Origin of the sequence: Mesorhizobium sp. B2-4-7 (assembly GCF_006442685.1) — a bacterium.
Taxonomy (GTDB): Bacteria; Pseudomonadota; Alphaproteobacteria; order Rhizobiales; family Rhizobiaceae; genus Mesorhizobium.
The window spans coordinates 1-54911 of the sequence record NZ_VFVH01000003.1 but is presented as its reverse complement, the minus strand read 5'-3'; the positions used below and the strand labels follow the sequence as shown (position 1 = coordinate 54911).

Here is a 54911-nt window from a genome sequence, read left to right as displayed (position 1 = left end):
CTTACGCCGTTTCTAGGCACGTCAAGCCGGCTGGCAAAGCCGAATCTTTCACTTGGCGCCAATGAGCGGCTGGATGTCCCCAAAGTATAGCGCGTTGTGCGCCCGTCATTGCCGGTGACGCGGATCTCGAGCGGCGGCAGCGTCGCCGGATTTGCACCGTCATTGGCGGCCTCGCCGTCGACGAACAGCACGGGGTTCGCCCCAGACGCGTCCACGCGGGACGTCACCCCTGAAATGCTCAACGCCGAGCCCGGTCCGCCCGCGGCGGGCGGCGCCTGGCGCACCAGTGCATGCCCGCCGGAGATCCAGAAGGCGGCAAAGGCGGCGCCGACACCGGCGATCCAGAAGATCGGACCGCCGCGCGGCGCCGGCGGCCGCACTGGCGGCGGCTCGGGCTTGCGCAGCATGTCCATGCCTTCGAGGGATGGCATGGACATCACGCGCCGCGGTGAAATGGCCTCGGCATGGGGCGCGGCCCGCGGCACCACCACATAGTCGGCATCGACGATATCCGCCGCGCCAGCGCGCAGGATACGCTCCGGCGCGGCATTTGCCGACGGATCGGTCATGATTTCGCCGGAAACCGGGCGCGCGGTTCGATCCTCAGCCATCATGGCCCCAGCATTGCAGCACGTTCGCTTTTCGTTTCTTTTGCGTAAAGGCAAATGGTTAACGCTTCCCCACTGGAGCCCTTGTGACGAGCCGAAACAACCCGCTAATTAACCGCCGGTTAACCATGCCGGCCGATGGTCTTTTCCCAGAACAGGCCGGCTTGCCGCCGACGGATTCCGATTTCAGGTCAAATCGACCTGAAATCTGAATCCGCCTCCGAATTAGAGTGATAGAGCATGATGTCGCCCGAAAACCGCCTCACACTTTTCGGCATCACGCTCTAGGAATTTCAGGTCGCCGAAAGTGATTCGCTTCGAAAATGTCGGCCTCCGCTATGGCATGGGTCCGGAAATCCTCCGCGACATTTCCCTGCACATACCGGAGCGCTCGTTCCAGTTCCTGAGCGGGCCTTCGGGCGCCGGCAAGACGACGTTGCTGCGGCTTCTCTTCATGTCGCTGAAGCCGACGCGTGGGCTGATCACCATCTTCGGCAAGGACCGCTCGCGCATTTCGCGCGCCGAACTGCCGCATCTCAGGCGCCGCATCGGCGTGGTGTTCCAGGATTTCCGCCTGCTCGACCACATGACCACCTATGAGAATGTCGCGTTGCCCTTGCGCGTGCGCGGGCGCGAGGAGGCGAGCTACCGCACCGACGTCACCGAGCTGTTGAAATGGGTCGGGCTCGGCGAACGCATGCATGTGCTGCCGCCGGTCCTGTCGGGCGGCGAGAAGCAGCGGGCCGCGATCGCCCGCGCCCTGATCGAGCAGCCGGAGATCCTGCTGGCCGACGAGCCGACCGGCAATGTCGATCCGCCGCTGGCGCGACGCCTGCTCAGGCTCTTCATCGAACTCAACCGCCTGGGCACCGCCGTGGTGATCGCGACCCACGATCTCGGCCTGATGGAGCAGGTCGATGCGCGCCGCATGATCCTGGCCGGCGGGAGGCTTGATGTCTATGACTGAGCTTTCCGCCGAACACCTCGACGCACAGGCCGACGAAGCGGCCGCGCCAAGGCCGCGCGTCCAGCGCAAGATGGCGCCCATCGTGCCGGCGCAGAACATCGCCGGCCGCGCCCTGGTGCTGGTCATCGCCATCATGACCTTCCTGTCCTGCCTGACCTTCGGCGCGGTTACCCTGGTGCGCGACACCGCCTCGGTCTGGGAAAACCAGATCTCGCGCGAGGCGACGATCCAGATCAAGCCGGTCGACGGCCTCGACATGGAGGCAGCCCTTGCCCAGGCCTCGCAGATCGCCGGCGAATTCCCCGGCGTGAAGGCGACCAGGATCATCGACCGCGACGCCACCGCCAGATTGCTGGAGCCGTGGCTGGGTTCGGGCCTCAACATCGACGAACTGCCGGTGCCGCGGCTGATCATCGTCACCATCGACGAGAGCAACCCGCCCGATTTCGCCGCCATGCGCGCCGCGATCACGCCGAAGCTGCCGAGCGCATCGCTTGACGATCACCGCACCTGGGTGGACCGGCTGGTGGCCATGGCCCGCACCACGGTGACCATCGGTATCGCGGTGCTGGCGCTGATGCTCTCGGCGACGGTGCTGACCGTGGTGTTCGCCACGCGCGGCGCCATGGCCGGCAACGGCCACATCATCGAGGTGCTGCATTTCGTCGGCGCCGAAGCGCGTTTCATCGCCCGCGAGTTCCGTCGCCATTTCCTGATCACCGGCATGAAGGGCGCGGCCGCCGGCGGAGCCGCCGCGGTCGCCGTCTTCATCGTCTTTTCCTGGTGGTCCTCGCGCAACATGGCGACCCCGCAGGCCGACCAGGCGACTGCGCTATTCGGCAACTTCGCCATCGGCTCGGCCGGCTATCTCGGTGTCGTGCTGATGGTGCTGGTCATCGGCGCGCTGACGGCTGCAACCTCGCACGCCACCGTCGTCGCCTATCTCAGCGACATCGACGTGCGCCAGCCTGAAGCATGACGACGTCGAATAACCAGGATCGATCACGCATGAAGAACCGCCGTAACGCAAATTGCGATTTTTACCTACCAAAGGCCGCATTTCGGGATTAACCATGCCATGATGGAGGTGCGGGACTCGACCAGTACCGTTGGACCGATGCCGGCGTTGGCGGCGCGTCCGCATGGACGCGGCCGGGTTTCGGCCGTGCTGCGCGTTTCTTCTTTCGCCTTGCTTGCCCTGGTCGCCCTGTTTGCCGGCGGCTTCGGCTGGTTCGCCAACACCGTCAGCCATCTGACCACCCCTGCCAACCCGGCCAAGGCCGACGCGATCATCGTGTTGACCGGCGGCCAATCGCGCCTCGATGCGGCGATGGAACTGCTGGCGTCCGGCAAGGGCGCGCGGCTTTTGATCAGCGGTGTGCATCCCTCCGCCAGCCGGCGTCAGCTTCAGGCCGCGACCGGCGGTGACATCAGGCTGTTTTCCTGCTGCGTCGACATCGACCGCGCCGCGCTCGACACGATCGGCAATGCCGAGGAAAGCGCCAAATGGGTCGAGAGCCATGCCTACGGCACGGTGATCCTCGTCACCAACAATTACCACATGCCGCGCAGCCTGCTGGAAATGGGCCGGCTGCTGCACAAGGCCAAGCTCGAACCCTATCCGGTGGTCAACAGCAATCTCGACAATGGCGGCTGGCTGACCAAGCCGCGGGCGCTGCGCGTGCTGTTCACCGAATACAATAAATATCTGCTCGCATTGGCGCGCGGCATCGTTCCGGTGAAGCCGACGCCGGACGGCATCGCGTTGGCCGAGATCGCCGCCGGCAGCTGAACCTGCTCGTCATTTGGTGACGACGGATCCCGGCGCCTGCCGCAGGCGAGCGACTTCCTGTTCGAGCCGTTCGATCCGCCTGTCCCGTTCGGCCAGCGCCGCCGCCACATCGGCGGCCTCGAAACGCTGCGGAATGTGCTGCGGACAATTGGCATCCCAGGTCGCTACGGTGAACAGGATGACCTGTTCGGGCCGTGCCGCATAATCCCGCGGCATCAGCCTCGCCATCAACTCGGCGTCGCCTTCCACCACGCGCGCGCTGCCCCAGATCTTGACGCGCCGGCGATGGGCATAGTCGATGAGGAACAGGAAGGCCTGCGGATTGTCGGCGAGATTGCCCTGGGTGATGAACTGTCTGTTGCCGGCGAAATCGGCGAAGCCGATCGTCTTTTCATCGAGCACCTTGAGGAAGCCGGCCGGTCCGCCGCGATGCTGGATATAGGGCTGGCCAACACCGTTGGCCGTCGACAGGAAGACGCTGGTCTGCATCTCGATGAAGGCCGCAAGGTCCGATGTAATCACCGACTGCCAGCCACCGCGCTCCTCGACCCGGGAATAGGCCTGGCGAGAGCCCTTGCGGGCCTGGATCGCCTTGACGGTCGGCGTGAAAGCGACGTCGCTGGTAAAAGCATGCGCGTCCATCGGTAGCCTTTCTTACCCGGAGAGGTTAAAGCCCGAGTTCAGACAGCGACGGATGGTCGTCCGGCCGTCGGCCGAGCGGCCAGTGATATTTACGGTCGGCAGCGCCGATCGGCAGGTCGTTGATGCTGGCGATGCGCAGCCGCATCAGCCCATATTCGTCGAATTCCCAGTTCTCGTTGCCATAGCTGCGGAACCACGAGCCGCTGTCGTCATGCCACTCATAGGCGAAACGCACCGCGATACGGTTGCCATGGAAAGCCCAGACCTCCTTGATCAGCCGGTAGTCGAGTTCCCGGCTCCATTTGCGCGTCAGGAAAGCCTGGATGGCATCGCGGCCTTGCAGGAACTCGGCGCGATTGCGCCAGCGGCTGTCTACCGTATAGGCAAGCGCGACACGGGCTGGATCGCGCGAGTTCCAGGCATCCTCGGCCATGCGCGCCTTCTGCGCGGCGGTTTCCGCGGTGAATGGCGGCAGCGGCGGACGCTCTTGCGACATGACAATTCCTTTCTTGACCCGGGTCGTCTGCGTCACGGCCAATATGGAGGCTTCCATCAGACAGATGTAGATGCCATATTTGTAATCTATCCTTCCAATTTCCGGAAGAATCGATGGACCGGCTCGAAGCCATGTCGCTTTTTGTCGCCGCGGCGGAGGCCGGCAGCCTGTCTGCCGCCGCGCGCCGTTTTCGCATTCCGCTGGCGACGGTCAGCCGCAAGGTTTCCGACCTGGAACGGCATCTCAAGACCCGCCTTCTGAACCGCTCGACGCGCCGGCTGACGCTGACCGATGCGGGCCAGGCCTATCTTGCCGCCTGCCGTCGCATCCTGGGCGAGGTCGGCGAGGCCGAGCGCATGGCGGCCGGCGAATACAGCGCCCCGACGGGCGAACTGGCCATCACCGCGCCGGTCGTCTTCGGCCGCCTGCATGTGCTGCCGGTCGTGACCGGCTTCCTCGCCGCCTATCCCGACGTAGACATCCGCCTGACCCTGGCCGACCGCATAACCCGGTTGGTCGAGGACCATTTCGACCTCGCCATCCGCATCGGCCGGCTTCCCGACTCCAGTTTTGTCGCCATGCGGATCGGTACGATCCGCCGTGTCGTTTGCGCGAGCCCCGGCTATCTGGCCGAACGCGGCGCCCCGACGGCGCTTGCGGACCTCGAGTCCCACAGCTGCATTACCTTCGAAGGGCCGGGCGCGCTCTCGACATGGAGCTTCACCGTCGGGAAGGCCGAGATGCCGATTCGGGTCCGCTCGCGGCTTCAGGTCAACACCGCCGAAGCTGCGATCGATGCCGCGCTCGCCGGCGTCGGGCTGACGAGGGTGCTGTCCTACCAGGTCGACGCGGCGGTGCGGTCAGGCGCGCTGTGCGTGCTGCTGCGGGAGTTCGAACCGGAACCCTGGCCGGTAAGCCTGGTGCACGCAGGCCACGGCTTGCTGCCGGTCAAGCTGCGCGCATTTCTTGACTTCGCCGCCCCGCGCCTGAAAGAAAGACTGGCGCGGCTGATGTAGCGCGGCTGGGCCGTGGGCGAAGCCGAAACGTCTTTCGGCGCCGTTCGTGGGCATCTTCGACCATTTCCTTTTTGCGCCCGCTTGGTGTAACCAACGCACACCTCCTTACCGGGCCTCCCCCAATGCTCCAAGTCCGATCGCTGGCGTTCAATTTCGTCTTCTACGTCAATCTGATCGTCCAGATGATCCTCTGGACTCCCTATTATTTCCTGTCGCCGCGCCATCGCGCCTGGTTCGTGCCGAAATTCTGGTCGCGCACCTCGATGTGGCTCTACGACAAGATCGCCGGGACCAAGAGCGACATCACCGGGCTGGAAAATCTGCCCGAAGGTTCCTTCATCCTGGCGCCCAAGCACCAGTCCTTCTGGGACGCGATCGCCTTCTTCCCCTATCTCCAGGATCCACTCTACATTCTGAAGCGCGAGCTGACCTGGATTCCGTTCTTCGGCTGGTACATCCTGAAAATGCGCATGATCCCGGTCGACCGCGGCAGCCGCTCCAAGGCGCTGAAGGCGGTGGTTGCGGCGACCAAGGAAGAAATCGCGCGCAACCCGCGGCAGCTCATCATCTATCCCGAAGGCACCCGCCGCGCGCCCGGCGACGAACCCGCCTACAAATACGGCATCGTCGAAATCTATGCGCAGCTCGGCATTCCCGTGGTGCCGGTCGCCCATGTTGCCGGCCTCTATTGGCCGCGCCGCAAGTTCCTGCGCTATCCCGGCACCATCAAGGCGCGCTTCCTGCCGCCGATCCCGCCGGGCCTGGACAAGGAGGAATTCATGCGGCGGCTGATCGGCGAAACCGAAACCGCCTGCGACCAGTTCCTCATCGACGCGTCCCGTGCACCCAATCCGCCCGCCTTGCCGCCGACGGCGGTCAAGCGGCTGCGGGAACTCGGCGCCAAAGCCTGAAGTGCGGCCTTCGGCGCGCCGATGGCGGCTCGCGCAACGTTCAAGCGAACACAGCCAGTGCGGTCGTCAGCACCAGCGTCGCGGCAAAGACCAGATTGATGATGCGCGAAGCCACCGGCCTGCGAAGAAAGCGCGCGAAAGCAGCGCCCGCAAGCAGCCACACGGCATGGATGGCGACGATCATGAATGCGAGAGCGGTCAGCTTCGGCCCGGTGCCGATGGCGCCGGCGCCCGAATCCGCGGACGCGCCGGCGAACACCGCGGCGATGGCCACATAAGCCTTCGGGTTGGCCACCGCCAGCAGGAACCCGCCGGTGAATGTCGGTCGCGCGGCCTCGCCGGCATCCGCCGCCAGGGGCGGCGCGCTGGCAATCTTGAACGCGAGATGGAGGATATAGGCAGCCGACGCCGCGACAAGCAGCGGCGCGAGCCGCGGCATCGCGGCAAGCATGGCGCTCACCCCGCTTGCCACGACCAGAAGCACGGTGATCGTGCCCAGGATGACCCCCAAGGCGTAGCTCAGGGAACGGCGCAGGCCGAACGCCGCGCCGACGGCGGTGACGCTTATCGTCGCCGGTCCTGGGCTGCCCATGACGGCCGTGGCGGCAAGCATCAGCGCAACGAGCTGACGCCACATATCCGGCTGCGAAAAAAGCGGGCCTGCCATCCGCGCCTCCTGTCTTGCCAAGCGTCAATGACGGTATGGCAAGGTCGGGGCGACCGTCTTGGACGATCGTGCGCGCTGCTGACGGCTCAGCCGCTCGCCTTGTCGAGCTCGGCCATGTCGTCGGCGCTCAGCTCCAGCGACACCGCCTTGATCAGGCTGTCCATCTGTTCAGGCTTGGTGGCGCTGGCGATAGGCGCGGTGACGCCCGGCCGGGCAATGACCCAGGCAAGCGCCACTTCCGCCTGTTTGGCCGAATGCCTGGCGGACACCGCGTCGAGTGCCGCGAGGATGCGCATACCGCGCGCATTGAGGTAATCTTTCACGCCGCCGCCGCGCGGGCTTTGACCGAGATCGGCCTCGCTGCGGTATTTGCCGCTCAAGAAACCCTTGGCCAGGCTGAAATAGGTGATCACGCCGATGTCCTCCGCCATGCAGAGATCGCGCAGCGGGCCATCGAACGACGAGCGGTCGTAGAGATTGTATTCCGGCTGCAGCACTTCATAGCGCGGCAGGCTGCGCAGGCTTGCCACGTCGAGCGCGGCGCGCAACTGGCCGGCGTCGAGATTCGAGCAGCCGGCATAACGGATCTTGCCCTTGGCGAGGAGCTTTTCATAGGCGCCGAGGGTTTCCTCATAGGGCGTGGTTGGATCCGGCCAGTGCGACAGATAAAGATCGATGAACTCGGTCTGAAGCCGCTTCAGCGATGCATCGACGGCCTTTTCGATGTAAGCGGCGGACAGGTCCTTGTGGCCCTGCCCCATGTCTGAGCCCACTTTGGTGATCACCACGACCTTATCGCGGTTGCCGCGGTCCTTCATCCATTTGCCGATGATGGTTTCCGATTCACCGCCCTCGTGGCCGGGCACCCAGCGCGAATAGGCGTCCGCTGTGTCGACCGCGTTCAGGCCGGCGCCGACGAAGCGGTCGAGCAGGTCGAACGACGTCTTCTCGTCGGCGGTCCAGCCGAAGACATTGCCGCCCAGAACCAGCGGCGCGATGGAAAGGTCGGTGCGACCGAGACGGCGTTTCTGCAAGGCTGATCTCCGTGTTGGTGGGATTGGGCGGCTATCGCCCGTTGAGAGTCGGAGCCTAACCTAGGTCTCGCCGCATCGAGGTCAAAGGCCTCACCGGGCTTTTCCGCAGAGCCAGCGCTTCACAAAGGCGCGATCCGCCTCGCCACGTCTTCCAGCCAGTGATCGCGAATGCCGAGCGCCCGGAGATGGTCCAGCGTGCTCGACACATAATCCTCATTATTGCCGGACTGGCCGACAGCGCCGCGCACCACATCAGCGGCGTGGGCCGCATCGAGCGCACCGGCATACTGCTCATGATTGCGGTCGACGATATAGGCCACGGCCTCGACCGTGCCGCCGCCGTCAAGGCGGACATTGAGCATGCGCTCGAGATAGACATTGGTGACCAGCTCGCGCTCACGCAGATAGGCGATGACCTCGTCCCGCAACTCGCCCGGCACCCGGAAAGCCAGCCCGACGCAGGAACCCCCGCGGTCAAGGCCGAGCACCAGCCCCGGACGTTCCCGCGTGCCGCGATGCACGAAGGAATAGACGCACAGCGCGCGACGATAGCCATGCAGGCGCGCCCGCCTTGTCTCGACATGCGCGAACCCCGGCCGCCATATCAACGAACCATAGCCAAACACCCAAAAATCGCCCATATCGCCGTGCCTGATTGCGTAAGAATGGCAGCACCACACCGGAATCGGTGTTTTTTCCGTCCATCTCTGTCTACCTTTTGTCGTTGCCAGAATCGACAGCCCGCCCACAGCCCCCATGCGTGAACGAGAACCGCAGCATGACGTCCACTGACGAACGCCAGCCGAAGCATCGCCGCCGCCTGTTCTGGCTTGCAGCGTTTGTCATCGCGCTGTTCGCCATCTACAGCGGCGGCTGGTTCTATCTCGCCGACAGGGTCCGGAGCGAAGCCGACAAGGCGATCGCCACGCTCAACAAGAGTGGCATCGAGGCCGGCTGCGCCAATCTCCAGGTCAGCGGTTATCCCCTGAGCTTCGCCGTCTCCTGCGACAATGTTGCTTATGAGGACGACGCCAAGAACCTTGCCGCCTCTGCCGGCTCCTTCAACGCCGTCGCCCAGATCATCCAGCCGCTGTCGCCGGTCGCGGACCTGCGCGGTCCGCTCAGGACCTCGGTTCCGGGCATGGTGCCGCTGTGGATCGACTGGGATGATCTTAAGGCCAACGTCAAGCTCTCATGGCCGCTGCCGCGACGCATTTCGCTCACGGCCGAGGGCCTGTCCGGCCAGACCGATCCGGCCGACGACACCGATCCGGTGCAACTGTTCAGCGCCGGCAAGGCGGCGGGCCAGCTGCAGCCGAACGGCAGGGATATCGACTATATCGGCAGCTTCGGCGATCTGGAGATCGATCCCGATGCGATCGGGGGCCGCGTCCTGCCGCCGCTCGACGCCAGTGGCGAGGCGACGCTGAAGAACGGCCTGGCCCTGATCGGCACGCAACTGAAAAGCCTGCGCGGCCAGGCCGTCGAGATCCGCAGGCTCGATTTGTCGTCGGGCACGGCGCACGTCACCGTTTCCGGGCCGCTGTCGGTCGACGCCGAGGGCCTGGTCGATGCCGATCTGATGATCAGACTGAAGGACCCGAAAGCCGTGGCCGCCATTCTCGGGGCCGCCATACCCGAACAGAAGAACCAGATCGAACAAGGCTTTGCCGCCCTGGCGCTGCTCGGCAACGAACCGTCGATGCCGCTCAAGGTGGTCAAGGGCAAGGCCTCGCTCGGCTTTATCCCGCTGGGCAAGATCAAGCCGGTCGACTAAGCATCCCCAATGGACAGACCGGCAAAACTCCTGAGCGTCGGCGCGCTGACGCTCGACACCATTCTTCGCGTCGAAGCGCTTCCCATCCATCAGGGCAAGTTCATGGCCGCCGATGGCGTCCAGATCGCTTCCGGCATGGCCACGAGTGCCGCCTGCGCCGCACGCCGGCTGGGCGCCGAAGTGTGGCTTTGGGCGAGCGCCGGCGATGATCAGGTCGGCGACCAGCTGATATCGGGCATCGAGGCGGAGGGCGTCGATTGCAGCCTCGTCCGTCGCGTCCCCGGAGCGTCCTCGGCGCTGGCCGCGATCCTTGTCGACGGCCATGGCGAGCGCATCATCGTGCCTTTCTACGATCAGCGCGCTCAGGCCGATCCCGACGGCTTGCCGGTCGCCGATCTCACGGCTTTCGATGCCGTGCTGGTCGATGTGCGCTGGCCGGGTGCGGCGGCGCTGGCGCTCAGCGCTGCGCGCGCTGCCCGCCGCCCTGGGATCCTCGATGCCGACACCGCGCCATTGGCAGTGCTGGAGCGGCTGTTGCCGCTCGCCTCGCACATCGTCGCCTCCGAACCGGCGGCGCGCATCGTCTGCGGCCAGGCGCTGGACCCGCAGGCCGCATGCGCCGACCTTGCGTCGCGCACCGACGCTTTCGTCGCGGTAACTGCCGGCGGGGCTGGAACCTGGTGGCATGACAGGCAGGCCGGTTGCGTACGCCACGTCGCTGCGCCAAGGGTCAAGGTGGTGGATACGCTGGCAGCCGGCGACGTCTTTCATGGCGCATTCGCAGCCGGATTGGCGCAAGCCATGCCGATCGAGCAGGCGCTACGCTTTGCCAGCGCGGCCGCGGCGCTCAAATGCCAGCGCTTCGGCGGCAGGCTGGGCGCGCCCGATCGTGCCGAGACACTGGCGATGATGGCGGCGACCTGGCCTGAAGGAGCCTAGTTTTTCGCCGGATGCTCGACCGCCTGGCGACCGAAATCCGGCACGTCGATGTCCTGGCCGGCCTCGATGATCGAGCGTCGCACGGCGCGGGTGCGGGTGAACAGGTCGAACAGCTTGTCGCCGTCGCCCCAGCGGATCGCCCGCTGCAGAAAAGCCAGATCCTCCGAGAACCGCGCCAGCATTTCCAGGATCGCGTCCTTGTTGTGCAGGCACACGTCCCGCCACATGGTCGGATCGGAGGCGGCGAGGCGCGTGAAGTCGCGGAAACCGGAAGCGGAATATTTGATGACTTCCGTCTTGGTCACCGATTCTAGGTCATCGGCGGTGCCGACGATGTTGTAGGCGATGATGTGCGGCAAATGCGAGACGATGGCCAGCGTCATGTCGTGATGCTGCGGATCCATCGTGTCGATGTTGGCGCCACAACGGCGCCAGAATTCGGAAAGCCTTTCCAGCGCGTCCGGATCCGTGTCCGGCAGCGGGGTGAAAATGCACCAGCGGTTGTCGAACAGATCGGCGAAACCGGCATCGGGCCCAGATTTCTCCGTGCCGGCCAGCGGATGGCCGGGAATGAAATGCACCCCACCGGGTATATGCGGCTGCATCTGTGCGATCACGGAAGCCTTGGTCGAGCCGACATCGGTGACGATGGCGCCCCTCTTCAGCGCCGGCGCGATCTCTTGCGCCACCGCGCCGGACGAGCCGACCGGCACCGAGACGATAACCAGGTCGGCATCGCGGACCGCTTCCTTGGCATCTATGGCGTAGGAGGAGCCCAGCCCAAGCTCTTGCGCCCGCGCCAGCGTCGCGGCGCTGCGCGTCGAGATGGCGACATGGCCGGCCAGGCCCTCGCGGCGGATGACGCGGGCCAGCGACGAGCCGATCAGGCCGATGCCGACCAGCGCGATCTTTTCGAACATCGGTGATGCCATGGCGTTCTAGCTTTTCAGGAATGTCGTGAGTGCCGCGACAACGCCGCGATTGGCCTCTTCGGTGCCGACCGTCATACGCAGTGCGTTGGGAAAGCCATAGCCCGAAACACGCCGCAGTATGTAGCCGCGCTGGGTGAGATAATCGTCCGCCGCCGCGGCCGAATGCTTGCCGTCGTCGGGAAAATGAATGAGGAGGAAATTGCCGACGCTCGGCGTCACCCGCAACCCGAGCCCGGTCATCTGTTCGCTCAGCCAGGCCAGCCAGGTCTCGTTATGCGCGACGCTGCGCTCGATATGGGCGCGGTCGCGGACGGCGGCGATGCCGGCCTCGATCGCCGTCGCATTGACGTTGAAGGGACCGCGTATGCGGTTGATCGCGTCGACGATGTGCATCGGCCCATACATCCATCCGATCCGCGCCCCGCCAAGTCCGATCTTGGAGAAGGTGCGGGTCATGACCACGTTCTGAGAGCTGCCCGCGAGCTCGATGCCGGCCTCATAGTCGTTGCGCCTGACATATTCGGCATAGGCGGCATCGAGCACCAGAAGCACGTTCTTCGGCAGGCCGGCATGCAGGCGGCGCACCTCCTGGAACGGCACGTAAGTGCCGGTTGGATTGTTGGGATTGGCGAGGAACACGATCTTCGTACGTGGCGTGACGGCCGCCAGGATCGCATCGATGTCGGCGCGCTCCTCGGTCTCCTTGACTGCGACAGGCGTCGCCCCCGCCGACTGGATGTAGATCTTGTAGACCATGAAGGCGTGTTCGGTGAATATGGCCTCGTCGCCGGGCGCGAGATAAGTCTGCGCCATGAGGCCGAGGATCTCGTCGGAGCCGTTGGAACAGATGATGTTCTGTGCGTTCAGACCATGCACCTCGGCGATTGCTTCGCGCAGGCGCCGGGCGGTGCCGTCGGGATAGACGTCGAGCTTGGCGGCGACCTCGCGCGCGGCCTCGATTGCCTTCGGCGAGGGGCCGAGCGGGTTCTCGTTCGACGACAGCTTGTGGACCTTGTCCACCCCGGCGGGGGCCGAGCTCTTGCCCGGCACATAGGCCTGGATGTCCATGATGCCCGCGCGCGGGGTTGGACGTGCCTTGTCCGAGGTCTGGCTCATATCGCAAAATCCGTCGAGAACGCTTCCGTCCTGGAAGCCGCTGCGGAAATACAAGCCATGGCCGGCAATGTCGAGAGGTGGCAGTGGTGCCAGCAGGCGGCATTGACGGCGAGGCAGGTGAGTTCTAGAAGGGCAGCGACAGTTCCGTGGTGATTTGGCCGGTCGGCTTGCAGCCACGTTAAACAATTCGCTAAAGGGCCGTTTGCGCGACGTAACCGGCTTTGCGAAGGCATTGCCGGTTTTTTATTGTCCGCGGCCGGCCGGACGAACGCATCGCGGCGCGGACATCGATAGCGATTTCCGCAAAGGCGAGGGTGCAGCAAGAGAGACGAGATGGCCGCTCAGCGCGCTGGCAGAACCAACAACGAGGCAGACCAACCGTCGAGTCCGGTCGTGCGCTTCGGCGCCGACAAGCCGCTCAAGCTCGACGCCGGCACGCTGCTGTCGCCGTTCCAGATCGCCTACCAGACCTACGGCACGCTGAATGACGCCCGTTCCAACGCCATTCTCGTATGCCACGCTTTGACCGGCGACCAGCATGTGGCCAGCACCAATCCAGTGACCGGCAAGCCGGGTTGGTGGGAAGTGCTGATCGGCCCCGGCAAGATCATCGACACCAACCGTTTCTTCGTCATCTGCTCAAACGTCATCGGCGGCTGCCTCGGTTCCACCGGCCCGGCATCCACCAATCCCGCCACCGGCAAGCCTTATGGGCTCGACCTTCCGGTCATCACCATCCGCGACATGGTGCGTGCCCAGCAGATGCTGATCGATCATTTCGGCATCGAAAAACTGTTTTGCGTGCTCGGCGGGTCGATGGGCGGCATGCAGGTGCTGCAATGGGCGTCGAGCTATCCGGAGCGTGTTTTCTCGGCGCTGCCGATCGCCACCGGCGCGCGGCATTCCTCGCAGAACATCGCTTTCCACGAGGTCGGCCGGCAGGCCGTGATGGCCGACCCCGAATGGCATGGCGGCAAGTATTTCGACCACGGCAAACGCCCGGAAAAGGGGCTCGCCGTGGCGCGCATGGCCGCCCACATCACCTACCTGTCGGAAGCAGCCTTGCACCGGAAGTTCGGCCGCAACCTGCAGGACCGCGAAGCGCTGACCTTCGGCTTCGACGCCGATTTCCAGATCGAGAGCTATCTGCGTCACCAGGGCATGACTTTCGTCGACCGCTTCGACGCCAATTCCTATCTCTATATGACGCGGTCCATGGACTATTTCGACCTCGCCGCCGACCACGGCGGCAGGCTGGCCGATGCTTTTGCCGGCACCAAGACCCGCTTCTGCCTGGTGTCGTTCACCTCGGATTGGCTGTTCCCGACCGAGGAGAGCCGCTCGATCGTCCATGCGCTGAATGCCGCCGGCGCGTCGGTGTCCTTCGTCGAGATCGAGACCGATCGCGGGCACGACGCCTTCCTGCTCGACGAGCCGGAACTGTTCGCCGCCATCAATGGCTTCATCGGCTCGGCCGCGCGAGCGAGAGGGCTCGGCGCATGACCCCGCAAAATTGCAGACCTGTCCATCAAGGGTCACGCACCACGACAAGGGGCAAGCCATGAGCGTCAACCGCGCCCAGCGCGTCGATCTCGAGGTGATCGCCGGTCTGATCCCGCCGCAATCGCGGGTGCTGGACGTCGGCTCCGGCGACGGCTCGCTGCTCGAGCTTTTGCAGGAAACCAAGCAGATCGACGGCCGCGGACTGGAGCTGTCGCAGCGCGGCGTCAACGAATGCGTGGCGCGCGGCCTCTCGGTCGTGCAAGGCGACGCCGACAAGGATCTCGAATTCTATCCCGACAAGGGTTTTGATTTCGTCGTCCTGTCGCAGACCTTGCAGGCGACCCGCAACCCGAAGCTCGTTCTCGACGAACTGCTCAGGATCGGCGAACACGCCATCGTGTCCTTCCCCAATTTCGGCCACTGGCGGGTGCGCCTGTCGCTGTTCGTCAAGGGCCGCATGCCGGTGACCAAGGACCTGCCCTATTCCTGGTACGACACGCCGAACATCCACTTCTGCACCATCCGCGACTTCGTCAATCTGTGCGAGGAGCTTGGCGCGACCGTGGAAAGGGCGACCGCGCTCGACGCCAACGGCCAGAAGATCGGCCTGTCGATGCCATGGTGGTTCTGGAACTTCTTCGGCCAGCAGGCGGTGTTCTTGTTGAAGCGATAAGGGCCATCCCGGAGGTGGCTATGACACCCCCTTTTCGGGCGAAGTCGAGCTGCAGGCTGATCTCTGCGACGAAGGTCATCAGCAGGTTGGAACGCATAGCCCGGCGAAGGCTCAGCGATCGAGCTCCGGGAAATACGGATCCGACAAGAACCGTCTGTCGCGTTCGCCTTGCAGGCAGTCGATCGGAGCCTCGGCTTCGGCGGGAATGATCCTGGTCTCGTTCTGAACGCCGCTCACTTCGAGAATCAGCTTGCGCCGGATTGCCGTCGAAAATTCGGCGGCTGTATAAATCGGCAGCACGAAGGAGCCCGGCCCGCCGGTGACGCACTGGGCGTAATACCGGTCGAGGTGGCTGAAGGTGGGCGATGGATTGATCAGGATCGGCAGGCCGTTGATGACGATGCCTCTGGCGTTTGCCGCATCCCGCGTGGCGGTGACGGGCGGCCCGATATTGTTCGGTCCGTCACCGGAAATATCGATGACGCTGCGTTCGCTTTCGTAAGCGGTGCGGTCGAAGAGCCCCGCGCCGAAGGCGAGCGCGCCGGAGATCGACGTGCCGCGGAAGCTGCGGAACGGACGAGCCGCTATCTTGTCGGCAAAGGCGTTGGCGCTCTCGGCGCCGTCGATGACCTGCCAGCCGATGAGCGCGTCATCGCGCACAGTGCCGGCCCATTCGAAATAGGTGAGCGCGATGCGACCGGCGTTCCCGGCGCGGACCGCCTTGATGAAGTCGGGATGACGCAGCGCCTCCACATAGCCGGCGCGCTGCAGGGCGAACTCCTTCTCGTCCATCGACAATGAGATATCGACCGCCAGCACCAGTTGGACATCAACGGCCAGACTATCCGGCGCAGGCGCAGTCACGGCGGCCTCGGTGCAGGCCAGGCAGGCAAGCAGGCTGAGAGCATCAAGCATGGCCGGCTCAAGCTATGTTTCCGGTGCGATCTTCCCTCGCGATCACGGCGAAATAAAGCTGCCGCGTGGCGTGGCGCGGGCTGGTCCGAATAGATGCCGGAAGTGCTATTTCTTGCGGCGAGGAGCGGCCGGCGGCGGCTCGATTGCGCCTGCCCTTATGCGCGCGGGCTTCAGAGCCGGCACGCCGGACGCCTTCACGATGGTCAGTGCGCGCGGGAAGAATTGATTGTTGTGCTGGCCGCGGCCTATATTGAGGATCGTCGCCCCGCCCAGCCGCTTCTCCAGCATCGACAACACCCGCCGCAGTGTCGGTCCGTCGAAGGCATCGAGAGCCTCATCGATGATCACCCATTTTGGTTGGCGCAGCACGAGGCGGGCAAAGGCCAGCAGGCGCAGTTCGTCGTCGGCCAGTTCATGCTCCCAGCGCGCGCTGCGGCCGAGCGACGACGACAGGTGTTCCAGGCCGATCTCGGCCAGCACGGCTGAGATATCGGCATCGCTTGCCGGCGCAACCCCGTCCACGTGGTCGAGCACTTCGCGCAACGTGGCGGTCGCGAAGTAGGGCGTGCGCGGCACGAAGATAGGCGTCTCCCCCGCCGGCATGCCGATGCGCCCGCTCCCCCACGGCCACAGGCCGGCAATGGCGCGAAAGAACAGCGTCTTGCCCGCGCCAGGCTCGCCGGTGAGCATGACGCGTTCGCCGGCGTGGATCTCGACATGCTGGTCGGCGAGCCTCGTGCAGCCCTCCGGCGAGGCCACTTCGAGTTTCTCGAAGGTCAGCTTGCCGTTTGCATTCTCGCCGAATTCGATGCGCCTTTCCTGGTCGTGCAGCACATCGGTCTCATCCAGCGCAATGCGGAAATCGGCGACGCGCATCAGCGTCGCGCGCCAATCGGCGATGCTGCCGATATTGTTGATGAACCAACGCAATGAAGAATGGACCTGATTGAAGGCGCCGACCGCCATCATCAGTCCGCCGAAGCTGATATCGCCCGCGAAATAGACCGGCGAAGCGACCAGGATGGGAGCCACCACGGTGATCCAGCCATAGGTGTCCGTCACCCAGGCGAGATTGATCTGGGCGTTATAGATGCGTCGCATGGCGCCGAGCACGGTGCCCAGGTCGGTTTCCAGCCGCCGCCTGGCATCGGGCTCGCTTCGGGCGAGCGCGATGGCATCGATGTTCTCGTTGACGCGCACCATCGAGGAACGCAGCTCCGCCTCGCGTGTGTAGCGGTCGCTGTTGAGGTGGATCAGTGGCCGTCCGACCAGCCAGCTCAGCCAGGAAGCCGTTCCGGCATAGAGGATGGCCGCCCACACCATGTAGCCCGGTATGGCGAGCGATGTCCCGCCGACATGGAAGACGAAGCCCGAGGACAGCTCCCATAACACGCCGACGAAGGAGGCGAGCAGGATTAGGGATTGCAGCAGGCCAACGCCAAGATCCGTCGACAGGTCGGAAAGATGGCTCGCGTCCTGCTGCATGCGCTGGTCGGGATTGACCCCGATGGCGCCTGCATGCGCCAGGCGAAAAGCGCGCGCCGGCCGCATCCATCCATCGATCAGATCGAGCGTCAGCGCCTCGCGCAGCTTCAGCCGGATCGTCTGATTGAGCCAGGTCTGGCCGACATTGAGCACAAGAAGCCCACCGGCAATCGCGGCAAAAATGGCGAGCTGGTGCAGGAAGGCCTGCATGTCGCGGCGTGCAAGCGCATCGTAGAAAGGCTGGTTCCAGCGGTTGAGCAGAACCTGGCCGATCGAGGTCGCGACAATGACGGCAACCATTCCGATGGAGGCCCAGCGTAGCCCTTTGCGGACCGGCGACCCGGCAAGCGCCAGCTTGATGGTTGCCACCTGATCACGCAGGCTCGAAGCTTCGACCGCAGCGATAGGCCGGGCAGAGGCATCATTGTCCGGATAATCGGCCATGAGCTGAAGTCCTTGCGTTCAAAAGCGGTGCTGAAAACCGGATGAAGTGTAGTGACGCCACCGGTCACTCAGCCAGGCTGCGAGCCCGTCAGCGACAGATAGGTCGCGAAATGCCGTCCGGCGCAAGTTTCTGGCACGATCACGAAGGTGTCATTCGCGGACCCGGCGATGTCGTGGCCCCGGTCTCTATTCGCCGGCCGAGCCGCGTTGCTGCATGCGGCGAAAGCACCGGCACGAAAACCCGTCGGGAAGCGCGCTGGGCGGCCGGCACGCCCTGATAGAGCCGCTTCTGCGCCTCGACCACGATGACGCCGGAAAAGATCGGCCACAGCCGCCGGCCGGCGCGCTCCACCATATTGTGGAAGCGCATCATGAAACGCCGCCGCGATGGCGGAAAGAACAGGGCGTCGGACCAGGCGGCGGGCGTGAAATTCGCCTCGCGCAGCAACTCGGTGAGCTGACCGCGCGAGAACGGCCTGCCATTGCCAAACGGCGTGTGCTCGAACCGCGCCCAGACGCCGCGCCGGTTGGGCACGACGATGACCACCCGGCCGGCCGGCGACAGCACGCGCCAGATCTCGTTCAGCGTTTCGCGCGGGTTTTCGACATGCTCGAGCGAATGCACGAGCAGCATGCGGTCGATGCAGGAATCGACCAGCGGCAGTTCCTCGTCGAAAACCAGAGCCGTCGCCGTCGGTCCCGCCGCCGGCCAGACCACGGCGCCCTGCGTCGCCGGCATGAAGGCGAACACCCGCTCGGCGTCACTGCCGAACCGTTCCAGCCAAGGCAAGGTGTAGCCGAGCCCGACAAGCCGCTCATTGGGCACGGTGGCCCATATCGATGACAAGGCCATGGTGATCGAATGCTCGGCGAAGCGACCGAGCGCTGTCGAATAGAAGGAGCGGAGATCGACGATGTCGGAATGCATGTCAGGGATGTAGCCGCGATATCGGCGGGTTTCAACAAAAGGCCGCGACGTCCCGAGATCCCGGATGTCGAATGACATCCTGACATTAGTCATCTCCGGGATGACATCCGCGCGTCGGCGTCCTATGTCTGCGGCGAAAGATGGAGAGATGCGATGGCGGTCGAAATCGAACAGTTCATGTGCCGCAGCGACAATTTCGGCGTGCTGGTGTATGATCCCAAAAGCGGTCAGACCGCGCTTATCGATGCGCCGGAAGAAGCGGCGATCCTGGCTGCGGTCAAGCGCACCGGCTGGACGCCGACGATGATCCTGACCACGCATCACCATGTCGACCATGTCGAGGCCAATCTGGCGCTGAAGCAGCGCTTCAAGCTGCGCATCGTCGGTCCCGAAGCGGAAAAGGCCAGGATCCCCGGCATTGACGACACGGTCGAGGACGGTTCGGTCCTGCATCTCGGCGAGGAACGTATCGAAGTGATCGCCACCCCCGGCCACACCGCTGGCCACGTCTCCTATCACCTGCCGGCATCGAAAGTGGCGTTCACCGCCGACACGCTGTTCGCGCTCGGTTGCGGGCGGCTGTTCGAATGCAAGCCGCCGGTGATGTTTGAATCCCTGAAGAAGCTCGCGGCACTGCCTGCCGCGACCGTGATCTATTGCGGGCACGAATACACGCTCGCCAACGCCCGTTTCGCGCTGAGCGTCGACCCGACCAATTCGGCATTGAAGGAACGCGCGGCAAAAATTGAAGCGCTGCGCGCCGATAACAAGCCGACGCTGCCGACCACGATCGGCGAGGAATTGTCGACCAACCCTTTCCTGCGCTGGCATGATCCGGCAATCCGCAGGCATTTCGGCATGGAGAAGGCGTTGGACGTCGAGGTTTTTGCCGAGATCCGCAAGCGCAAGGATAATTTCTAGGCCAAGCGACACTGGTCGAAACCATGACGAGTTCCGCAGAAATCATCGCCATCCTTGGCATGAAGCCGCATCCGGAAGGCGGCTGGTACACGGAAACCTTTCGCGACGGGGGCGGCGGAGCTCGAGGCCACTCGACGGCGATCTATTTTCTGCTGGAGCAGGGCCAGGTTTCCGCCTGGCATCGCGTCAGGGATGCAGCCGAGGCCTGGCACTTCTACGCCGGCGCGCCGCTGGCGCTGTCGATATGGGAAGAAGGCGGCCCAAAGGCTAACGGGGTGATCGAGCAGGTGCTCGGCATCGAGCTTGCGGCCGGCGAGCGGCCGCAAATCGTCGTGCCGGCGGGCTGGTGGCAATCGGCGCGCAGCCTGGGCGAGTGGACCCTGGTCGGCTGCACCGTGGCGCCGGGCTTCGATTTTGCGGCGTTTGAACTGGCGGAGCCTGGTTGGCGGCCTAAACAGCTCTGACGCAGCAGGAAACCCTTAGCGCAGCAGGAAACCAAGCGTGATCACGAGCTGCGCGGCGTAGTAGAGGCCCCAGACCGCCAAACGCATCCAGGCGCGATGTGGCGAAATGGCGGCCGCCAGGAAGCGTTCCGTGGCCAGCAGCGCGTCGGACGCCATGAACAGCACGGCACCGCCGATAACAGCGGCACTGCTCGTCGTCAGCGCCGAAATGCCCATGGCGAGGATGGCCGCGACATAGCCCGCGATCGGCGCTCGCAGGGCCGGGCCGACGCGGCGCCACAGCGCCGCCAGCATGAGAATAACAAATACCGCCATCGCAAGTGCGATTGCCGCGCGCCAGGGTTGGGCCCCCAGCACTCCCAGCCCCTCGCCCCTGCGCAGGAACAGCACGACATAGACGATATGCGCGCCGAGAAAGCTGCCCAGCCCGCCGAGAAACATCTTTTCGCCATCCCGCGACAGGAAGGCGTCGCCGATGGCGCTCAGTGCAAGGGCGGCGACCAGCAGCAGCGGCCCGCCCTGCATCGCCGCCAGCACGGCAAGCATGGCCACGGCGAGCGTTTTTGCCGCCGAACGGGCGAGCGTCGGCGCCATGCCTGATGTGAAGGCGTAGACAACCGCCGCCACCAGGGAAAAGATCAGCGTCGCATTGGCGTTGCCGTCGATGCCGCCCGGAAACGGCATCGTCATGCCCGGGCCCCGCCTTCGGATGCCCCGGCTCCGCCTTCGGCAGCCGCAGGCTTGCGCAGGAACAGCGATTTTGCCGCCAGGGCAGCGCCGCCGGTGATGAGCACGCAAGCGGCGAGGATGCGCAGCGACGGTTCGGCGACGCCGGCCGCGATCAACACCAGCGTCGACAGGAGCGGCGCGGCATAGCTTGCCGCGCCCAGCACCTGGATGTTGCCGCGCTTGACCCCGACATCCCAGGCATAGAAGGCTGCCCCCACTGGCATCAGGCCGAGCCCGAGCACGGCAAGCCATTGCCCGGCACTCGCGGGCAGCACCGTCTCTTCCAGCGCCAGATGGCAGGCAAGCGACAACAGCGCGGTCGCCGCGCAGAACCAAGTGACGATGCTGGTCGGCACTGACGGGAAACGCCGCGACAGGAGCGAATAGGACGACCACAGCACGGCGCAGACGGCAGCCATGGCGTAGCCGAAGGCATAGCGCGCGTCGAAGGCGAGGCCGCCGCCCTTGGTGACGATGAGGACGGTGCCGGCAAGGCCAAGCAGCGCGCCGACGATATGGTTCCAGGCCAGCCGCTCGCCCGGCATCAGCGCCGAGCCGAGCACGATCAGCAGCGGCCACAGATAGGCGATCAGACTGGCCTCCACCGCCGGCGCGTTGCGCAGCGCGGTGAAGTAGAAAAAGTGGTAGCCGAAAAGGCCGGCAATGCCGATCACCCAGACCTGGCGAGGTATCCTCTGGCTTTTATCCGCGGCCGGCATGAAAAGGCGCGCGAAAAGCCCGACCCCGGTGCCGATCGAGAAGGTGATCGCCGACAAGAGGAACGGCGGCACCTTGCCGGATGCGTCCGTAAGCAACGCCAGCAGTGCCCACATGGCCACGGCCGAAAAGCCGATCAGTGTCGCGCGCCCCATTCTGTCTCCAGCGGCGCGCGTGGCGCCTTATTGTATTGCTTCGAAACGCCTGGCGCTGATGGTCAAGGTGCCGATCTGCGTCCCGACCGTCGCGCGGATCGGCGCATATACCCCGGTTTGGCCGAGCGGCGCAAATGTCACCATTATGCGGCTTTTGTTCTTGAGGTAGTTGAGCGCCTTGCGGCCCTTGCGGTAGCCGGCCACCGGCTCGAAACCCATCCGGCATGTGACGGTGTCGCCCTTGTAGCCGGGCACCGAGATCGACCCTTTTGAAGCGTAGCTCAGCGTCAGGTTGGCGCGCATCTCGCCGTCATACAGCCTCACGGTGCGGCCGCAGACCTTGTCGAGGCTGCCGGCATGGATGACGGTTGCCGCCATCGGATCGAGCACCGATGCCAGGTCGCCGGCGCCAAGCGGCACCCAACTGTCGGGATCGCGCTTTTCCGGCGCGGGAACGACCGTCGTCGAGATGACGTTGCCATTGGCAAAACGAATGTCGATGGCGGAGGCTTTCTTGCCGGAAGTGTAGTCCGCGCGGAACGCCTGCGGCACCATCTTCTGGCCCGAAATCGTACCCTTGGACGAGATCGTGCCGCGCGTGTCATCGAACAGCTTGGCGAGACCGGCCGCGGAAACGCTGCCGTCGATCGAGTAGACGCCGTTCTCATAATGGCTTGAAAAGCTTGATTTCGCGATAGAAAGGCCCAGAAACGACACTGTGTATTCGCCCCTGAAGGACTGCGGCGAGGCGGCCGTCGCAGGCGACGGCGAGGCGACGGCCAGCGCGGCGGCAAGGGCATGGGGCAAGCGAAGCATGGCGCGATCGGATCCTTGATTTCAACCGGAGGCGGACAACTCCGGTCTGGCATGTCCCTATGGAACCGCTTATACGACGAATTCCGGCCTTAGTATGAAATGCCGCTGGGCCAGGCTGGAGCTTGACGCATGGGCGAAATGCAACTATGGAACGCCAACTTTTTCCATAAGGCCGCTTGACCAGAACCGCGCGCCACCCGGCGTGGGCACGAAGGTTTGGCAGGTCCCCGAGAGAACTGAAGGTTAGAACCATGTCCCGCACCTGCGAACTCACTGCCAAGGCAGTCCAGACCGGCAACAATGTGAGCCACGCCAACAACAAGACCAAGCGTCGCTTCCTGCCGAACCTCGTCAATGTGACGCTGATTTCGGAAGCGCTGAACCAGAATGTGCGCCTGCGCATTTCCGCCAACGCGCTGCGTTCGGTCGAGCATCGCGGTGGTCTCGACGCCTTCCTGGCCAAGGCTGACGTCAAGGAGCTGTCGCAGCGCGCGCGCCTCTTGAAGAAGCAGATCGCCAAGAAGCTCGCCGAGCAGGCTGCCGCGTAAACTGTCTTTCAGGCGGGGGACGACCGCCCTGGCCAACCTCTTGTTGGCCTTGAGCATCGGATCGCCGTCCGCAAGGCGGTTTCGGAAATCCGATGCTCGAACAAAGCGAGCGCGATCCGGTTTCGGCATGACGCTCCGCTGGTTCCATTACCCAGGATAAAAAAATGACTTCCTTCTCGCGATACCTGCCCTTCGTGGCCGCCATGGCGCTTGTCGTTGTGGCATCGAATATCCTCGTGCAGTTCCCGATGCAGGGTCGGATCGGCGGCTTGTCGCTGGCCGACCTGCTCACCTGGGGCGCGTTCACCTACCCGTTCTCCTTTCTGGTCACCGACCTTGCCAACCGCCGCTACGGGCCTGCCGTGGCGCGCCGGATCGTCTTTGTCGGCTTCATGACGGCGGTGGTCTGCTCGATCCTCGTGCCGCCCTTCCTGTTCCGCCATGGTTTCATCGAATTCGAGACCGCCGCCGACCGGCTGGTGCGCATCGCGGCGGCGTCCGGCGCGGCCTTCCTCACCGCGCAATTGCTCGACGTGACCGTGTTCAACCGTCTGCGCCGACAGAGCTGGTGGCGGGCGCCGATCGTCGGCACGTTAGTCGGCTCGGTGTTCGACACCGTCGTGTTCTTCAGCGTCGCTTTCTCCGCGGCTTTCGCCTTCGCTGGCCCAAGCGACAGTTTTGCGCTGGAAACGGCGCCGCTGATGGGCGTGCTGCCGGTCGAGGCCATGCGTTGGGTCTCCTGGGCGCTTGGCGACCTCAGCGTGAAGCTGATCATCGCCGTCGTGGCACTGATCCCCTATCGGCTGCTCGCCGCCCGCTGGAGCCAGCCGGCTGTTGCTGCGGTCTAGGCCGTGATTCCCTGGATCCAGCTGGACTCCGCGAAAACCCCGGATGGCGCGCAGGAGCTTCGGCTCAAGCGGCGCGGTTCCGAATTCTCGATCATGCTGGGCACCAACGAGTTGATGAACAGCCGCCTCAGCGGCTCGGAAGAAGCGTTGGCCAGGCTCTCCTGTCAGAGGATCGCCGGCCGCAGACAGCCGAGAATGCTGATCGGCGGCCTTGGCATGGGTTTTACGCTGCGCGCCGCTCTCGCCGAGTTGGGCGAGAATGCCGAAATCACTGTCGCGGAGTTGGTGCCGGCGGTCGTCGCGTGGGCACGAGGGCCGATGGCGGAGGTGTTTGGTGGCTGTCTCGACGATCCGCGCGTCATCGTGCGGGAGGCCGATGTCGGGCAGTTGATAAGATCCCGGCCCGCGGTCTGGGACGCCATCCTGCTCGATGTCGACAACGGCCCGGACGGCATCGTTCACAAATCCAACGACGCGCTGTACAGCCTGCTGGGCCTGGCGGCAGCGCGCACCGCACTGAAGCCCGGCGGCGTGCTTGCGGTGTGGTCGCAAGGGCCGGACAGCGGCTTCACCCGGCGGCTGAAGCAGGCAGGTTTCGCGGTCGAGGAGGTGAGCACGCGCGCCAACGGCAAGCGCGGCGCGCGCCATGTCATCTGGATCGCCACCAACGGCTCGCGACCCTGAGCGGACGCCGTCATTTGATGAATAGTCGACCAAATCGAAGCCGGCGTTGAATACCCTCAACTTCAGCTTCGCAGCTGGAGCGCCAAATCAGTCCTGGTGCAAAATGAATTCCAGGTAGAGATTGCGCTGCAGGATCGAGTGATTGTCGTCGGAGATCAGCGACACCATCAGCGCGCCGTCTTCGCGCGTCCAGACGTCGAGCCCTTCCATATTGTCGATCTGGTAGCCCATATCGGCTTCCAGCAGCACCGGACCGTCGGCGACCGCGCCCTTCTCGACGGTCTCGCCATCAATGCGCCGCAGCCGCATCTTGAGGCCTCCTGCCATCGTGAAACTGCGCTCCAGCAGCAGAAGGTCGCCATCCGGCAGGAAAGCCCCATCGGTGATATCGAAATCGCCGTTGCGCTTGACGGTGAAGACGCCCTTGTGCGGACCTTCGATGATGGCGGCATAGATGTTGCCGGCCTTGTCCAAGCTCTTTTCCGACACCACGACCAGGCCACCTTGGTGGCGGCCATTGGCATTGGCGTGGGTGACGGTCTCGAAGCCTCGGTTCCGGCGCAGCTCCCATGCCGGAACCAGGAAATCCATCTGCCTGATCGGCGCCTTCATATCGTCGGAGCCAATTTTAAACTGGGCGACGCGATGGTTGCGCTCGAAACCCACGGTGGCAATGCCGTCCTTGACGGAAAGCCCCTCGGCATCGACTTCCGATTTCTCGTCGATCGGCCGGCCCGATGCATCGACCATCTGTTCCATGCGGAAGTCCCCGATGCCTGACGGGCGCTTGTCCGCATCATGGGTCACGGTGCCGAAGAACCAGAATCCGGTATCGGCGACGCCGACGAAGTCGCGACCGCCTTTCAGGAAACGGAAGGCCGACAGCGCGCCGAAATCGCGCGACGGCGACGTCATCTCCAGCCCGCCGACGAATTCGAGCGGACCGAATTGCTTGTCGGCACGGCCTATACGGAATTCGGTGATCGGGCGGGCTAAGACCTCGACCGGTTCAACCGAGGTCGCGCCGGCTGAACTGGATGGCACCGGGGCTGCACCGGCAAACAGGGCGATGGCGGCGAAAAGTGCTTGTCGAAATCCGCCGTGCGAAAAGATCATCCGGCGCGCCGCATGCCGCCGCGCCGCGTATCGCGTGCGCTTTCCTCGGCGAACAGCGAAGCCAATTGCTCGGTCATGGCGCCGGCCAGTTCCTCGGCATCGACAATGGTGACGGCGCGCCGGTAATAGCGGGTAACGTCATGGCCGATGCCGATGGCAAGCAGCTCGACCGGCGAGCGCGTCTCGATCAGCTCGATGACGGCGCGCAGATGGCGCTCGAGATAATTGCCCGGATTGACCGACAGCGTCGAATCGTCGACCGGCGCGCCGTCGGAGATCATCATCAGGATCTTGCGCTGCTCTGGCCGGGCGATCAGCCGGTTATGCGCCCACAGCAGCGCCTCGCCATCGATGTTTTCCTTGAGCAGGCCTTCGCGCATCATCAGGCCGAGATTGCGCCGTGCCCGCCGCCAGGGATGGTCGGCCGACTTGTAGATGATGTGGCGCAGGTCGTTCAGCCGGCCCGGATTCGGCGGCTTGCCGTCCTTCAGCCACTTCTCGCGGGCCTGCCCGCCTTTCCAGGCGCGCGTGGTGAAGCCCAGAATCTCGACCGAAACGCCGCAGCGTTCCAGCGTGCGCGCCAGAATGTCGGCGCAGGTGGCGGCCACGGTGATCGGCCGGCCGCGCATGGAACCCGAATTGTCGAGCACCAGCGTCACCACCGTGTCGCGGAATTTGGTGTCGCGCTCCTGCTTGAAAGACAGCGGCTGCATCGGATCGATGACGACGCGCACCAACCGTGCCGGATCGAGATAGCCCTCCTCCAGGTCGAAATCCCACGACCGGTTCTGCTGCGCCATCAGGCGGCGCTGCAAACGGTTGGCCAGCCGGCCGACGACGCCGGACAGGTTGGCGAGTTGCTTGTCGAGAAAGGCGCGCAGCCGGTCGAGCTCTTCTTCCTCGCAAAGCTCCTCCGCCCCCACCGTCTCGTCGAAAGCTGACGTGAAGACCTTGTAATCGATCTCCTTCGGAAGGTTGGTGAAAGGGTTGTCGTTGCGGCGCGCCTCACCGGGCGTCTCGGCATCGGCATCGTCGTCGTCGGACAAATCGTCGGCAGTGGCGTCGGAGGCTTCGGTCTCGGCCGACTGCTCGTCGTCAGAGGAAGCCTCGGCATCCTCGGACTGCGACTGTTCGGAGCCGGAATCGTCCTCGCCGCCTTCCTCGCTCTGTTCCTCGCCTTGCGGCTGGTTATCGTCATTGTCCTCCGAGTCTTCGGTCTCCTGCTCGTCGCCGAGTTCCTCGGCCATTTCCATGGAGGCGAGCATTTCACGCACGACGCGGGCGAAGGCCTGCTGGTCGTCGAGCTTGGACGACAGCCCGTCGAGGTCGGCGCTGGCCTTTTCCTCGACCCAGGGGCGCCAGAGCTCGACCAGCCGCTCGCCGCTCTTGGGAATCGGCCGGCCGGTCAGCTTCTCGCGCACCATCAGCGCCAGCGCCTCCTCGATCGGGGCGTCGGCCTTATCCTTGACGTCGACGAGATTGGCCTTGGCGTATTTGTCCTCCAGCATCGAGCCTATATTGTCGGCGACCCCTTGCATGGCGCGGCTGCCGATCGCCTCGACGCGCGCCTGTTCGACCGCGTCGTAGATGGCGCGGGCCGCCTTGCCTTCCGGCGCCAGTCTGCTGTGGATGCGCACGTCATGGCAGGCGCGCTTGAGCGCCATGGAATCGCCGAGGCCGCGGGTGATGGCTATGTCGGCCTTGGACGCTTTCTTGGGCAATTCCGGCAGCCGGGCGCGGCTGCCGGCGAGCGCCGGGCGGTCCTTGGCGAAGCCGACTTCCAGCTCCTTGTCGCCGGCGATGGCGCGCATGCAGACGGTGACGGCGCGCTTGAAGCTGTCGGCTTCAGAGCCCGCCTTCGACTTGTTGCGCGTATTGTCGCCCGGACCCGCCATCGAGGCTCTGCTTAGCCCAGCACCACATTGGCGGCGCTCTCCGGCAGATCCTCGCCGAAGGCGCGCTGGTAGAACTCGGCCACCACCGAGCGCTCCAGTTCGTCGCATTTGTTGAGGAAGGTCAGCCGGAACGCCATGCCGATATTGCCGAAGATCTCGGCATTCTCCGCCCAGGTGATGACGGTACGCGGGCTCATCACGGTCGACAGATCGCCATTGATGAAGGCCGAGCGCGTCATGTCTGCGACGCGCACCATCTTGTTGACGATGTCCTTGCCCTTGCCGTCGCGATAGTGCTTGGCCTTGGCCAGCACGATATTCACCTCATTGTCGTGCGGCAGGTAGTTCAGCGTGGTGACGATCGACCAGCGGTCCATCTGCGCCTGGTTGATCTGCTGGGTGCCGTGATAGAGGCCGGTGGTGTCGCCCAACCCGACCGTGTTGGCGGTCGAGAACAGCCGGAACGCCGGATGCGGACGGATGACGCGGCTCTGGTCGAGCAGCGTCAGCCGACCAGACGATTCCAGCACGCGCTGGATGACGAACATCACGTCCGGACGGCCGGCGTCATATTCGTCGAAGCACAGCGCCACATTGTGCTGGTAGGCCCAGGGCAGAATGCCGTCGCGGAATTCGGTGATCTGCAAGCCGTCCTTGACCACGATCGCGTCCTTGCCGACGAGGTCGATGCGGCTGACATGGCTGTCGAGATTGACGCGCACGCAAGGCCAGTTGAGGCGGGCCGCGACCTGCTCGATATGGGTCGATTTGCCGGTGCCGTGATAGCCCGAGACCATGACGCGCCGGTTGTAGGCGAAGCCGGCGAGGATCGCCATCGTCGTCGCCTTGTCGAAAAGATAGTCGGGATCGATGTCGGGCACATGTTCGCTGGTGACCGAATAGGCCGGCACCACCATCTTGGAGTCGAAGCCGAATTTGTCCTTCACCGACACCGTGGTGTCGGGCAGGTTGGCGATGTCGCGATCGACCTTGTTCATCTCTATCCACGTCTCCACGGGCGAAACGACTGATTTCGCCGGCAATCGATTTTCTCCGGGGGCGGTCTTAGAGCCTTTTCCACCCTTATGAAAGTTGGAAAACGACACGAACCGTTGGGTCGCTCAGCACAAACCCGCCTGCTTGAGCACGCGATAGGCCTGGAGCACATCGCGGAACCGGTCTTCCGAACCTCTGTCGCCGCCATTCGCATCCGGATGGTGACGCTTCACCAGTTCCTTATAGCGCGCCTTGATCTCCTTGCCAGTCGCCTTTGTATCAAGGCCAAGCGTTTCCAGCGCCTTGGCCTCAAGCGGCTTGGCCTTGCGCTCGCGCACCTCCCGGGGATCCTTCGGCCCCTTGAACAGGTCGAACGGGTCGCGCATCCGGTTGTAGTAGCCGGCGCGGCCGGAGCGCATCTGCGCCATATCGGGAGACGAGCGCGTCGAGGCGCCGTTGACGCCCATCTTCCAGGTCGGCCGATGGCCGGTCATCGCCTCCTTCTGGAAACGGGCGACCTCGGTGTCCGGAACGCCGGAAAAATAGTTGAAACCCTTGTTGTACTCGCGCACATGGTCGAAGCAGAAGCGGAAATACTCGCCCTCCTTCATGCGCCCGACCGGAGCGCGATGGGTGCCCGCCTCCTTGCAGCCATCCCACTGGCAGATCGGCGCGTGCGACTTCAGCTCCGCGTCCTTCTCCTGGCGGATGCGGATCTTCTCGAAATATTTGGGATACGGCTTCATCTAACCCATTTATGGGGCGTTCGCAGATGCGAAACAAGAATTGACATTTTCGCGATGATCGCCCTAACCGCTGAATCGCGGCATAAAGCAGGCGGAGGACCGATTTTGTTGAAGCGCGGCATGCAACGAAGTCGGTTCGGCTTCCGCGATCCCGCTGGCGATATGTGGTGAAGGGAGACGGCAATGTCCATACAGGCAACCATGGAAGACAAGTTGAGCAAGGCATTTTCGCCGGAGCGGCTGGTCGTCATCAACGAAAGCCATCTGCACGCCGGCCATCATCATGTGGAATCCGGCCACCAGGCTACGTTCGACGGCACCGGCGAGACGCATTTCCGCGTCCGCATTGTTTCGCAGGATTTTGCCGGCATGAGCCGCATCGAGCGCCACCGCGCGGTCAACGCGCTTTTGGCCGACGAATTGAAGGCTGGCCTGCACGCGCTGGCGATCGAACCGGCGGCTCCCGGCGAAAAGACGCGCTGGTAGGCCGGTCCTCCTCGCTCCTCGCGGTGACGTTCAGAGCTCCGTTTCGATGCCGCAATCACCCAACCGCCGATTTCAGGAATGCCAGTGCCGCCCCGGTCAAGGCGTCGCCATCCTCGCCGAAATCGCGGTTGATCGACATGTGCGTATAGGCGCTGCCGTCGAACAGCGTCACCTTGGTGCCGGTGGCGCGCAAGCGCTCGGCGAACGCCTTGGAGTCCCCGTCCCGGCCCGAAGCGCCTGAGTAGGCGATGAAGGTCGGCGGGTGCTTGCGGCCATCTACATAACTGGCCGGCGACAACGCCGCCCATTGCGCGGGATCGGGGAAGGCCCGCGCATAGGCCCCCATGCCGCCATTCCTGGAAAGCGCGGCGAGGTCATAGGCCCTGGTGTCGTCGAGAAGCAGCGCGGCGACACCCGGTAGACCGCCACGCATGCCGGTCAGCGCAACGAGGTGGCAACCGGCCGAATGGCCCATGGCCACGATCCGCCTGGCATCGCCGCCATGCCGGGCAATGTTGGCGCGGACATAGGCATAGGCCTTTTCGACATCGTCGGCCTGGGTGGCGACCTCCGCTTCGGGCAGCATGCGATAGTCGATGGAGACCAGACAAAACCCGTTGGCGAGCAGGAAGGCCGGCTTCGCGTTGACCTGCGAGCGCTTGCCGGAGCGCCAGGCGCCGCCATGGACGAAGAAGACGACCGGCAATCCGCGTGCGCCATCCGGCGCATAGATATCGAGCTTGGCCGGCCCGTAATCGAAGGTTGTCGGCACGGGTTGGCGCTGGCCCCATGCGACCGATGTGCCCAATGGCAACATCGCCGCCGCGGAGACCAAAATAAGGCTTCGTCGACCGATCATCGCAATCTCCCGATCGTTGGGCCCGATATGTAAACGAGGAATGCCCGCACGCACCACGAGCATCCCGTTAGACTTGGGAGTGCTCAACGATCTGATTCAACACCGTACCAGCCGCATCAATGCACTCGCTTTGCCGTTCGGTTCACGAAATCGATATTTGCCCTTGACGGTCTCCTCTGGCCATCACCACCTGAGATATGAGACGAGCATTGTAACTGTGTGCTGTCCAAGTTCGATGCAGATACACGCTCTCTCTCCAATGTGGAGGGAACCACAATGCATCCCGGTAGTTGAATGAGATGAGCCGGGCGGCAGCCAGAATGGCTCTGAGGGCAACCATCATGGGTGAGAACCAGTCCGACGTCTTCGATCTGTTTTCGGAGATTTATGCAAACGCGGGCCAGGAGGAAATAAGCCTCCAGCAGTATCTCCTTGCCTGCCGGGAAGACAAGTCAATGTATGCCTCGGCGCCGGAACGGATGGTCGAGGCAATCGGCGAGCCGAACCTGGTCGACACCAGCAAGGACGAGCGGCTCGGCCGCATTTTCTCCAACCGCACGGTCAAGGTGTATCCCACCTTCTCCGATTTCTACGGAATGGAGGATACGATCGAGCGCATCGCCGGCTATTTCCGCTATGCGTCCCAAGGGCTCGAGGAGCGCAAGCAGATCCTCTATCTCCTCGGGCCTGTCGGCGGTGGCAAGTCCTCCCTGGCCGAACGGCTGAAGAAACTGATGGAGGAACGCCCGATCTACACGCTGAAGGCCGGCAATCAGATCAGTCCGATTTTCGAATCGCCGCTCGGCCTGTTCCATCCCGATCGCATGGGCGATCTGCTGGAGGACAAATACGGCATAGCCCGGCGTCGCCTCAACGGCATTATCTCGCCCTGGGCGGCCAAGCGGCTTGATGAATTGTCTGGCGACATTTCCAAATTCAGCGTGGTGAAATTGATGCCCTCGCGGCTGCGCCAGATCGCTATAGCCAAGACGGAGCCTGGCGACGAGAACAATCAGGATGTCTCGGCTCTGGTTGGCAAGGTCGACATCAGACAATTGGAGGATTTCAGCCAGTCCGATCCGGACGCTTATTCCTACAGCGGCGGGCTGAACCGGACCACGCAAGGCCTGCTCGAATTCGTCGAGATGTTCAAGGCGCCCATCAAGGTCCTGCATCCGCTGCTGACGGCGACCCAGGAAGGCAGCTATAACGGCACCGAGAATTTCGGCGCCTTCCCCTATCAGGGCATCATCGTTGCCCATTCCAACGAATCGGAGTGGCAACAGTTCAAGAACAACAAGAATAATGAGGCCTTTCTCGACCGCATCCTCGTGGTCAAGGTGCCGTATTGCCTGCGGATCACCGAAGAAAGGCATATCTACGAGAAACTGTTGCGCGAGAGCGAGCTGGCCGGCAGCCCCTGCGCACCTGAAGTGCTGGATATTCTCAGCCGGTTCACGGTCTCGACCCGTCTTGCCGAGCACGACAATTCGCCGCTCTACACCAAGATGCGCGCCTATGACGGCGAAAACCTCAAGGAGGTCGACCCCCGGGCCAAGTCGGTTCAGGAATATCGCGACGCCGCCGGCGTCGACGAGGGCATGACCGGCGTAAGCACGCGCTTCGCCTTCAAGATCCTGTCGCAGACATTCAACTACGACACCAACGAGGTCGCGGCGGATCCCGTGCACCTGATGTACATCCTGGAAGAGGCGATCAAGCGCGAGCAGTTCCCAAAGGAGACGGAAGCGAGCTATCTCGAGTTCATCAAGTCGGAACTGGCAACGCGCTATGCCGAGTTCATCGGCCACGAGATCCAGAAGGCCTATCTGGAATCGTACAGCGAGTATGGCCAGAACCTATTCGACCGCTACATCGCCTATGCCGATGCCTGGATCGAAGATCAGGACTACAAGGATCCCGATACGGGCCAGATCCTCAATCGCGAGATATTGGACAAGGAATTGTCGCAGGTCGAAAAACCGGCCGGCATCGCCAACCCCAAGGATTTCCGCAACGAAGTGGTCAAGTTCACGCTGCGTGCCCGGGCACGCAACCACGGCCGCAACCCATCATGGACAAGCTACGAAAAGCTGCGCGAGGTTATCGAGAAGCGCATGTTCGGCCAAGTCGAAGATCTTCTGCCGGTGATCAGTTTCGGCTCCAAGCAGGACAGCGTCACGGAAAAGCGGCACAATGAATTCGTGCAGCGCATGGTGCAACGCGGCTACACCGAGCGGCAGGTACGGCGGCTGGTCGACTGGTACATGCGCGTGAACAAGGCGGGCTGAGAAAAGCCCGGATGGTTCCATGCCGATCTTCATCGACCGCCGCCTCAATCCGAAGGACAAGAACCTGGGCAATCGCCAGCGCTTTCTCAGGCGCGCGCGGGAAGAACTCAAGCGGAGCATCCGTGACCAGATAAGGACGGGCCGGATCGCCGATGTGGACAGCGGGCATGCCGTGCCGATGCCTCACAGAGGCACCAGCGAACCGACCTTCAGCGATGCCAGGGACAGCGGCCGGCGCCAGCACATCCTGCCAGGAAACAGGACGTTCATTCCCGGTGACCTGGTGCCCAAACCCGGGCAGGGCGGCGCAGGCTCCTCGTCGCCGGGAAACACGGCATCCGAGGACGACTTTCGCTTCGTGCTTTCGCGCGAGGAAGTTCTCGACCTCTTTTTCGAGGATCTCGAACTGCCGGATCTGGTCAAGCTCAATCTCAAGCAGATACTCGCATTCAAGCCAAGGCGGGCAGGTTTTGCGGCAACAGGATCACCGACCAACATCAATGTCGGGCGCACGATGCGAAACAGCCACGCCCGCCGTATCGCGCTTGGGCGCCCAAAGCAGCCGGAGCTGGATGAGATCCTCCGGCAGCTCGCCAAACTGGAATCGAAGCCGCCAAATGCCGCGACCCGCGAACGCATCTTGACTTTGCGGGAGGAACTCGAGCGGCTGGAGCGCCGCCGAAAGCGCATTGCCTTTGTCGATCCCGTCGACATCCGCTTCAATCGCTTCGACCCGCAGCCGGTGCCGAATGCCAGCGCCGTCATGTTCTGCCTGATGGACGTCTCCGGGTCGATGGGCGAGCGCGAGAAGGATTTGGCCAAGCGCTTCTTCGTTCTGCTGCACCTGTTCCTGACCCGACGCTATGAGCGCACGGAGATCGTCTTCATCCGCCACACGCACGAGGCCCAGGAGGTGGACGAAGAGACATTCTTCTACTGCACGCAAAGCGGAGGCACGGTCGTTTCCACCGCGCTGGAGGAAATGCAACGCATCATAGAACAACGCTATCCGGCCACGGAGTGGAACATCTATGCGGCCCAGGCTTCGGACGGTGACAATTTCGCCACCGACTCGCAGCGCTGCATAGAACTGCTCCACGGCAAGCTCATGCGCCTGTGCCAGTATTTCGCCTATGTGGAGATCATCGACGAACGCGAAAGTCATATTTTCGGCTCGACCGAAAATGGCACCTCGCTCTGGCGCGCCTATAGCGCCGTCGAGCAAAAATGGCCGAACTTCCAGATGAGGCGCATCGCCGCTCCGGCCGATATCTACCCGGTATTTCGCCAGCTTTTCGCCAGGCAGCCGGCTATGGCCAAGAGCGCGTAAGGGGTGCCGGATGGCTGGCCAGGCCAACAAATCGGGGTTGCTTTTCTCCGGATCCGACTGGGATTTCAAAAAGCTGTCGCGGGTCTATGAGGAGATCGAGGCGATTGCGGTCGACCAGCTTCATCTCGACACCTATCCGGTGCAGATGGAGGTCATCTCTTCCGAGCAGATGCTCGACGCCTACTCGTCGGTCGGCATGCCGCTGATGTACCGGCATTGGTCGTTCGGCAAGCATTTCCTCTACAACGAGCTTCTCTATCGCAAAGGCGGTCGCGGGCTGGCCTATGAATTGGTCATCAATTCCAATCCCTGCATCGTCTACCTGATGGAGGAAAACACCATGGCGCTGCAGGCCTTGGTGACTGCCCATGCAGCACTTGGACACAATCACTTCTTCAAGAACAATTACCTTTTCCGCCAATGGACGGATGCCGGAGGAATCCTGAGCTATCTGGACTTTGCCAAGGGCTACATCGCCCGGTGCGAGGAGCGGCACGGCCTGGCCGCCGTGGAAGCCATTCTCGATTCCGCTCACGCGCTGATGGAGCAAGGCGTGTTCCGGTATCACCGGCCGCCGAAACTGTCGTCGGAGCAGCAGCGCGAGGGACTTCGCGAGCGCCTCGAATACGAGGAGCGTTCCTACAATGACTTATGGCGCACCCTGCCGCCCACGCAGGACGCCGACAACTCCGAAGCGGGCGATGAAGGCGTGTCGGAACGGAAGAAATCGCTTAATCTGCCCGAGGAAAACCTGCTCTATTTCCTTGAGAAGAACAGCCTCGTGCTCGAACCCTGGCAGCGCGAGATCCTCAGGATCGTCCGCGTCATTGCGCAGTATTTTTACCCGCAGCGGCAAACCCAGGTGATGAACGAAGGCTGCGCCACTTTCGTGCACTACACGCTCATGAACATGCTGTTCGACCGTGGCCGGATCACCGAAGGCGCGATGCTCGAAATCCTGCGCAACCACTCGAACGTGATCTTCCAGCCATCCTTCGACGACCAGCGGTTTTCCGGCATCAACCCCTACGCGCTCGGGCTTGACATGATGCAGGACATTCAGCGCATCTCGACCGAGCCGACAGCCGAAGATCGCGACTGGTTCCCGGACATAGCCGGCCGTGGCGACTGGCTTGAGACGCTGCTCGACGCGTGGGCCAACCACCGCGACGAATCCTTCATTCGCCAGTATCTCAGCCCGACCTTGATACGAAAATGGCGGCTCTTCGTCCTGGCCGATGGAGCCGACCAGCCGCACTACGAAGTCGCATCGATCCACAACGAGCGGGGCTACAACAACATACGCGCCGCGCTGGCCCACAGCTATGATGTGGGCGCGAGCCGGCCCGACATCCAGGTTGTGGACGTGGACCTGCTCGGCGACCGGCATTTGCGGCTACAGCACAAGGTGAAGAATGGGGTCGTGCTGGAGAATGACAGCCGCGACGCGACCCTTCGCCACATCCGGCATCTCTGGGGCTATGAAGTCAGCTTGGCGGCCGTCGACGCCGACACCGACGCAATGGTCGGCGAACGCTCGACCAAGGACTGTTGAGCATCAGGGATGACGCGGTTGTGCGTGTCTGCGACACGATGGACCGTTCAGCTGTCGCCTGCCGGCCTGATCCTGAGCCTGGCGACGCGGTTCTTGTCGCGTTTCATGACGATGAAACGCTTGCCGTGGAAGGTGAAGGCCTGCTTCTCCTCGGGGATCGACTGCGTCTCATGGATGACCAGGCCGGCGATGGTGGTTGCCTCCTCGTCCGGCAGGTCCCAATCGAGCGCCCGGTTCAGGTCGCGGATCGGCACGGTTCCGTCGACGACGACGGAACCGTCCGCCTCCTGCTTGACGCCCTGTATGTCGACATCGTGCTCGTCGGCGATCTCGCCGACAATCTCCTCGATGATGTCCTCCAGCGTCACCAGCCCTTCGACCTCGCCATACTCGTCGACGACGACGGCGAAATGCGCCTTGCGGCGCAGGAAGGCGTTGAGCTGTTCCTGCAATGTCGTGGTATCGGGCACGAACCAGGGCTTTGACGCGATCTTCATCACATCGATCCTGGAGAAGTCGTTGCCGACATCGTTGAGGGCGCGCAGCAGATCCTTGGCGTGCAGCACGCCGACAATGTTGTCGAGCGACCCCTTCCACAAAGGCATGCGGGTGTGCGGGCTCTGGAGGATCTCGCGCACCACGGCTTCCGGCGCATTGTCGGCATTGACCGAGCGCATATTGGTGCGGTGGACCATGACGTCGGAAACTTCGAGCTCTTCGAGGTCGAACAACCCGCCGACGCGGTCGCGCTCCTCGCGCACCACCTGGCCGTCACGGCGGAAATCGTCGACGGCGCCGCGCAGCTCGTCCCCGCTCGAACGCTGCGGCTCGATGCGCGACAGTTCATAGCCCAAAGCGGCAAGCAGGCGCGTGCGCATGGCGACGGCCAACACGATGAGGACGGCAAGGACAGCGACAACGATCCAGCCGGCCCCGTTCATTTCGGACGGCTTCCTTGCCTGTCCGGACGGCTCTCTTGCCTGTCCGGACGGCTTCCTTGCCGGCCCGGACGGCTTTCCGTCGCGCTCGGGTGGTTCTCCCTGAGGAACGAGAGCACTTCCGAGGCCGGCACGTCCTTGGCGATGAAGGCCTCTCCGATGCCGCGCGTCAGGATGAAGGTCAGCGCGCCGCGCGACACTTTCTTGTCCTGGGTGATGAAGCCAAGCAGCGCATCGGCGTCGGGCAGTTCGCCCGGAATGTCGGCCATCCGCCACGGCAGTCCCACCGTGTTGAGATGCGCCTCGACGCGCGCCGCATCGTCTGGACTGGCCAGGTTGAGCCGCGACGAGAAGCGATGCGCCAGCGCCATGCCGATGGCGACGCCTTCGCCATGCACGAGGCGGGCGCCGTCATATCGGGTGGCGGCCTCCAGCGCATGGCCGAACGTGTGGCCGAGATTGAGGAGCGCGCGGTCGCCGGTCTCGAACTCGTCGCGGGCAACGACATCCGCCTTGGCGCGGCAGGCCTCGGCGATGGCCTCCACCCTCTCCGGTCCGCCGGCGAACACGCTGGCCCAGTTTTTCTCCAGCCAGGCGAAGAATTCGGGCCGGTCGATCAGCCCGTATTTGGCGAGTTCGGCGTAGCCGGCGCGAAATTCGCGGATCGGCAGCGTATCGAGCACTCCGGTATCGGCCAGCACCAGCTTCGGCTGGTGGAAGACGCCGACCAGGTTCTTGCCGCGCGCGCTGTTGATGCCGGTCTTGCCGCCGACCGAGGAATCGACCTGCGCCAGGAGCGAGGTCGGGATCTGCACGAAGTTCATGCCGCGGCGCACGATGCCGGCGGCAAAGCCGGCCAGGTCGCCGATGACGCCGCCGCCGAGGGCGATGACGACATCGCCGCGTTCCAGCTTCGCGGCCAGGACGCCGTCCACCACCGCTTCGAGATGCGCGAAACTCTTGGTTTTCTCGCCGGGCGGCAGCGTGATCACGGCGGGCTCGATGCCGCTCTCGAGCAAGCCGGCCTTCAGCGTATCGAGATGCGCCGCCGCGACGTTTTCGTCGGTCACGACCGCGGCGCGTCGGCCCGGCAGGCGGCGCGACATCTCGGCGCCGGCGTGCGACAAAAGCCCCGGCCCGATCAGGATGTCGTAAGCCCGCTCGCCAAGTCCAACCTCGACGGCAACGGCAGCAGCGGCGCTCATGGTTCGACCTCGCCCGCGGGAGTGGTCTGGGCTATATCGAAATGCCGGCACAGCGCCTCCACCACCTCGGCCGCGATGACTTCCTTGCGGTCGTCGCGGGTCGGCACGGTGACGTCCGATGTCGCATAGACCGGATAGCGTTCACTCATCAGCCGCTCGAGCACGCCACGCGGATCGGGGCTCTTCAGCAGCGGCCGGTTCTGTTTCTTGGAGACCCGGTCCATCAAAAGGTCGAGTTCGGCCTTCAGCCATACCGACACGCCATGTGCCGCTATCGCCTCGCGCGTCTGTGCGTTCATGAAGGCGCCGCCGCCGGTCGACAGCACCTGCGGGCCGTTTTCCAGCACGCGCAGGATGACGCGCTGCTCCAGCGCCCGGAACTCGGTTTCGCCATAGCGTTCGAACAGTTCCGGAACGGTCATGCGCGAGACGCTTTCGATCTCCTGGTCGCTGTCGATGAAAGGCAGCGCCAGCACGCTGGCGACCTTGCGGCCAATCGCGGTCTTGCCGGCGCCCATCAGGCCGACAAAGACGATGGAGCGGCCGCCGAGCCTGCCCAGCAGCGCGGCATGGCTCCCGCCCGGAGGATTTGCTGGTAGCGCGTTCATCAGCCTCGAAGCCCTCTTTGCCGGCGTATCGACATGAAAAGCCCGGTTGCGTCAAGCGCACTGAGGCAGGCTGGCCTCCCGCGGGCGAGCAACCGGCTGCATTGGAAGTTGCCGGCGCGCTTCAGCTTCTCGCTTGAATTGGCCGGATTGGCGTCCCATAAGGGCACAGGGTTTGGAAACGCAGAACAAGAAGACGGGCGAAGATTGATGCCGACACTGTTTCGCCTCGTCGTGATAACAGCGATTCTGGCGGGCATCGCCTATGGTACGATGTTCGCGTTGGTGATGTTCGTCGAGCCGAAAAAGGCGGAAATGAGCGTGCGCATCCCTGCGGAAAAGCTGAACCCAAAGAAAAACTGAGCCCGAAGAAAAACTTCAGGAAATGAACAGCGCCGCCCGCATCGAAGCCTTTCTGGAGATGATGAGCGCCGAGCGGGGTGCCGCCGAAAACACGCTTTCCTCCTATCGCCGCGACCTCGATGACGCTTCGCAGGAAATCCCTGGCGGTCTTGCCGGCGCCGGCGCCGCGGACATCCGCGCCTATCTCGACGACATCGCCGCACGCGGCTTCGCACCGACATCGCAGGCACGCAAATTGTCGGCGATCCGCCAGTTCTTCAAATTCCTCTACGCCGAGGGCCTGCGCGGCGACGACCCGACCGGCACGCTGGACAGCCCGAAAAAAGGCCGCCCGCTGCCGAAGACCATGAGCGAGGCCGACACCGGCCGGCTGATCGACCGCGCCGCGCAGGAGGCCGGCGATGCCGGGCTTGGCGAGAGCGACAGGCTGGCGGCGCTGCGTCTGCACGCGCTGGTCGAAGTGCTTTATGCGACAGGCCTGCGCGTTTCGGAACTGGTCGGCTTGCCGGTGACGGTGGCGCAACGCGACGATCGCTTCTTCATGGTGCGCGGCAAGGGCGACAAGGAGCGCATGGTGCCGCTGTCGGCCAAGGCGCGCGCGGCGATGCGAGCCTGGCTCGCCGCCCGGGCCAAGGTGCCCGCTTTCGCTGACAGCCCGTTCCTGTTTCCTGCCGCGTCGGACAGCGGCTACCTCTCGCGCCAGGTCTTCGCTCGCGACCTCAAGGGGCTGGCGGCCCGGGCCGGCATCGCCTCGGCCAAGGTCTCGCCACATGTGCTTCGCCATGCTTTCGCCAGCCATCTCTTGCAGAACGGGGCCGATCTCAGGGCCGTGCAGCAACTGCTCGGCCATGCCGACATATCGACGACACAGATCTATACCCATGTGCTGGAGGAGCGATTGGTGCGGCTGGTCAACGATCATCACCCGCTTGCCGACTAGACCTCATATCGCTATGTGAGGGCGACGTTCCATCGCCCGGAGCCCCGGATTTCAGGGTCCCGCCAGTCTTTGCTTCCGACGTATCGGTCCGCCCAAGCATGTACAACTACCTCGATTTCGAAAAGCCGGTGCAGGATCTGGAACTCAAGATCCTGGAACTGAAGAAGCTTGCCGAGAACGGCGAGGCGGTCGATGTCGCCGACGAGATCAGCAGGCTCGAGAAGCGGTCGCGCGATGCCCTGCGCGATCTCTACAAGGCATTGACCCCATGGCAGAAGGTGCAGGTGGCGCGCCACTCCGACAGGCCCCACTGCGTCGACTACATCAAGGGCCTGTTCAGCGATTTCACGCCGCTCGCCGGCGACCGCAATTTCGGCGAGGACCAGGCGATCGTCGGCGGCTTTGCCCGGTTCCGCGGCGAACCGGTAGCGATCCTCGGCCAGGAGAAGGGCTCCGACACGGCGAGCCGGCTGAAGCACAATTTCGGCTCGGTGCGCCCCGAAGGCTATCGCAAGGCCGTGCGGCTGATGGAGCTTGCCGACCGCTTCAAGATCCCGCTGCTGACATTGGTCGACACGGCCGGCGCCTATCCCGGCGTCGGCGCCGAGGAGCGCGGCCAGGCCGAAGCCATTGCCCGTTCGACCTCGGCCTGCCTTGCGCTCAAGGTGCCATCGATTTCGGTTGTCATCGGTGAAGGCGGTTCGGGCGGCGCCATTGCCATCGCCACCGCCAACCGCGTCTACATGCTGGAACATGCCATCTATTCGGTGATCTCGCCCGAGGGCGCGGCCTCCATCCTGTGGCGCGACACGACGCGCTCCAAGGACGCGGCGACCAACATGAAGATCACCGCCCAGGACCTTCTGGAACTGAAGATCATCGACGCCATCATTCCCGAACCGATCGGCGGCGCCCAGCGCGCACCCGAAACGGTGATTGCCGCGACGGGCGATCTCATCGCCAGGACGATGAAGGATTTTGCCGGCGCCAACATGGATTTTCGCGAGCAGCGCCGCGAGAAGTATCTGGCAATGGGCCGCAGCCTCTGACCACGATTTGGCGGCTCAACCGGGCCGCCGCAAGCCGCCTCCACGGCAACGCTCCACGGCAATGTGGCGGCGATGAGCAATTTCGCCACAAAAATGCCGCCGGATTCGGTTCAATGGAATTGCCGTGAGGGGTGGCCGAGGCTTGCGGTAAGGAATTTTCAAGGTTAACGGGCTTACGGTCCGTCTGTGTTCAGCATGCGGGCTCGGCCGTTTCGAAGCCATTGGCCCGAAAGAGAAGACGTAGCCTTATCCATGTTTGCCAAGCTTGCCCGCACCGGAATTCTCATCACCGCGATAGCCGTCGCCGGCTGCAATGATTCGTCGATGAAGGATTTTGCCCCGGAGGCCAACAAGCCCCTGCCCGACAAGATCCTGGCCGACATGAGGGCCAAGGGCATGGTGCGCACCTCCTCGGTGATGGCGCGCATCTTCAAGGAAGAGGGCAAGCTCGAAATCTGGAAGGCCAAGACCAACGGCCGCTACGACATGGTCGCCAGCTACGATATCTGCAAATGGTCGGGCAAGCTCGGGCCGAAATACACCGAGGGCGACCGCCAGGCGCCGGAAGGTTTTTATACCGTGCGTCCGGCGCAGATGAACCCGCGCTCGAACTACCATCTGTCCTTCAACATCGGCTATCCCAACGCCTATGACCGCGCCAACGGCCGCACCGGCTCCAACCTGATGGTGCACGGCGCCTGCTCGTCTTCGGGCTGCTATTCGATGACCGATGCCCAGATCGAGCAGATCTATGCGTTCGGCCGCGATGCCTTCCAGGGCGGCCAGACCGAGTTCCAGATCCAGGCCTTCCCGTTCCGCATGACCGCCGCCAACATGGCGCGCTACCGCAACGACCCGAATTACGAATTCTGGAAGATGCTGAAGGTCGGCTACGACAATTTCGAGATCACCAAGGTACCGCCGAAAGTCGACGTTTGCGAGAAGCGCTACGTCTTCAACCAGGTGGCTCCCGAAGGCACCACATTCAATCCGACCGGCCCCTGCCCTGCGTCCACGCAGCCGGATTCGCTGAAAAGCGCCTACAGTGCTTATCAGAGCACGTATGAGGCTGCGTTCAACGGCGCCCTCAAGGCAAGCACGCCGGCGCCCAAGCCCACCATCGCCGGCATCAAGGAAGCCAGCATCGTCTCCGACTGGTCCAAGCGCCGTGCGCGCGGCGAGCGCGTGCCGATCGACCCGCCATCGCTCAACTCGGACGGCTCGGTCACCGAGACGGCGCGCATGGGCCGCATCGATTCGCCCGCCGGCCGCAAGATGGCCGCGCTCGATGCCGAAAAGGCCGCGAAGCAAAAAGCCGAGGAGCAGCGGCTGGCCGCGATAGAAGCTGCCAAGCAGGCCAAGGCGCAAGCGCTGGCCGAAAAGGAAGCCGCCAAGGCGCAGGCGCTGGCCGAAAAGGAAGCGGCCAAGACCGCCAAGGAAGCCCCTGTCGCCACCGCGACGATCGAAGCGCCGGCCGAGCCCGCACCGCCGGCCGAAACGCAGGCCGCAAGTGCCGACGAGAGCCGCGTGACGAGGCTGAAGAACAAGCTGCTCGGCATGTTCGGCGGCTGACATTTTTCGCCGTGACCGACGTCACCGTCTACGATCTGAAGGGGCTGAACTGCCCTTTGCCGGTGCTGAAGGCGAAGAAGCGGCTGGCCGGGATGCGGCCCCGCAGCCGGCTCTGGCTGGAAACGACCGATCCGCTCGCCGTTATCGACATTCCGGCGTTCTGCGCCGACTCTGGTCATCATCTCGTAGAGACATCCGCCATATCAGGCGGTCACCGCTTCCTGGTCGAGCGCGGCGAATAGCTGTCGTAAAGGTCAGCGTCCCGCGATCGCCAGGGGATTGTTCTCCAGCGCCGCGCGGTCGGGCGTGTCGATCGAGGGCCGGTTGGTGAAGGCGGCAAACAGTCGCCTTACATAGTCTTCGGGCATGTCGAGCGTGATCAGCACCAGCCGGGTGCCGCGCTGGCCGTCCGGCCAGGACGGCAATCGAGCCGGCGGATGCAGGATTTTCTGCACGCCATGCACCACCAGCGGCCGCGACGGATCTTCCTCGAGTTCGATGACGCCCTTCATGCGCAGCAGGCGCTCGCCATGCGTGGAGCGCAAAAGATCGAGGAACATCTCGATGGCCGAGAACGGCACCGGGCCGTCATGCACCAGGGAGTGGGTGCGAATGCGCTGATCATGCCGGTGCCCGTGGTCGTGGCCGTGCCCGTGGTCATGCCCGTCATGATCATGATGATCATGGTTATGCATCGCTTCTTCGCCGAGCCAGCGCCGCACATCGGCTGATTTGGTCGCCGGGTTATAGAGGCCGCAGTCGAACAGCGCTGCGACGCTCGTTTTCGCATCGTCGACAGCCAGCAGTTCGGCGCCCGGATTGATCTGCCGCAGCCGCGTCCGCAGCGCTTCCGGTCCATCCGGACCAGCGACCAGGTCGGTTTTGGAGAGCACGATGCGGTCGGCGACGGCGACCTGCTTGACCGCCTCGACATGGGCGTCGAGCGTGGCATCGCCGTTGACCGCGTCGACCAAGGTGATGACGCCGTCGAGCCGGAAAGCCTGGACCAGTGCCGGATGCGCCATGATCGATTGCAGCACCGGTGCCGGATCGGCAAGGCCGGTGGTCTCGACGATGACGCGGGCAAGGCGGGCGATGCGGCCGGTCTGCAGCCGGTCGACCAGATCGGCCAGCGTGTCGACCAGTTCGCCGCGTACCGTGCAGCAAAGGCAGCCGTCCGAAAGCTGGATGATGCCGTCGGACGCCTGTTCCACCAGCAGGTGATCGATCGCCACTTCGCCATATTCGTTGATGATGACGGCCGTGTCGGCCAGCGCCGGGTCCTTCAGGAGCCGGTTGAGCAGCGTCGTCTTGCCGGCGCCGAGAAAACCGGTCAGCACGGAAACAGGGATGGGAAAACCACTCATTGCCTAGTTCGCAACCTTGACGGGTTGGTCGCCCTGCGCAGCCGAGCCCGCCACCGTCGGGCCGGCGCCGGGCGCCGGTCTGTCCGGCCGCCAGGTCGGAATGGGCACGTCGGCGTATTCCTGGCTGCCCTGGGCGAGCATGGCCAGCGGGGTCGGGCCGGTCGCGCCGCCAAGCCCGACGGCAACCAGCGTCGGCACATGGTCGAGCTTTTCCTGGTAGGGCGATTTCGGCACGTTCTTGGCGACGGCGGGCGGCCCCTCGGACTGCTCCGCCGGCGCCTTCTTCTTGCAGACCTCGTCCCGCACGTCGTTGGGCGAGATGGTGTCGCCGTAGGGCGCCAGCGTGGCGATCGTGGCTGAGCCGGCGGCAGGCGTATCGAAACCCTGGTCGAGCAGTTTGGCCGCGGCCTCGGCACGGGTGATCGCCGACTTCTCGCCGAGCACCACCGCCACCAGCGTGCGGCCGTTGCGGGTCGCCGAACCGATCATGTTGAAGCCGGAGGGGCAGACGAAGCCCGTCTTCATGCCGTCGGCCCCGGGATAGCGGCCGATCAACAGGTTGTAGTTGGGGATCGCCCTCTTGCCCACAGCAAGCCCCTCGATCGAGAACCACGGCGCATATTGCGGAAACTCGCGGCGGATCGCCGTCACCAGCACGGCCAGGTCGCGCGCTGTGGTGTACTGGTCCGGCGAATAAAGCCCGTTCGGATTGACGAAATGCGTTCCGTTCATGCCGAGCCGGACCGCTTCGGCGTTCATGCGCTCGGCAAAGGCTGCCTGCGATCCCCCGACATTCTCGCCGACGGCCATGGCGATGTCGTTTGCCGACTTGACCAGCATCATCTTCAGCGCATTGTCGAGCCGCATCACCGAGCCTGGCTTGAAGCCCATCTTGCTCGGCGGCTCGGCGGCGGAATGTTTCGTTACCTTGATCGGCGAATCGAGCCGGACCTCGCCGGCCGCGATCGCCCGGAAGGTCACATAGGCCGTCATCAGCTTGCTCAGCGATGCCGGGTACCAGCGCTTGAACGCGTCCTGATGCTGGAGGATCTTGCCGCTGTTCAGGTCGAACAGCACGACCGGATTGGCCAGCGCCGGCCCGGCCAGCGCCGAGAACGCCACGGCGCCCGCGCAGAATAGTTTGAGGAAATGCCTGTGCCGCATGATCGAATCCGAAATCGCCTCTTGCCGTAGTCGCCCCTGGCTCCGTAAGATTTACGCGATCGCCAGCAAAATGAGTCCGCCCTCAAAAACGGACCGCATTGTTGCGGTGCTATTTACTCTATGTGACGTCAACATGGCAAAGTGCCTGACGATCACAATTGCAAGGCAGCGGACCTGCCCCAACAGCGAGATGGAACTATCATGCCAATCCTGAACCGTGCCGCCGAAATGCAGGACGAGGTTGCCGGCTGGCGACGACATCTGCACCAGACCCCGGAACTGAATTTCGACGTCTTCAAGACAGCCGCCTTCGTCACCGAGAAGCTGAAGGCCTTCGGCTGCGACGATGTGGTGACGGGGCTGGGCAAGACCGGCGTCGTGGGCATCATTCGCGGCCGCCAGGGCGAAGGCGCCACCATCGGCCTGCGCGCCGACATGGACGCGCTGCCGCTTAACGAGATCACCGGCAAGCCCTATGCCTCGACCGTTCCCGGCAAGATGCATGCCTGCGGTCATGACGGCCATACGGCGATGCTTTTGGGTGCGGCGAAATATCTCGCCGAGACCCGCAACTTCGCCGGTTCGGTGGCGGTCATCTTCCAGCCGGCCGAAGAAGGCGGCGGCGGCGGCAACGAGATGGTCAAGGACGGCATGATGGAGCGTTTCGACATCGCGAAAGTGTTCGGCATGCACAACATGCCGGGCCTGCCGGTCGGCCAGTTCGCCATCCGGCCGGGCGCGATCATGGCGGCGACCGCGGAATTCACCATCACCGTGAAAGGCCGCGGCGGCCATGCGGCGATGCCGCACGGCACGATCGACCCGATCGTCATCACCAGCCAGTTGGTCGGCGCCCTGCAGACGATCGCCTCGCGCAGCACCGACCCGGTTGAAGCCGTGGTGGTGTCGGTGACCAAATTCCATGCCGGCGACGCCTACAACATCATCCCGGAATCGGCGGAGATCGCAGGCACGGTGCGCACCTTGCGCAAGGAAATCGCCAAGAAGTCGGAAGAGCGCATTCGTGCCATCTGCGACGGATTGGCCACGGCCTTCGGCGCGAAGATCGAGGTCGATTACCAGGCGAACTACCCCGTAACCTTCAACCATGCGGAAGAGACGGTTTTTGCCAGCGACGTCGCGGCAAACGTCGCCGGCGACGCTCATGTCCACCGCGGCATCCAGCCGGTGATGGGCGGCGAGGACTTCTCCTACATGCTTGAAGCCAGGCCCGGCGCCTTCATTTTCATTGGCAATGGCGACACCGCCGGCCTTCACAACCCGGCCTATGACTTCAACGACGAAGCCATCCCGCACGGCATGAGCTACTGGGTGAAGCTGGCCGAAACCGCGCTCGCCGCCTGAGGCCTGGCGGCGGCAGGGGCCGGCCGATTGTGTTCGGCCCGCCCCTTGGCGAAACGATCGGAAGCGGCTATGTGTCGGGCCGCGTGGTCCCGTAGCTCAGTAGGATAGAGCGGCAGATTCCTAATCTGTAGGTCACAGGTTCGATTCCTGTCGGGATCACCACTAAAAACTAAGCAAGATGAGATACTTAGGTGATCGGCTCCGAAAGGCTCGATCGCCATTCTACGCGAATAGTCGTGAATCTCGTCACTTTCCATGACCAAGAATCCGTAGAATGAACCCATTCTACGGATTTGCGCAGAACTGCTTGACATGGTTTGACAGCTTCAGTTGCATGTCTCGACCGGTCATCGACGATGTCCCGCTGACGAGGCACTTCGCACGAGACGCAACGAAGTCGACACCACGGCGTCCTTCCCCCGCTCCAGCGTCGTCACCATTAGCCCAGCCAGTGCGAAGACCCTTTGCAAGTCGCTAGTGGTCAAACTCTGACGCTTGGTTCCGGAGCCGTAGGCCCGCTCATCGTGGGAGCAGACCCGCAAGTTTCGGGCCGTTACGCCGGGAAAGCTGCCGTTTATCTCTTCAACGAATTGCGCCGGGTAGGGACAGGCGGCGGAGAGCCAACACTGGCTGATCCTTGACAGCAGCTAAGATCGAGGTCTCGCGCTATTCAATGTTGCTCATGCCCCGTTCCTGAAGATGATGTCGCTGACCATTTCCGCCCCGAGGAAATCAATCAGCATGTTCGAATTTGCGAGATCCTCGTTCGTTAGCGCTCCGATCGCCTGACCAACCACGACCTCCCAAGGCTTCTTGCACTCGAGCACCGCACAGACGAGCTGGCGGACCTTCTTGATTTTCTTATGCCGCAGCCGATCATTGGACTCGGCAAGCTCGTTAATGAGCGTTCTATCTGCGTGTCCCTGATTTTCAGCCTCCCATTTCGTTGCCGCAGCGACAAAACCCTCCCAGGTCGTGCCCATCACGGCAAGGCAGGGGTCAGTCAAAAGGGCGTTTTCAATTGCATAGCATTGCAGGCGGTAGCGCTTGATAGGTGGGCGATGTTGGAGCGGCTGATCAACCACGCCGTCGCCGTCGCGAAGGGAAAAGGCGACCGGGTTGTCGTAGAGCGTATCGAGCAGATTGACGCAGAAGGTCTCTAGTTCGCCCTGCTGGTCTACGCTGCCGGCCAGCACGGGAAAGACCTTGATCCGGCCCTGCGACGTTCGCGCAGCCTGCTGCCAAACGCGTTCGTCGTCCTCGCCTTCGAGGATCAACGCCGCGTCTTCGCTTAGCGAAAGTGAAAGGGGGTGGCCGAAGAACGGGGCAACCTTGCGAAGCTCAGCGCTGGTCGGTTTGAGTTCAACCGTATCGACCGCGAAGCTCTTGGTGCCGATCGAAACATATTGCGAATCCGCGAGAGAACAGACCAGCGGGCTGCTATGCGTGGAGAGGCATACAGCAATGCTTTCCGCGTAGCTCTTGAACTCGTCCAGCATGGCGATGATCAGTTTACCCAGCCGTGCCTGAAGATCGGGGTGAAGGTGCACGTCCGGCTCATCAAGGAGCAGTATATTCGTCTTGGCAGGGTCTATCGTATCAAAGAAATAGAGAATCTCGGAAGCCAGAGCTACGGCTTCCGATTCGCCGCTGCTGATTTGATCTGGGATTACTAGCTGACCATCGGCCAGCGAACGAAACTCGAAATCGGCGTTACCCATCTCAAGCGAGATATTGGTGAGCAGCTGATTTACCTTACTCAGCCGATCTGTCTGGAAGTTGCGCGTGGGGTCCATTCGGATTTCTGGAGTGCTGGCTAGGCGACGTAGATAAAGCGTCTCGGCTTCGCGGAACAGCATCGCCGATGCGGCTTTGAAGTTGTTGGCCTGATTAACTGCCCGTACTTGCCGCAGCCAAGTGGGGTCATTACTCATATTTGTGAGGACGGCACCATCGCGCTTGAACGACCCAGCCCGTTCAGGGCTGACATAGCGAACATAAAAGAGTTGCTTATTCTGGCTGGTTGCTTCCTCGATGTCACGAAGGAAGCGGCTCTTTCCCGCGCCGTTGCGACCCATAATTACGTTGATGTTGTTCAGGTTAGTGAGATGGGCAGAGCGCCCTTTTAGTTCGTTTATTTTCAAAGTTGCCCCCGTTATTTCATCGCCTATATGGCATCGGAAAACGGGATGGGATAGGGAGAGTCTGTAGATAGCGGCTTGGACTTTTACCATGCGTTCGTTTTCCGCATCCCTGCCAGCGGCGGCTGACTGATCAGTGGCAGTTGTAGTAGGCGAAAGAAGGATCCCGAACGACCGTAAGGAGGTCGGCAGCGGTGTTCCGTTTCGGGTATCAAGCGTCAAGTTTTGACCACTAGCTCGTTTCCCGACGGATCAATTGGTCAACATGAGGCCGTTGCGAAGAAAGATCGCCTTCTGACCTCGCCAAGCCCTCACTGGCTGTGGCGCTCGACCGGCCTCGCCGTGAAGTCTTGGCTCGTCATTATCGTTCATCTCGTCTGCGATGGCGGTGAGGGTTTAGCCGGCGCTCCCGCGTCGACCTTCGCCTTCCTCGCAGCGGCTCGCTGCGCTTCATGGTCTTATCCCTGAGCCCCGTTCATTGAGCGTGATAGGCGATTGACGTCCAGATAATCTGGACAGCGCTGGTTAGTACAACGCTACAATTCCGTAGAATCCCGTAGAATAAAAAAGGTGCTCATTAAGCAATTGGTTTATTGCGTTTTTCTGGCGCGAATCATATTCCTAATCTGTAGGTCACAGGTTCGATTCCTGTCGGGATCACCATAAATTCACTAGGAAATACAAGTACCTGTTCGTCAATGAATACATAGTCGACTTGAACGTTACACAAGTGCCAAGCGGGCAGGCTACAGTGAATTGACGGCTCAGTGCAGGATCGCGCCTGGTCCCACCGCCATTTGTGTCATGCAATTGTTCATCGATCGTCACCCGAGATGCCATTGTCCTCCTCCAAGGAGTTAGTGAGTGCCATACTACCCATGTCTTGCCCCGCTTTTCAGCTAGTCACACCACCGAAAGTGAGGCGCATTGCATCTGGTCATTTTGTGTTTGACGTTGTCCTCGATTGACGCCCAAACCAAAAGCCAATGACCGTTGTGAGAGCGACACCCAACACTTCCGGGGTCTTTTCTTTGAAAACCCCCCAGAACGCCAAGAACGCTGCCACCAAAACAAGGGTCAGAAGCGCGAGAACTGTATCCGGGGAAACCAGTCGAGACAGAAAATCCGCCCGCTCTGAGCCGAGACGCAAGGCTTGAGTGTAGTCGTTGTAGACTATTCCCTTTCCATTTTTTACAAGCACTTGATAATCATGAGCCACTCGTCCAACTTCGTTCTCCGGTTGCCGAAAAGTCTCAACTAGCACGAGCGTCCCGCCACCGAAATTACTAAGCGTGTCGTAGACATTGTAGTCGACGAATTCGAAGTCGAATTTTCGCAAGGCTTTGAGTGCTATGGCCTCATCTAAGCTCAGCTCGCTGATAGAAATATCGGAAAATTTTCCGCGAGTACCTGCACTTCTCTTCTGTTCCTCTGTTTGTTGAGTCGACTGGGACGGTTCTTGTCTCGCGTCTGACATGGTCATTCCTCCATTATTTTTCGACAGAAGATCACCAATGCAGAAGCCGAGCAAGTAGGGCGGCGCTGCCCAAAAAATGAAAGCATGCGCCCAGACCGCAAAAGGACATCTATGGCCCGACCAAGTGTTCTGCGGAGATAACCGACCAGATTTGCGAACGGCTCGTCGATGGCCAGAGCCATGCAAAGTCTGCCTTGATCCCGAGACGCCCCAACAACGCTATTGTGTGCCGATGGCTTGCACAGCTGTACGATGTTCTCCGCGACCGATATGCATGCGCACGCGAGGTCCAGCCGACGACTTTCAATGGAACGCTTGGGCGAAGACGCCCCTCTTTTTCCTGCCGTCCGACTTCCAATCCGACAGTCAGATCTCAGCCTGTCGCATTTAAATTTCGGGAAGCGTCAAATCGTTGCCACCCCTTATCACTTCACAATTGCAATCGCGCCTACGTTCCCTGCGATACAGCAAGGCGTTCCCGGACTACGACAATTCGATCCCAAGAACTCGCAATCAGATCCCGCGCAACGACAGCCGGTTTCCCTGATGAATCATCCCTGGCTGCGTGATTTTCCTGATGTCCGGGGCGAATTTTCCTGATCCACCGCGCAGGGAATGTTCCGCTAAGTAGCTGACATCGCAATGCAATATTGATTTTCCGCCCCATGCAAAGCGCTCGTTTCTCGCGAACTCCCAGTTTTTGCCCGTTATCAGGGAATTCTCAAACGGAGACTGGTTCGCCATGGACTGTCGGGATCACCACGTTTTGCTGCTAAGCCGGATACTGTCGGACCTGAATCGGACTGAAACCAGAGCCGATCACCGGGGTCGCATCGGTCATCTGTACGGAACCTGCATGCGGATTTCTACCGTTCGAATAACGTCAGAAAAGCGCTTGCAGACGTTCCGACAAATCGGAAATTGGTTGATTGGTTGGAGCCCGGTCGACGGACCGCAGCGGTCCCGTCCGGGATGAGGTTCAGAGCCGTTCCAGCGTCAGCATGCCCGGATCGCCCTTCCAGGCTTTGGAAAGTTCGTCCGCGGCTTTCGTTGCGGCGGCAGTATCGCCTTGGGCTTCCGCCGCCTGCTGCAGCCCGAACAGTGCCCAGGCGCTGCTGCGTGCGCGGTGGAGCGCCGCCACAAACTCCTTCGCCGCGTCCGCCGGCTGACCGTTCTTGAGGAGGGCGGCACCGAGGGACTGCCGCACGGGATAATACCAGTACGGAGGCTCCATGTAGGGGATCGTGTCCTCCGTTTCGACCGCTTTCTTCCAGAAGGCTATCGAGCCGCCGACGTCATTCTCGGCCTGCGCAGCGCGGGCACGTACGACATCTTCGGCCACTTGCAGGACCGACAATGCCGGGATTCCCCAGGCATCGTGCACCGACCAGTCGGTTTCCTGAGCGATCTTGTGGATGGCGTCCGCCTCGACTCGCGCGCCCGAGGCGTCCTTCTTCTCGGCCAGGGCGACGCCGCGCGCATAGTGCCACATCGATGTGATGTAAGGCGGCGCGCCGGCCGGCTCGGCCTTAGCCAGGATCGCATCGGGTTCGGCATATTGCGCCCAGGCGAAATACGGAGCTGCCTTCACCGGCTGCACGATCGGTATTGCCGTGGCCACCTCGTTAGTCAGAAACTTGTCCAGCTTCTCAGCCTCTGCAAGCACCGTCTTCGAGTCACCGAGGAGCTGGGCCGAAACCAATACGAAGTGCACGTTGTGGGAATAGTAGCCGAGCGGATAGACACCGGTAGCGCCGGTTTCGGCGAGATAGGTCTCGTCCACTTTCGAGGCAGCTTCGTTGGACTTCAGCGAATCCGTGTAGCGGCCGACGCGATAGTAGATGTGGCTCGGCATATGGACGATGTGTCCGGCCCCCGGCATCAGCGCTGCTAGCCGGTCCGCGTAGGGCTCGGCGCGCTCCGGACGATCCGAGGCCTCAACAAGATGAATGTAGAGGTGAATCGCCATCGGATTGTCGGGCTTCCTGGCGAGAACGCCTTCCAGCCGCCTCTGGATGTCGGCGGTGCGGCCCTTGGGTTCCTTGCCGCCCGGCTGCCAATAGTCCCAAGGCTGCGTGTCCATGCCGGCCTCTGCGGCCAGCACAGCGAGTTCGAGATCGTCAGGATATTTGTCGGAAAGCGCCGCAGTTGCATCGGCGAAGGCGGCGTTCAGGGTGTTTCGATCGGCCTTGGGATCTTCGGAATACCGCGTGGCGACCGCCTCGATCAGTCCCCGCTCCTTCTCGGTGGCACCGGATGAAAGCGCCTGCGCCTTTCGAAGAGCAGTGATCGCTGGTGCATTTGCGGTGGGATCCATCGGCACGTTGATGTTCGGGCCCAGGACCAGTGCCTCGCCGAGGAAGCACATCGCACAGTCGGGATCGAGGCTTTGTGCCTTGCGGAAGGCGCGTCGCGCCTCCGCGTGATTGAAGTTGGTGGCGAACCGCAGCCCCTGGTCAAAGTATTTTTGGGCATCGGCGCTCTTTGTGCTGATCGGATAGCTCAGGGAGCCCAGGTCATCCCACAATGGCGGCTGGGCCTCCTCGTAGGCCTTCAAGTCTTGCGGGGCCAGTGATTGGCCGGCAGCGGCCAGAGCGACGCAGTGTGTGATGTCGAGTTCCCCCGGCAACGATACTCTTGGCGCCGCAAGCTGCGACTGCAACGGACTGTCCGCGGCATAAGCAATGGCAGCACCTGTGCCGAAACTCATTAAGGCAATAGCTGTCCATCCTGCACTTGGCAGGCAAGCACGCAGTTTCATCTGAACCTCCTGGCGTTCGGTACGATCGGCAAGCTCCGATCAGCCCTGTCTTTCCAATTCTCGATCGGAGGTGCGGGCGTTGATGATCCGCCTCGCGCCGCCGTTTGGCAATATATTTCCTACTGCTAATGTAATAGCGGACGCGATGTTTTCTGCTCACCTCTTCGGCCCGAAGGCACTAGTCGGACATCAGAGGGATTCAGGCACGCACCGTTGCAAAAACCAAATATCGTCTGACCGGCCGCCCCGCTTGAGACGTATCGGATCGAGACCGGCGCCTGTTGTTGTGAAGTGCCACGGCCCCGATTCAGCGCAGAGTGCAACCCTTGGACCGTCAGGGCTTCACCCGAACGGGTGACACCGCGACTTCAATGCGTGGAGGACCCTTGGTATCGGGACAAGAGCTTCGCGAGTTCCGCCTGACTTCCGGTGCTTGTTTTCGAGAATATTGCACGGAGCTGGGTTCTGGCGGTTTCACGGCCAATTCCCAGGGCAGAGCTTGCCGCGCCGATACCTCGGCCATCGGCAAGGCGGCAGGCCAGCCGCGTTTCGGCTGCTGTTAGTTGAAAGGCGTGCCTTATCAGTTGCTTGGGTAGCGCCGTTTCGGCCACAAGATCGGTAAAATAGAGGAGCGCGTCTCCGCCGTTAAAGAGGTCATGGACGAACGAGGTCATCGGAATGGCTTCAGCAAGAAGCCATGGCGAACCCTCGCGAGCAATCAAAACGGGCTCCCCGTCGCTCAAGTCGCCGCATTGGCTGACCACGCCTGCGATCAATTTCTGCAAGCGTGAATCACTGGGCCGATCTGCCGCCCGGAGACGACCACCGTGGATAACGAGGCCAGTACCAAGCAGAGCTTCCGCGTGTTTATTGTAGCGGGTGACGCGGCCTCGGCAATTCAGCAACAGCGCTGCGCTTCCCATCCGATCCAGAATGGCCAGGTTCGGTTCGACTGCCGTTTCCCAAACCTTTTCCGCAGCACTGATGATGCGAACCATCGACGGAGCGATCGCCAAGAAATCCTCGGCTTCATTCCGGTAGAATGGCCCCTTATGAGCGTCACGAAACATCGAGAGCATCCACCTTCGATCCTTCACCATGAAGTCTATTGCAGCCCACCATTCCCGGTCGCCTGGACGCGCGATTTCTTGGTAATAAGGGAGAACCTCGCGCTCATCACGAGTGGTGATCTCATCCTCGACAACGAAGCTGTCTGTCAGTTTTGCCAACCTCTTGCGCGGTCTACGTTCATGCGGATCGGGAGCACCTTCGATTCTTTCGATCCAAAGGGCGGCGAATTCGGCATGTTCGGTCGAATCGGGTCTGAGCGCGGTCGGCGATCGCTGATCGCTACGAAACGGGTGAGTTGGATCGCAGGTGCGGATAACGCAACTTGTGGCTCCTAGGGAGTGGGCCAGCATTTGAAGCGCTGCGGGCCACTGCCTAAACTCGAACGCGGCGTCGTAGCAAGCCTCGATCGCAGCGGCAATGTTCCGATTGTCGGACATAGGATTTGCGTCGCGATCCCGGTTTCTCGCCCTTTTCTCCTCATGGCCCGTCGACGGCCCTCCAGCTACAGGCCCCGCAACCGGCTCCGGCCAGGGATGTTTATTTCCCGCGGCCATGCTCGACAGACGGTCAGCTGAGGACCTATCGTCAGACTGACGCATCGAATGAGAGATAGCTACATTAGCATAATAGCCACGCGACTTCACCGATGCTTCTCGACGAAATCTCTGCACGCAGGTGAAAGCCGTTCGATCTGGCTTTCAAGGTCGCATTTACCCATCGGTTTCGTCGGGCAAAACCGTGCGTAGTCGCGGCGACATCCCTTGCCTTCGAAAATTTTGAAAGATCTTACCTGCGTAGGGTTTGTTGCGTTGACTGAACTGGGTATCAGCCCGGTTTCGATCTCCATCGCACCGTCACGACTTGACCCCTTGCTTCCACCCTTGCCCCCACC

54 protein-coding genes, 1 tRNA gene and 1 riboswitch (1 of these 56 running past the window's edge) are annotated in these 54911 nt (G+C 62.8%); of the genes, 25 read left to right on the top strand and 30 right to left on the bottom strand.

Going from position 1 to position 54911, the window contains the following annotated elements; genetic code table 11:
- Nucleotides 1-614 carry the 5' portion of a hypothetical protein gene (locus tag FJ946_RS10315; RefSeq protein WP_140565882.1) on the bottom strand. Its footprint begins 28 nt before the window's first position, so only the first 614 of its 642 coding nucleotides appear in the window; it begins with the start codon at nucleotides 612-614; its stop codon lies off the left edge, out of view.
- Between the two features lie 301 nt (nucleotides 615-915).
- Between FJ946_RS10315 and ftsE the strand changes: the two genes are divergently transcribed.
- The 3 genes from ftsE (at nucleotide 916) to FJ946_RS10300 (ending at nucleotide 3367) form a co-directional block, all read left to right on the top strand.
- A complete protein-coding gene (gene ftsE, locus FJ946_RS10310; RefSeq protein WP_140565880.1) occupies nucleotides 916-1575 on the top strand; it encodes a cell division ATP-binding protein FtsE in 660 nt (219 codons plus the stop codon).
- Nucleotides 1568-2554, top strand: coding sequence for an ABC transporter permease (locus tag FJ946_RS10305; RefSeq protein WP_140500789.1), 987 nt, complete (start codon nucleotides 1568-1570; stop codon nucleotides 2552-2554). The genes ftsE and FJ946_RS10305 overlap by 8 nt, the downstream gene beginning before the upstream one ends.
- Before the next feature lie 99 nt (nucleotides 2555-2653).
- Nucleotides 2654-3367: a YdcF family protein gene (locus FJ946_RS10300; protein ID WP_140500788.1), complete on the top strand. Its 714-nt coding sequence runs from the start codon at nucleotides 2654-2656 to the stop codon at nucleotides 3365-3367.
- Between the two features lie 9 nt (nucleotides 3368-3376).
- Here the strand turns inward: FJ946_RS10300 and FJ946_RS10295 are convergent, their stop codons facing one another.
- Both FJ946_RS10295 and FJ946_RS10290 read right to left on the bottom strand, forming a co-directional pair.
- The gene (locus FJ946_RS10295) at nucleotides 3377-4009 is read right to left on the bottom strand and encodes a pyridoxamine 5'-phosphate oxidase family protein (RefSeq protein WP_140560175.1); all 633 of its coding nucleotides are present in this window, start codon (nucleotides 4007-4009) and stop codon (nucleotides 3377-3379) included.
- 25 nt (nucleotides 4010-4034) lie between these two features.
- Entirely contained in the window at nucleotides 4035-4505 is a 471-nt protein-coding gene (locus tag FJ946_RS10290) for a DUF1348 family protein (protein ID WP_140565877.1), read from the bottom strand.
- A gap of 113 nt (nucleotides 4506-4618) precedes the next feature.
- On the opposite strand from FJ946_RS10290, the gene FJ946_RS10285 reads away from it, so the two are divergent.
- Both FJ946_RS10285 and FJ946_RS10280 read left to right on the top strand, forming a co-directional pair.
- Nucleotides 4619-5521, top strand: a complete 903-nt coding sequence (locus FJ946_RS10285) for a LysR family transcriptional regulator (protein ID WP_140500785.1) — start codon at nucleotides 4619-4621, stop codon at nucleotides 5519-5521.
- A 122-nt stretch (nucleotides 5522-5643) separates the two neighbouring features.
- The gene (locus FJ946_RS10280) at nucleotides 5644-6432 is read left to right on the top strand and encodes a 1-acyl-sn-glycerol-3-phosphate acyltransferase (RefSeq protein ID WP_140500784.1); all 789 of its coding nucleotides are present in this window, start codon (nucleotides 5644-5646) and stop codon (nucleotides 6430-6432) included.
- A gap of 40 nt (nucleotides 6433-6472) precedes the next feature.
- Here FJ946_RS10280 and FJ946_RS10275 read toward each other — a convergent pair whose 3' ends face one another.
- The 3 genes from FJ946_RS10275 to FJ946_RS10265 form a co-directional block, all read right to left on the bottom strand.
- A complete protein-coding gene (locus tag FJ946_RS10275) occupies nucleotides 6473-7099 on the bottom strand; it encodes a LysE family translocator (RefSeq protein WP_140500783.1) in 627 nt (208 codons plus the stop codon).
- Nucleotides 7100-7185: 86 nt separating this feature from the next.
- On the bottom strand, nucleotides 7186-8133 hold the full coding sequence (locus tag FJ946_RS10270) for an aldo/keto reductase (RefSeq protein ID WP_140558105.1): 948 nt from the start codon (nucleotides 8131-8133) through the stop codon (nucleotides 7186-7188).
- A 119-nt stretch (nucleotides 8134-8252) separates the two neighbouring features.
- Nucleotides 8253-8774 (bottom strand): gamma-glutamylcyclotransferase, encoded by a 522-nt coding sequence (locus tag FJ946_RS10265; RefSeq protein WP_140500781.1) that lies wholly within the window; start codon nucleotides 8772-8774, stop codon nucleotides 8253-8255.
- Between the two features lie 137 nt (nucleotides 8775-8911).
- On the opposite strand from FJ946_RS10265, the gene FJ946_RS10260 reads away from it, so the two are divergent.
- Nucleotides 8912-9910, top strand: a complete 999-nt coding sequence (locus tag FJ946_RS10260; RefSeq protein ID WP_140565874.1) for a DUF2125 domain-containing protein — start codon at nucleotides 8912-8914, stop codon at nucleotides 9908-9910.
- A gap of 9 nt (nucleotides 9911-9919) precedes the next feature.
- Nucleotides 9920-10849, top strand: coding sequence for a sugar kinase (locus FJ946_RS10255; protein ID WP_140565871.1), 930 nt, complete (start codon nucleotides 9920-9922; stop codon nucleotides 10847-10849).
- Here FJ946_RS10255 and FJ946_RS10250 read toward each other — a convergent pair.
- Nucleotides 10846-11781, bottom strand: a complete 936-nt coding sequence (locus FJ946_RS10250) for a prephenate/arogenate dehydrogenase family protein (protein ID WP_181167284.1) — start codon at nucleotides 11779-11781, stop codon at nucleotides 10846-10848. The two genes, FJ946_RS10255 and FJ946_RS10250, sit on opposite strands and share 4 nt — an antisense overlap.
- A gap of 6 nt (nucleotides 11782-11787) precedes the next feature.
- Nucleotides 11788-12897 carry a histidinol-phosphate transaminase gene (hisC, locus tag FJ946_RS10245; protein WP_140565869.1) on the bottom strand — a complete coding sequence of 370 codons (1110 nt, stop codon included), beginning with the start codon at nucleotides 12895-12897 and terminating at the stop codon, nucleotides 11788-11790.
- 136 nt (nucleotides 12898-13033) lie between these two features.
- Nucleotides 13034-13111: riboswitch (SAM riboswitch) on the top strand.
- 119 nt (nucleotides 13112-13230) lie between these two features.
- Between hisC and FJ946_RS10240 the strand changes: the two genes are divergently transcribed.
- Nucleotides 13231-14400: a homoserine O-acetyltransferase gene (locus FJ946_RS10240; protein ID WP_140513895.1), complete on the top strand. Its 1170-nt coding sequence runs from the start codon at nucleotides 13231-13233 to the stop codon at nucleotides 14398-14400.
- A gap of 58 nt (nucleotides 14401-14458) precedes the next feature.
- Entirely contained in the window at nucleotides 14459-15073 is a 615-nt protein-coding gene (metW, locus tag FJ946_RS10235) for a methionine biosynthesis protein MetW (RefSeq protein WP_140500775.1), read from the top strand.
- 111 nt (nucleotides 15074-15184) lie between these two features.
- Here metW and FJ946_RS10230 read toward each other — a convergent pair whose 3' ends face one another.
- From FJ946_RS10230 to FJ946_RS10220, 3 genes are all read right to left on the bottom strand, one after another.
- The gene (locus tag FJ946_RS10230) at nucleotides 15185-15988 is read right to left on the bottom strand and encodes a DUF1194 domain-containing protein (RefSeq protein ID WP_140560167.1); all 804 of its coding nucleotides are present in this window, start codon (nucleotides 15986-15988) and stop codon (nucleotides 15185-15187) included.
- A gap of 105 nt (nucleotides 15989-16093) precedes the next feature.
- Nucleotides 16094-17917 carry an ABC transporter ATP-binding protein/permease gene (locus FJ946_RS10225; protein WP_140565866.1) on the bottom strand — a complete coding sequence of 608 codons (1824 nt, stop codon included), beginning with the start codon at nucleotides 17915-17917 and terminating at the stop codon, nucleotides 16094-16096.
- 139 nt (nucleotides 17918-18056) lie between these two features.
- On the bottom strand, nucleotides 18057-18845 hold the full coding sequence (locus tag FJ946_RS10220) for a methyltransferase domain-containing protein (protein ID WP_140565863.1): 789 nt from the start codon (nucleotides 18843-18845) through the stop codon (nucleotides 18057-18059).
- Between the two features lie 153 nt (nucleotides 18846-18998).
- On the opposite strand from FJ946_RS10220, the gene gloB reads away from it, so the two are divergent.
- A complete protein-coding gene (gene gloB, locus FJ946_RS10215) occupies nucleotides 18999-19766 on the top strand; it encodes a hydroxyacylglutathione hydrolase (RefSeq protein WP_140565861.1) in 768 nt (255 codons plus the stop codon).
- 23 nt (nucleotides 19767-19789) lie between these two features.
- Nucleotides 19790-20230 (top strand): cupin domain-containing protein, encoded by a 441-nt coding sequence (locus FJ946_RS10210; RefSeq protein WP_140547437.1) that lies wholly within the window; start codon nucleotides 19790-19792, stop codon nucleotides 20228-20230.
- A gap of 15 nt (nucleotides 20231-20245) precedes the next feature.
- On the opposite strand, the gene FJ946_RS10205 is transcribed toward FJ946_RS10210, so the two are convergent.
- Genes FJ946_RS10205 through FJ946_RS10195 form a run of 3 tightly spaced genes read right to left on the bottom strand, consistent with a single transcriptional unit; the run spans nucleotide 20246 to nucleotide 22647 of the window.
- The gene (locus FJ946_RS10205) at nucleotides 20246-20920 is read right to left on the bottom strand and encodes a lysoplasmalogenase family protein (RefSeq protein WP_140565858.1); all 675 of its coding nucleotides are present in this window, start codon (nucleotides 20918-20920) and stop codon (nucleotides 20246-20248) included.
- A complete protein-coding gene (locus tag FJ946_RS10200; protein WP_140525410.1) occupies nucleotides 20917-21831 on the bottom strand; it encodes an EamA family transporter in 915 nt (304 codons plus the stop codon). Before FJ946_RS10200 ends, FJ946_RS10205 begins: the two co-directional genes overlap by 4 nt.
- A 27-nt stretch (nucleotides 21832-21858) precedes the next feature.
- Entirely contained in the window at nucleotides 21859-22647 is a 789-nt protein-coding gene (locus FJ946_RS10195) for a DUF3108 domain-containing protein (RefSeq protein WP_140500767.1), read from the bottom strand.
- 251 nt (nucleotides 22648-22898) lie between these two features.
- Between FJ946_RS10195 and rpmB the strand changes: the two genes are divergently transcribed.
- The 3 genes from rpmB to FJ946_RS10180 all read left to right on the top strand — a co-directional run bounded on the left by rpmB (nucleotide 22899) and on the right by FJ946_RS10180 (nucleotide 24727).
- A complete protein-coding gene (gene rpmB / locus FJ946_RS10190; RefSeq protein WP_140500766.1) occupies nucleotides 22899-23195 on the top strand; it encodes a 50S ribosomal protein L28 in 297 nt (98 codons plus the stop codon).
- Between the two features lie 164 nt (nucleotides 23196-23359).
- Nucleotides 23360-24043 carry a queuosine precursor transporter gene (locus tag FJ946_RS10185; protein ID WP_140565855.1) on the top strand — a complete coding sequence of 228 codons (684 nt, stop codon included), beginning with the start codon at nucleotides 23360-23362 and terminating at the stop codon, nucleotides 24041-24043.
- A 3-nt stretch (nucleotides 24044-24046) separates the two neighbouring features.
- A complete protein-coding gene (locus FJ946_RS10180) occupies nucleotides 24047-24727 on the top strand; it encodes a hypothetical protein (protein ID WP_140565852.1) in 681 nt (226 codons plus the stop codon).
- An 87-nt stretch (nucleotides 24728-24814) separates the two neighbouring features.
- Here the strand turns inward: FJ946_RS10180 and FJ946_RS10175 are convergent, their stop codons facing one another.
- From FJ946_RS10175 to FJ946_RS10160, 4 genes are all read right to left on the bottom strand, one after another.
- Nucleotides 24815-25843, bottom strand: a complete 1029-nt coding sequence (locus FJ946_RS10175; protein ID WP_140565849.1) for an esterase-like activity of phytase family protein — start codon at nucleotides 25841-25843, stop codon at nucleotides 24815-24817.
- Nucleotides 25840-27738: a cobaltochelatase subunit CobT gene (gene cobT, locus FJ946_RS10170; protein WP_140565846.1), complete on the bottom strand. Its 1899-nt coding sequence runs from the start codon at nucleotides 27736-27738 to the stop codon at nucleotides 25840-25842. The genes FJ946_RS10175 and cobT overlap by 4 nt, the downstream gene beginning before the upstream one ends.
- Before the next feature lie 11 nt (nucleotides 27739-27749).
- The gene (cobS, locus tag FJ946_RS10165) at nucleotides 27750-28736 is read right to left on the bottom strand and encodes a cobaltochelatase subunit CobS (RefSeq protein ID WP_140500761.1); all 987 of its coding nucleotides are present in this window, start codon (nucleotides 28734-28736) and stop codon (nucleotides 27750-27752) included.
- A 123-nt stretch (nucleotides 28737-28859) separates the two neighbouring features.
- Nucleotides 28860-29480: a J domain-containing protein gene (locus tag FJ946_RS10160; RefSeq protein WP_140500760.1), complete on the bottom strand. Its 621-nt coding sequence runs from the start codon at nucleotides 29478-29480 to the stop codon at nucleotides 28860-28862.
- A 183-nt stretch (nucleotides 29481-29663) separates the two neighbouring features.
- On the opposite strand from FJ946_RS10160, the gene FJ946_RS10155 reads away from it, so the two are divergent.
- Nucleotides 29664-29966 carry a BolA family protein gene (locus FJ946_RS10155; RefSeq protein ID WP_140560160.1) on the top strand — a complete coding sequence of 101 codons (303 nt, stop codon included), beginning with the start codon at nucleotides 29664-29666 and terminating at the stop codon, nucleotides 29964-29966.
- Between the two features lie 55 nt (nucleotides 29967-30021).
- Here the strand turns inward: FJ946_RS10155 and FJ946_RS10150 are convergent, their stop codons facing one another.
- Entirely contained in the window at nucleotides 30022-30825 is an 804-nt protein-coding gene (locus FJ946_RS10150; protein WP_140565843.1) for an alpha/beta hydrolase, read from the bottom strand.
- A 341-nt stretch (nucleotides 30826-31166) separates the two neighbouring features.
- Between FJ946_RS10150 and FJ946_RS10145 the strand changes: the two genes are divergently transcribed.
- Genes FJ946_RS10145 through FJ946_RS10135 form a run of 3 tightly spaced genes read left to right on the top strand, consistent with a single transcriptional unit; the run spans nucleotide 31167 to nucleotide 36001 of the window.
- Nucleotides 31167-33116, top strand: coding sequence for a PrkA family serine protein kinase (locus FJ946_RS10145; protein WP_140500854.1), 1950 nt, complete (start codon nucleotides 31167-31169; stop codon nucleotides 33114-33116).
- Between the two features lie 19 nt (nucleotides 33117-33135).
- Complete coding sequence (locus FJ946_RS10140) at nucleotides 33136-34446, top strand: YeaH/YhbH family protein (RefSeq protein WP_140565840.1); 1311 nt, start codon at nucleotides 33136-33138, stop codon at nucleotides 34444-34446.
- Nucleotides 34447-34456: 10 nt separating this feature from the next.
- Nucleotides 34457-36001, top strand: coding sequence for a SpoVR family protein (locus tag FJ946_RS10135; protein WP_140565837.1), 1545 nt, complete (start codon nucleotides 34457-34459; stop codon nucleotides 35999-36001).
- A gap of 47 nt (nucleotides 36002-36048) precedes the next feature.
- Here FJ946_RS10135 and FJ946_RS10130 read toward each other — a convergent pair whose 3' ends face one another.
- From FJ946_RS10130 to FJ946_RS10120, 3 genes are read right to left on the bottom strand one after another with little or no spacing between them, the layout of a single operon-like run.
- On the bottom strand, nucleotides 36049-36942 hold the full coding sequence (locus tag FJ946_RS10130) for an HlyC/CorC family transporter (RefSeq protein WP_140565834.1): 894 nt from the start codon (nucleotides 36940-36942) through the stop codon (nucleotides 36049-36051).
- Nucleotides 36939-38144 carry a 3-dehydroquinate synthase gene (aroB, locus tag FJ946_RS10125; RefSeq protein WP_246673103.1) on the bottom strand — a complete coding sequence of 402 codons (1206 nt, stop codon included), beginning with the start codon at nucleotides 38142-38144 and terminating at the stop codon, nucleotides 36939-36941. The genes FJ946_RS10130 and aroB overlap by 4 nt, the downstream gene beginning before the upstream one ends.
- The gene (locus FJ946_RS10120) at nucleotides 38141-38752 is read right to left on the bottom strand and encodes a shikimate kinase (RefSeq protein ID WP_140513911.1); all 612 of its coding nucleotides are present in this window, start codon (nucleotides 38750-38752) and stop codon (nucleotides 38141-38143) included. The genes aroB and FJ946_RS10120 overlap by 4 nt, the downstream gene beginning before the upstream one ends.
- A gap of 207 nt (nucleotides 38753-38959) precedes the next feature.
- Here FJ946_RS10120 and FJ946_RS10115 point away from each other — a divergent pair, with 207 nt between their 5' ends.
- The 5 genes from FJ946_RS10115 to FJ946_RS10095 all read left to right on the top strand — a co-directional run bounded on the left by FJ946_RS10115 (nucleotide 38960) and on the right by FJ946_RS10095 (nucleotide 42915).
- The gene (locus tag FJ946_RS10115) at nucleotides 38960-39112 is read left to right on the top strand and encodes a histidine kinase (protein WP_140513945.1); all 153 of its coding nucleotides are present in this window, start codon (nucleotides 38960-38962) and stop codon (nucleotides 39110-39112) included.
- A gap of 22 nt (nucleotides 39113-39134) precedes the next feature.
- Complete coding sequence (locus FJ946_RS10110; RefSeq protein WP_140565831.1) at nucleotides 39135-40052, top strand: site-specific tyrosine recombinase XerD; 918 nt, start codon at nucleotides 39135-39137, stop codon at nucleotides 40050-40052.
- Between the two features lie 98 nt (nucleotides 40053-40150).
- Entirely contained in the window at nucleotides 40151-41101 is a 951-nt protein-coding gene (locus tag FJ946_RS10105) for an acetyl-CoA carboxylase carboxyltransferase subunit alpha (protein WP_140500751.1), read from the top strand.
- Between the two features lie 252 nt (nucleotides 41102-41353).
- Nucleotides 41354-42673, top strand: a complete 1320-nt coding sequence (locus tag FJ946_RS10100; RefSeq protein ID WP_140500750.1) for a murein L,D-transpeptidase family protein — start codon at nucleotides 41354-41356, stop codon at nucleotides 42671-42673.
- Between the two features lie 11 nt (nucleotides 42674-42684).
- Entirely contained in the window at nucleotides 42685-42915 is a 231-nt protein-coding gene (locus FJ946_RS10095; protein WP_181165390.1) for a sulfurtransferase TusA family protein, read from the top strand.
- A 12-nt stretch (nucleotides 42916-42927) separates the two neighbouring features.
- Here FJ946_RS10095 and FJ946_RS10090 read toward each other — a convergent pair whose 3' ends face one another.
- On the bottom strand, nucleotides 42928-44040 hold the full coding sequence (locus FJ946_RS10090) for a GTP-binding protein (RefSeq protein ID WP_140565828.1): 1113 nt from the start codon (nucleotides 44038-44040) through the stop codon (nucleotides 42928-42930).
- A gap of 3 nt (nucleotides 44041-44043) precedes the next feature.
- Nucleotides 44044-45204 carry a D-alanyl-D-alanine carboxypeptidase family protein gene (locus tag FJ946_RS10085; protein WP_140565825.1) on the bottom strand — a complete coding sequence of 387 codons (1161 nt, stop codon included), beginning with the start codon at nucleotides 45202-45204 and terminating at the stop codon, nucleotides 44044-44046.
- A 201-nt stretch (nucleotides 45205-45405) separates the two neighbouring features.
- Here FJ946_RS10085 and FJ946_RS10080 point away from each other — a divergent pair, with 201 nt between their 5' ends.
- Both FJ946_RS10080 and FJ946_RS10075 read left to right on the top strand, forming a co-directional pair.
- Complete coding sequence (locus FJ946_RS10080) at nucleotides 45406-46569, top strand: M20 aminoacylase family protein (protein WP_140500746.1); 1164 nt, start codon at nucleotides 45406-45408, stop codon at nucleotides 46567-46569.
- Between the two features lie 85 nt (nucleotides 46570-46654).
- Nucleotides 46655-46731: transfer RNA gene (locus FJ946_RS10075), tRNA-Arg, on the top strand.
- A 518-nt stretch (nucleotides 46732-47249) separates the two neighbouring features.
- Here the strand turns inward: FJ946_RS10075 and FJ946_RS10070 are convergent.
- The 6 genes from FJ946_RS10070 to FJ946_RS30965 all read right to left on the bottom strand — a co-directional run.
- Nucleotides 47250-48713, bottom strand: a complete 1464-nt coding sequence (locus FJ946_RS10070) for an AAA family ATPase (protein WP_224655980.1) — start codon at nucleotides 48711-48713, stop codon at nucleotides 47250-47252.
- Nucleotides 48714-49647: 934 nt separating this feature from the next.
- Entirely contained in the window at nucleotides 49648-50187 is a 540-nt protein-coding gene (locus tag FJ946_RS10065; RefSeq protein ID WP_140525777.1) for a hypothetical protein, read from the bottom strand.
- A 513-nt stretch (nucleotides 50188-50700) separates the two neighbouring features.
- The gene (locus FJ946_RS10060) at nucleotides 50701-50931 is read right to left on the bottom strand and encodes a hypothetical protein (RefSeq protein ID WP_140565821.1); all 231 of its coding nucleotides are present in this window, start codon (nucleotides 50929-50931) and stop codon (nucleotides 50701-50703) included.
- A 235-nt stretch (nucleotides 50932-51166) separates the two neighbouring features.
- A complete protein-coding gene (locus FJ946_RS10055) occupies nucleotides 51167-52897 on the bottom strand; it encodes a hypothetical protein (protein ID WP_224680635.1) in 1731 nt (576 codons plus the stop codon).
- Nucleotides 52898-53316: 419 nt separating this feature from the next.
- Nucleotides 53317-54456, bottom strand: a complete 1140-nt coding sequence (locus tag FJ946_RS10050) for a helix-turn-helix transcriptional regulator (RefSeq protein ID WP_140565818.1) — start codon at nucleotides 54454-54456, stop codon at nucleotides 53317-53319.
- Between the two features lie 203 nt (nucleotides 54457-54659).
- The coding region (locus FJ946_RS30965; protein ID WP_210240564.1) for a hypothetical protein at nucleotides 54660-54911 on the bottom strand (252 nt) is incomplete at its 5' end.

Excerpts from the sequence above, each read along its gene's own strand:
- FJ946_RS10305 (WP_140500789.1), top strand. The coding sequence starts at position 1,568 with ATGACTGAGCTTTCCGCCGAACACCTCGACGCACAGGCCGACGAAGCG.
- FJ946_RS10300 (WP_140500788.1), top strand. The coding sequence starts at position 2,654 with ATGATGGAGGTGCGGGACTCGACCAGTACCGTTGGACCGATGCCGGCG.
- FJ946_RS10295 (WP_140560175.1), bottom strand. The coding sequence starts at position 4,009 with ATGGACGCGCATGCTTTTACCAGCGACGTCGCTTTCACGCCGACCGTC.
- FJ946_RS10290 (WP_140565877.1), bottom strand. The coding sequence starts at position 4,505 with ATGTCGCAAGAGCGTCCGCCGCTGCCGCCATTCACCGCGGAAACCGCC.
- FJ946_RS10285 (WP_140500785.1), top strand. The coding sequence starts at position 4,619 with ATGGACCGGCTCGAAGCCATGTCGCTTTTTGTCGCCGCGGCGGAGGCC.
- FJ946_RS10280 (WP_140500784.1), top strand. The coding sequence starts at position 5,644 with ATGCTCCAAGTCCGATCGCTGGCGTTCAATTTCGTCTTCTACGTCAAT.
- FJ946_RS10275 (WP_140500783.1), bottom strand. The coding sequence starts at position 7,099 with ATGGCAGGCCCGCTTTTTTCGCAGCCGGATATGTGGCGTCAGCTCGTT.
- FJ946_RS10265 (WP_140500781.1), bottom strand. The coding sequence starts at position 8,774 with ATGGGCGATTTTTGGGTGTTTGGCTATGGTTCGTTGATATGGCGGCCG.
- FJ946_RS10260 (WP_140565874.1), top strand. The coding sequence starts at position 8,912 with ATGACGTCCACTGACGAACGCCAGCCGAAGCATCGCCGCCGCCTGTTC.
- FJ946_RS10255 (WP_140565871.1), top strand. The coding sequence starts at position 9,920 with ATGGACAGACCGGCAAAACTCCTGAGCGTCGGCGCGCTGACGCTCGAC.
- FJ946_RS10250 (WP_181167284.1), bottom strand. The coding sequence starts at position 11,781 with ATGGCATCACCGATGTTCGAAAAGATCGCGCTGGTCGGCATCGGCCTG.
- hisC (WP_140565869.1), bottom strand. The coding sequence starts at position 12,897 with ATGAGCCAGACCTCGGACAAGGCACGTCCAACCCCGCGCGCGGGCATC.
- FJ946_RS10240 (WP_140513895.1), top strand. The coding sequence starts at position 13,231 with ATGGCCGCTCAGCGCGCTGGCAGAACCAACAACGAGGCAGACCAACCG.
- metW (WP_140500775.1), top strand. The coding sequence starts at position 14,459 with ATGAGCGTCAACCGCGCCCAGCGCGTCGATCTCGAGGTGATCGCCGGT.
- FJ946_RS10230 (WP_140560167.1), bottom strand. The coding sequence starts at position 15,988 with ATGCTTGATGCTCTCAGCCTGCTTGCCTGCCTGGCCTGCACCGAGGCC.
- FJ946_RS10225 (WP_140565866.1), bottom strand. The coding sequence starts at position 17,917 with ATGGCCGATTATCCGGACAATGATGCCTCTGCCCGGCCTATCGCTGCG.
- FJ946_RS10220 (WP_140565863.1), bottom strand. The coding sequence starts at position 18,845 with ATGCATTCCGACATCGTCGATCTCCGCTCCTTCTATTCGACAGCGCTC.
- gloB (WP_140565861.1), top strand. The coding sequence starts at position 18,999 with ATGGCGGTCGAAATCGAACAGTTCATGTGCCGCAGCGACAATTTCGGC.
- FJ946_RS10210 (WP_140547437.1), top strand. The coding sequence starts at position 19,790 with ATGACGAGTTCCGCAGAAATCATCGCCATCCTTGGCATGAAGCCGCAT.
- FJ946_RS10205 (WP_140565858.1), bottom strand. The coding sequence starts at position 20,920 with ATGACGATGCCGTTTCCGGGCGGCATCGACGGCAACGCCAATGCGACG.
- FJ946_RS10200 (WP_140525410.1), bottom strand. The coding sequence starts at position 21,831 with ATGGGGCGCGCGACACTGATCGGCTTTTCGGCCGTGGCCATGTGGGCA.
- FJ946_RS10195 (WP_140500767.1), bottom strand. The coding sequence starts at position 22,647 with ATGCTTCGCTTGCCCCATGCCCTTGCCGCCGCGCTGGCCGTCGCCTCG.
- rpmB (WP_140500766.1), top strand. The coding sequence starts at position 22,899 with ATGTCCCGCACCTGCGAACTCACTGCCAAGGCAGTCCAGACCGGCAAC.
- FJ946_RS10185 (WP_140565855.1), top strand. The coding sequence starts at position 23,360 with ATGACTTCCTTCTCGCGATACCTGCCCTTCGTGGCCGCCATGGCGCTT.
- FJ946_RS10175 (WP_140565849.1), bottom strand. The coding sequence starts at position 25,843 with ATGATCTTTTCGCACGGCGGATTTCGACAAGCACTTTTCGCCGCCATC.
- cobT (WP_140565846.1), bottom strand. The coding sequence starts at position 27,738 with ATGGCGGGTCCGGGCGACAATACGCGCAACAAGTCGAAGGCGGGCTCT.
- cobS (WP_140500761.1), bottom strand. The coding sequence starts at position 28,736 with ATGAACAAGGTCGATCGCGACATCGCCAACCTGCCCGACACCACGGTG.
- FJ946_RS10160 (WP_140500760.1), bottom strand. The coding sequence starts at position 29,480 with ATGAAGCCGTATCCCAAATATTTCGAGAAGATCCGCATCCGCCAGGAG.
- FJ946_RS10155 (WP_140560160.1), top strand. The coding sequence starts at position 29,664 with ATGTCCATACAGGCAACCATGGAAGACAAGTTGAGCAAGGCATTTTCG.
- FJ946_RS10150 (WP_140565843.1), bottom strand. The coding sequence starts at position 30,825 with ATGATCGGTCGACGAAGCCTTATTTTGGTCTCCGCGGCGGCGATGTTG.
- FJ946_RS10145 (WP_140500854.1), top strand. The coding sequence starts at position 31,167 with ATGGGTGAGAACCAGTCCGACGTCTTCGATCTGTTTTCGGAGATTTAT.
- FJ946_RS10140 (WP_140565840.1), top strand. The coding sequence starts at position 33,136 with ATGCCGATCTTCATCGACCGCCGCCTCAATCCGAAGGACAAGAACCTG.
- FJ946_RS10135 (WP_140565837.1), top strand. The coding sequence starts at position 34,457 with ATGGCTGGCCAGGCCAACAAATCGGGGTTGCTTTTCTCCGGATCCGAC.
- FJ946_RS10130 (WP_140565834.1), bottom strand. The coding sequence starts at position 36,942 with ATGAACGGGGCCGGCTGGATCGTTGTCGCTGTCCTTGCCGTCCTCATC.
- aroB (WP_246673103.1), bottom strand. The coding sequence starts at position 38,144 with ATGAGCGCCGCTGCTGCCGTTGCCGTCGAGGTTGGACTTGGCGAGCGG.
- FJ946_RS10120 (WP_140513911.1), bottom strand. The coding sequence starts at position 38,752 with ATGAACGCGCTACCAGCAAATCCTCCGGGCGGGAGCCATGCCGCGCTG.
- FJ946_RS10115 (WP_140513945.1), top strand. The coding sequence starts at position 38,960 with ATGCCGACACTGTTTCGCCTCGTCGTGATAACAGCGATTCTGGCGGGC.
- FJ946_RS10110 (WP_140565831.1), top strand. The coding sequence starts at position 39,135 with ATGAACAGCGCCGCCCGCATCGAAGCCTTTCTGGAGATGATGAGCGCC.
- FJ946_RS10105 (WP_140500751.1), top strand. The coding sequence starts at position 40,151 with ATGTACAACTACCTCGATTTCGAAAAGCCGGTGCAGGATCTGGAACTC.
- FJ946_RS10100 (WP_140500750.1), top strand. The coding sequence starts at position 41,354 with ATGTTTGCCAAGCTTGCCCGCACCGGAATTCTCATCACCGCGATAGCC.
- FJ946_RS10090 (WP_140565828.1), bottom strand. The coding sequence starts at position 44,040 with ATGAGTGGTTTTCCCATCCCTGTTTCCGTGCTGACCGGTTTTCTCGGC.
- FJ946_RS10085 (WP_140565825.1), bottom strand. The coding sequence starts at position 45,204 with ATGCGGCACAGGCATTTCCTCAAACTATTCTGCGCGGGCGCCGTGGCG.
- FJ946_RS10080 (WP_140500746.1), top strand. The coding sequence starts at position 45,406 with ATGCCAATCCTGAACCGTGCCGCCGAAATGCAGGACGAGGTTGCCGGC.
- FJ946_RS10065 (WP_140525777.1), bottom strand. The coding sequence starts at position 50,187 with ATGTCAGACGCGAGACAAGAACCGTCCCAGTCGACTCAACAAACAGAG.
- FJ946_RS10060 (WP_140565821.1), bottom strand. The coding sequence starts at position 50,931 with ATGGCGAACCAGTCTCCGTTTGAGAATTCCCTGATAACGGGCAAAAAC.
- FJ946_RS10055 (WP_224680635.1), bottom strand. The coding sequence starts at position 52,897 with ATGAGTTTCGGCACAGGTGCTGCCATTGCTTATGCCGCGGACAGTCCG.
- FJ946_RS10050 (WP_140565818.1), bottom strand. The coding sequence starts at position 54,456 with ATGTCCGACAATCGGAACATTGCCGCTGCGATCGAGGCTTGCTACGAC.